A 57,504-nucleotide genomic window follows, 5' to 3' on the forward strand; every position below is an offset into this window, starting at 1 on the left:
CGCGGAACCGGCGCCGCAGATGATGTAGTCGTATTCGCGTGTCGTCATGACGGTCAGTCTCCTTTCGTGATCCTTAAAACACCGGGTTGTAGCGGCCGAGCTCGACCTGCACCGACTTGATTCGAGTGTAGTGCTCGAGCGTCGTGATGCCGTTCTCGCGTCCGACACCGGATTGCTTGTATCCGCCAACCGGCATCTCGGCCGGCGATTCGCCCCACGTGTTGATCCAGCAGATGCCGGCTTCGAGGCGGTGGATCGTGCGATGCGCGCGCGACAGGTTCTCGGTCACGACACCGGCCGCGAGGCCGTAGTGCGTGTCGTTCGCGCGGGCAATCACTTCGTCTTCCGATGCGAAATCGAGGATGCTCATCACCGGCCCGAAAATCTCTTCGCGGACGATCTTCATGTCGTCGCGGCAGTCGCCGAACACGGTCGGCGCGACGTACTGGCCGCTGCCGAAGTGGCCGTCGGTCAGGCGCGTGCCGCCGGCGAGCAGCTTCGCGCCTTCGGCCTTGCCGCTCTCGATGAAGCCGAGCACCTTGTCGAGCTGCGCGGCCGACACGAGCGGGCCGAAGTTGGTGTCGGCGTCGGTCGGCTTGCCGACGCGAATGCGCTTCACGCGTTCAAGCACCTTCTGCGTGAACGTGTCCTTCACCGAGCCGTGCACGAACACGCGCGTGCCGTTGGTGCAGACCTGGCCCGAGCTGAAGAAGTTGGCGGTGACCGCGATGTCGGCGGCGCGGTCGAGGTCGGCATCCTCGAACACGATCAGCGGCGACTTGCCGCCGAGCTCCATCGTCACTTCCTTCAGCGACGATGCGCCGGCGAGCGACATCACTTTCTTGCCGGTCTCGACGCCGCCGGTGAACGACACCTTCGCGATGTCCGGATGGCCCGTCAGCAGCGCGCCGACCGAACCGTCACCCTGCACGACGTTGAACACGCCGGCCGGCACGCCGGCTTCCGTATAGATTTCCGCGAGCTTCAGCGCGGTGAGCGGCGTGACTTCGCTCGGCTTGAACACCATCGCGTTGCCGGCCGCGAGCGCGGGCGCCGTCTTCCAGCACGCGATCTGGATCGGGTAGTTCCATGCACCGATGCCCGCGCACACGCCGAGCGGTTCGCGGCGCGTATACACGAACGACTCGGCGCGCAGCGGCACCTGCAGCCCCTCGATCGCGGTCGCGAGGCCCGCGTAGTATTCGATCACGTCCGCGCCCGTGACGATGTCGACCGCGAGCGTCTCGCCGATCGGCTTGCCGGTGTCGCGCGTCTCGATCGCCGCGAGTTCGTCGTTGCGTTCGCGCAGCAGGTCGACGGCGCGGCGCAGGATGCGCGAGCGCTGCATCGCGGTCATCGCGGCCCACTCGCGCTGGCCTTCCTGTGCCGATGCGACCGCGCGGTCGACGTCGGCCGCGCTTGCCTGCTGCACCTGCGCGAGCAGTTCGCCGGTGGCGGGGTCGAAGGTGTCGAAAGTCTTGCCGCTGGTGGCGTCGACGTAACCGCCGCCGATGTAGAGGCGCTGCAAACCGTATACGGACATGAGGATCTCCTTGAGGGCGACTGCGTGACGCGTCAGTCTGACGCGAGGAGCAGGTCGATGTAATTGTGGGCGAGCTTCAGTGCAGCCCGTGTGTCGATCGGGCCGCCGGCGAGCGCACCGCGCAGCCACAGGCCGTCGATCAGCGCGGCGAGGCCGCTGGCGGCTTCCCGTGCCTTCGCGCGCGGCAACGCCTTGGCGAATTCCGCGCACAGGTTCGAATGGAGGCGCCGCGTGTTGACGTGCTGCAGGCGCTTGAGCATCGCGTCGTGCATGCTCTGCGACCAGAACGCGAGCCAGGTCTTCATCACGGGTGCGCTGACCTGCGTGTCGTCGAAGTTCGCGGCGACGATCGCGCGCAGCCGGGACCGCGGGTCCTTGCGTGCCGCGACGCGACGGCGCGTGGTGGCCGCCCACAGATCGCGCAGCACGTGCCGCATCGTGGCTTCGAGCAGGCCGTCCTTGTCGCCGAAGTAATGGCTGACGATACCCGTCGAGATGTTCGCGCGCTGCGCGACCGATGCGAGCGTCGTGCCGGGGAGGCCGGCCTCGTCGATCGAGCGCAGCGTCGCGTCGATCAACTGCGCGCGACGAATCTCCCGCATTCCGACCTTCGGCATTGCGATCCCCTTCGCCCGAACGGGCCGTTCCTGGAAGTCGACAGCTTATCGGTTTTTTATTGACCGTTCAATCAACAAAAAAACAGGGTCCGACGGTTAATCGAGCGATCGGTTGGGCGAGCAGACGCTGCCGCCGCGATTGTGCAGGTGCGGAAAAACGCGTTGAAAGAAGGTTAAATAACTTGAAGTTTGTTTAAAACGATTTCCGAAAAGATGGCGCAATGGTTGCGAAAGTTAATTGAATCGATTTATTACACGTCGAAAGAATGTCGAGCTATGTGAGATTTTCGGAAATTCGAAAATTCGAGTCTTGGGTTTCGTCGTGGGTAATTTCCCGGAATTCGTTTCAATCATCCGATTGAAACTTGATATCGCATTGAAATTAAAGGAAATAGTGTTGGTGCTCGATTGTCTGTCGGCTCGACTGCAAACGATTGCGGTTAACTCGGGACCGTGTCCGTCTACCATAAAAAATGCAAAATATAATTGAATCCGGCGTATTTCCGGGCGGAGTAGAGGGGATCGTTGGAATGACTTGAGTAAGTAATATTGCCCGTATTAGTATGGCGCCGAACCAAAAGGAATGAATCGGCGCCGCGGGTTTTTCCCGCGGTGCGTCGGCAATGGGCGCGGCCAACGACCGCGACAGGGCCGGCGCCCGCCATTGCGCACCTGCAGCATGCCGCGACGCCGAGACGCCGCATCCACCGGAGAACGACGATGCCGACCGAAAAACACGTGGTCCCGCTACCGAATGGTCTGAAGGTCTACGTCGAACGGAACGTGTTCGATCCGTCGTTCGACACGGCGATGCTCGTCAACGGCGCGCTCGCGACGACCGCATCGTTCGGGCAGACCGTCCAGTATCTCGGCGAGCGGATGAACACGATCTGCTTCGACCTGCCGTACGCGGGGCAGTCGCGCCAGCACAACCCCGGCTGCTTCATTCTGACCAAGGACGACGAGGCCGCGATTCTCCAGCATCTGGTCGAACGCTTCGCGCCGGCGTTCCTCGTATCTGTGTCGTGGGGCGGTGTCGCGTCGCTGTTCGCGCTCGCGCGCGGCTGCCCGAGCGTGCGGCGCGCGGCGATCTGCTCGTTCTCGCCGTTCCTGAACGACGCGATGGTCGACTACGTGACGCGCGCCCGCGACCACATCGCGGCCGGCGAGAACCTGAAGGCCGCGCAGCTGCTGAACGATACGGTCGGCCGCTACCTGCCGCGCATCATGAAGCTCTACAACTACCGCTATCTGACGCGCTTGCCGCGCGACGAGCAGGACCAGGTCGCGTTCCACGTCGACCAGATCCTGTCGCTGCAGCCGGAGCGCTACCTGAGCGAGTTTTCCAACATCGGCTGCGAGTTGCTGTTCCTGAACGGCGAGCGCGACGAATACACGACGCCGGCCGATGTCCGCCAGCTCGCTGCGCACGTGCCGCGCGCGCGCTTCGCGACGATTCCCGACGCCGGTCATTTCCTCGACATCGAAGGCCGCGCGCAGCGCGAAACCACGCGCGCGGCGCTGCTCGACTTCTTCTGCGATACGCCGCCCGTCGCCGCGGGCCTCGCGCTCGGCGCCGCACACGCATGCGTGTCCGCGCCGATGCCGGCGCTGTCGTCATGACGCAGCACGTCACGCACCGGGCACACCGGGTGCATCCGAATTCTCTTTCACACGAGGCAGGCCAGCCGTGAATATCGTTCAGACCATCGCCATCGTCGTTCCCTGGGCCGCGTGGCTCGCCTACTGGATCGCGACGTCGCAGGCCGTGAAGACGACCGTGCGCAAGGAGGCGTCGCGCTCGCGCACGCTGCAGTCGATTCCGCTGATCGTCGGCGGCGCGCTGATCATCCTGCCCGATCCGTCGTGGCAGGCACTCGTGCCCGACTGGCAGCGCTTCGGCCTGCAGGCGCAATGCGGGCTCGCGGTGCTCGTCGCGGGGCTGCTGTTCTCCGTGTGGGCGCGGCTGCATCTCGGCACGAACTGGAGCGTGTCGGTCACGCTGAAGGAAGACCATGAACTCGTCCGCACCGGGCCGTACGCGCTCGTGCGTCACCCGATCTATACGGGCTGCCTGATCGCGCTCGTCGGCGCCGCGCTGATCGGCGGAGAGTGGCGCGGCGCGCTTGGCGTCGCGCTCGTGTTCGCGTCGCTCGCGTACAAGGTACGTGTCGAGGAAAGCTGGCTGACCGGGTATTTCGGGCCGGCGTACGCGCAATACCGCCGCGAGGTCGCGGCGCTGATCCCCGGCTTCTATTGACCCCGCGAGGCGCGCGATGGCGAAGGTGATCGTGACCGCGATCGGGTCGGCGGGCGACGTGCATCCGCTGCTCGGCGTCGCGCGTGCGCTCGCGCTGCGCGGCCACGACGTCGTGTTTTGCACGCACGCGCCGTTCGAGGCGATCGTGCGCCGTTGCGGGTTCGCGTTCGTGCCGATCGGCACCGCGGCCGAATACGAGGCCGCGATGGCGAACCCCGCGCTGTGGGATTCGCGCACGTCGTTTCGCACGCTGTGGCAGGTGATCGCACCGACGCTGCGCCCGCACTACGACGCGCTGCGCGCATTGGCTGATGGCGATACGGTGCTCGTCGGCACGCTATGGGCATTCTCCGCGCGCTTCATGCAGGAACTGCACGGCACGCCGTATGTATCGGTGCAGGTGTCGCCGTCGACGCTGCTGTCCGCGCATGCCCCGCCGACGCACCCGCGCCTGACGATTCCCGCACGCTGGCCGCTGCCGGTGAAGGCGGCGCTGATGACGCTGATCGAGCGCCAGGTGCTCGATCGCACCTGCGGCCCCGCGCTCAACGCGGTGCGCCGCGAGCTCGGGCTCGCGCCCGCGCGGCGCGTGCTGGGCCGCTGGCTGCATTCGACCGACGGCGTGCTGTGCCTGTTTCCCGGCTGGTTCGCGCCGCCGCAGCCGGACTGGCCGTCGAATCACCTGCAAAGCGGTTTCCCGTTGTTCAACGATATTGCGACACCCGACGAAGATGTGGCACTCGATGCGTATCTCGCGGCCGGTGAACCCCCGGTCGTGTTCACGGCCGGTTCGACACGCGTCGATCATGCGGCGTATGCGCGCGCGGTGGCGGATGCGCTGCGCGCGACCGGCGCGCGCGGGATCCTGCTGAGCCCGCACGATGCGGCGCCGGACGGCGATCGGCTGCTCGTGCGCCGCTTCGTGCCGATGCGCACGCTGCTGCCGCGTTGCCGCGCGCTCGTGCATCACGGCGGGATCGGCACGGCGGCACTCGCGTTCGAAGCCGGAATTCCGCAGGTCGTGACACCGTTCGCGCACGACCAGTTCGACAACGCGCAGCGCGTCGCGGCAAGCGGCGCCGGCCTGCGCGTCGACGGTGCGGTCGACGGCGTGCGTCTCGGTGCGGCGCTCGCGCGCGTGCTGGATGAACCCGAATTGTCCTTGCATGCGGAACGCACGCGTGCGCTGATCAACGCGGCGCCGGACGGCTGCGAAACGGCTGCCGATTACATCGAGCGCTTCGTGCCGAGCCGCGGACGCGCGATCTTGCCGCCCGTTGTCGCGTTGGCGGGCGCATGAGCACGGCATCGCCGCTTCAGGACACGCCCGCCGCCTTCGACGCGAGCGAACCCGCACCCGTTGCGCCGCCGGTGCGCGGCGCCCGGCTCGCGCTGCTGACGTTCGCGCTGTCGCTCGCGACCTTCATCGAAGTGCTCGACTCGACCGTCACCAACGTCGCGGTGCCCGCGATCTCGGGCAGTCTCGGCGTCTCGAACAGCCAGGGTACGTGGGTGATCAGCTCGTATTCGGTCGCGGCCGCGATCGCGGTGCCGCTGACCGGCTGGCTCGCGCGGCGCGTCGGCGAGCTGCGGCTGTTCGTCGGCGCGGTGCTGCTGTTCACGCTGACGTCGCTGCTGTGCGGCCTCGCGCGCGACCTGCACGTGCTGGTGGTCTGCCGCGCGCTGCAGGGGCTGTGCTCGGGGCCGATGGTGCCGCTGTCGCAGACGATCCTGCTGCGCACGTTCCCGCCGGACAGGCGCACCGTCGCGCTCGCGCTATGGGCGATGACGGTGCTGCTCGCGCCGATCTTCGGGCCGGTGGTCGGTGGCTGGATCGTCGACAGCTTCTCGTGGCCGTGGATTTTCCTGATCAATTTGCCGATCGGGCTGTTCTCGTTCGCGGTCTGCACCGCGATGCTGCGCCCCGACGCGCAGCGTGGTGAGGCCGGCCCGATCGACGTGCCGGGCATCGTGCTGCTCGTGATCGGCGTCGGTGCGCTGCAGGCGATGCTCGATCTCGGCCACGACAAGGGCTGGTTCGATTCGCCGCTGATCGTCACGCTCGCGGTGGTCGCGGGGCTCGCGATCGTGTCGCTGCTGATCTGGGAGGCGGGCGAGGCCCATCCGGTCGTCGACCTGAGCCTGTTTCGCGATCGCACGTTCTCGTTCTGCGTGCTGATCATCTCGCTCGGGATGATGAGCTTCTCGGTGGTGGGTGTCGTGTTCCCGCTGTGGATGCAGGCGGTGATGGGCTACAACGCATTCCACGCGGGGCTCGCCACCGCGTCGCTCGGCGTGCTCGCGCTCGTGTTCTCGATTCTCGTCGGCCTGCACGCGCACCGTTTCGACGCGCGCGTGCTCGCGACCTTCGGCTTCCTCGTGTTCGCGGCCGTGCTCGCATGGGATGCGCATTTCACGCTGAAGATGACGTTCGCGCAGATCGCCGCGCCCGGGCTGATCCAGGGCATCGGGCTGCCGTGTTTCTTCATTCCGCTGACCGCCGCGACGCTGTCGCGCATTCCGGACGACCGGCTCGCGGCGGCGTCGAGCCTGTCGAACTTCCTGCGCACGCTGTCGGCCGCGTTCGGCACCGCAATGAGCGTGACGCTGTGGGACAACCGTGCGACCTATCACTACGACGTCGTGTCGCAATCGGTCACGCACGCGTCGGCGAACACGCAGCGCTTCGTGCACACGCTGAACGCGATGGGCGTGGACGGCGTACGCGAGCTATCCACGCTGCACCAGGTCGTGATGCAGCAGGCGTACATGATGGCGACGGGCGATATGTTCTGGATGGCGAGCATGACCTGCCTCGTGCTCGCCGCGATGATGTGGCTCACGCGGCCGAAGCGCGGCGCGGCAGCTTCGTTCGGACATTGAGGAGAGCGGCATGACGACACTCGGCGCACTCGTGATCCTGTATCACCCGACCGACGCGCAGCTCGCGGCGCTTGGCACGTGGCGGCACGCGTGCGACGCGCTGCTCGTCGTCGACAACACGCCGCAGCCCGATCCGCGCGCAAGCGAACTGTGCGCGCGCGACGGCATCGCGCTGCTGCATCACGGCAATCGCGGCGGAGTCGCGGGCGCGTACAACGCGGGGCTCGCGGCGCTGTTTCGCGACAACGTCGATGCGGTCGCGCTGTTCGACCAGGATTCGTCGGTGCCGGCCGGTTACTTTTCGACGATGCGCGACGCCTGCGCGGGGCTCGCGGGGCGCGCATTCCTTGCCGGCCCGCGCATCTTCGACGAGAACGCGCGCAGCTTCCTGCCCGAGCTGGCGACCAACGGGATCGCGTTACGCCGGCTGCGCGTCGATCCCGATGCGCAATTGCAGCGCTGTGCGTTCCTGATCTCGTCGGGCTGCGTCGTGTCGCGCGCCGCGTTCGACGTGCTCGGCCGCTTCGACGAGACGCTGTTCATCGATCACGTCGATACCGAATACAGCTTCCGCGCGCTCGCGCGCAACGTGCCGCTCTACGTCGTGCCGTCGCTGGTGCTGCCGCACCGGATCGGCGCGAAGCAGCGTCACGCGTTCGGCCCTTTCGAAATGACGTCGATGAATCACTCGTGGCAACGGCGCTACTACAGCGCACGCAATGCGGTGCAGCTCGGGATGCAGTACGGGCTGCGCTTTCCGGTGGCGATCGTGCCGAACCTGCTGACCGTGTGGCAGGTCGTGCAGATCGCGCTCGTCGAGCGCGACAAGCGCGACAAGCTCGCCGGCATCCTGTTCGGTATCGCGGACGGCCTGTTCGGCCGGCTCGGTCCGCTCGAGCGCACGCGGCCGCGTCTGGCCGCGCGTGCGCAGCGCGTCCAGCAGGGATGAGGGAAACGATGCGGCGTGTGAAAGAAAATACGGCAGCGCTGGCGCGTGGCGTGAAGGGCGGTGCGTTGATCGGCGCCGCGGCGGCGGCGATGGCATTGGGCGGATGTGTGCCGACGGGCTTCCTGCCGTCGCTGTCGTTGCGCGCGCCGGCCGACGATGCGCTCGCGCACACGGCCGGCCCCGGCGTGAACGGTGCGTGGCCCGCACCCGACTGGGTGAAGCAACTGCAGGATCCGCAGCTCGACGCGCTGGTCGCCGAGGCATCGCAAAACAATCCCGACCTGCAGGTCGCTCAGGCGCGATTGCGGATCGCGCAGGCGCAGCTTCAGCAGTTCGATTCGTTGACGGGGCTGACGGGCACGGCCGGCGCAACGATCAGCCGCGCGCGGATGCCGAAGCCGGGCGACGACGTCGCCAACGTGTCGGTCGGCGGCTATCGGGTGCCGGTCGAGATATTTGGCGATCCGAACGTATCGCCGTCGTCGGTGTTCGTCGGGCTCAACTATCAGCTCGACCTGTGGGGCAAGAACCGCGCGGCGACGAAGAGCCTGATGTCGCTGCGTGAAGCGGCGCGGGTCGAGGCCGAGCAGGTGCGGCTCACGCTGGCGGTCGCGATCGTCACCGTGTACTGCCAGCTCGACCAGGCGTACGCGACGCAGGATCTGCTGCAGCAGAAGCTGAAGGTCAGTCAGCGCGTGACGGCCGTGCTGCGCGAGCGTACTGCGCGCGGGCTCGACAACGCGTACGACGCGAGCGACGCATCGATCAAGCGCAGCAAGTTGCTCGCGCAGATCGCGCTGAACGACGAGCAGATCAAGCTCGCGCAACTGCAGCTCGGTGTGCTGTCGGGCCGCGGCCCGGAGCGCGGGCTCGCGCTGCAGCGGCCGCGCGTCGGCGCATTGGCCGGCGGCGCGCTGCCCGCGCGGCTGCCGGCCGATCTGCTGGGCCGGCGGCCCGACATCGTCGCCGCGCGGCTGCGTGTCGAGGCCGCGTTCGCGAATGCCGATTCGACACGCGCGCAGTTCTATCCGGACGTGAATCTCGTCGCGCTCGGCGGCGTGTTCGCGCTGACGCCCGCGTCGCTGTTCTCGCGCGACGCGCTTGGCGGCTCCGTCGGCCCGGCGATCTCGCTGCCGGTGTTCGATCGCGGCCGGCTGAAGGCGAAGCTCGGCGCGGACGTCGCGCAGGCCGACGTCGCGATCGGCCTGTACAACAAGACCGTCGACGACGCGCTCGGTCAGGTCGCGCAGATCGTCACGTCTCTGCGTACGTCGCAGACGCTCGTCGCGCAGCAGCAGGACGCGGTCGCGGCCGCGCAAAAGATCGTGGAGATTGCGACTGACCGTCATCGGCGCGGCGTGCTGATGCAGAAGGACGTCGATGTCGCGGATCTCACGTTGATCGACGAGCGCGCACAGATGATCGCGTTGCTCGGCCGACAGCGGACGCTGCGTGTCGGGTTGATCGGTGCGCTGGGCGGCGGGTTCGACGCGGGCGCGACGGTCGCGCAGGCGCCGACCGTGCATCGGGCGCGCGGCGGGGCGGCGAAGCGGGGTGCTTCGATCGCCACATCCGCAGCGCCCGCCGTGGCGGCTGCGACCGCCACGACCGCACCGACCGCCGCGGCGACCACCAGCCAGTCGGTGGCGGGGCCGTCGGCCGATGCGCGTGCGCGGAGCGTGGCCGTCCCGCAGGTCGTCGCAGCATCGAATGCGGCGGCTGCACGACGCGACGACGCGGCCCGCACGCCGGCCGGCGGCGCGACGCCCCGCGGCGCCCCCGTTTCCGCGCGCACGGCGGCAGTGAATCCAGCGCCGGGCCCGTCGGCCATGCCGCCGATCCCCTTGTTCCAGCATGACCGCCTGATCGTTACGCAAAGCGACTGATGCACCACGACAACCTTCATACCGCCGCGCAGCCGGCTGCCCTGAACGATCCCGCACTCGACGCGCGCCGGGCGACGCGCCGCAAGCGCTTCACGCTGTTCTTCGCGGTCGTGCTGCTGGCCGCGCTCGTCTGGATCGCGTTCTGGCTGTTGCATGACCGCTATTACGAAGACACCGACGACGCGTACGTCGCAGGCAGCATCGTGCAGGTCGCGGCGCAGATTCCGGGCACCCTGACCGACGTGCTGGTCGCCGATACGCAGGCCGTGCGTGCCGGGCAGACGCTGGTGCGGCTCGACGACACCGAGGCGTCCGTCGCGTTCGCGCAGGCGAAGGCGCAACTCGTGCAGGCCGTGCGGCAGGTCGCGAACGCGAAGATCTCGAACACGATGTACGTCGAAGCCGTGACCGCGCGTCAGGCCGACCTGTCGCTCGCGCAGCGCGCGCTCGCCGCGCGCTCGGGCGCGTCGGTCGAGATCGTCGCGCCGGAGGAGCTGGCGCGCGCGCGCGCGGCGGTCGCCGGTGCGCAGGCCAATCTCGCGGCCGCACAGGCGCAGCTCGATGCGGCGCGCGCGCTCGGCACCCGGTTGCCCGTCGACGAAAGCCCGGCCGTCGTGCAGGCGGCCGCGCAGTTCAAGCTCGCGTACCGGAACCTGAAGCGCACGACGATCGTCGCGCCGGTCGACGGCACGATCGGTCAACGTTCGGTGCAGGTCGGCCAGCAGGTCGGGCCCGGCGTGCCGCTGATGTCGATCGTGCAGCTCAGCCAGTTGTGGATCGAGGCAAATTTCAAGGAAGGGCAGATCCGCCACATGCGCATCGGGCAGCCGGTCGAGATCGTGTCGGATCTCTACGGCTCGCGCGTGACCTATCGCGGCCGCGTGCAGGGCTTCTCGGCCGGCACCGGCAGCGCGTTCTCGATGCTGCCCTCGCAGAACGCGGCCGGCAACTGGATCAAGGTCGTGCAACGCGTGCCGGTCGTGATCGCGATCGATCCTCGCGATCTGGCCGCGCATCCGCTGCGGGTCGGGCTGTCGATGCGTGCGACCGTCGATACGCGCAACCGCGACGGCCATGCGCTCGACAGCGAGCCGCCTACGCCGGCCGTCAGTACGCGCGTGCACGACGGGGTGGCGAGCGACGCGGAAGCGGCGGCCGCCGCGATCGTTCGCGAGAATCAGGGCGGGTAACGCGCGCCCGACCGACGGGGCGGGCCGCTCGCGCCGATCGGCCGGGTCGCGCGCTCACGCGTTCCATGCCTTGCACGATCGCGCACTCCGGCCGTCTTTCCTGACCCGACTTTCGTGTTTCCGCCATGGATGTCGGCACCGTTCAAACGCATGTCGCGTTTGAGACATCGGGGCCCCCACCTCCGGGACTACTCTCGAACAGCACGTTGCGTAGCGCCGCATCCGTCGGCGCGCGGCAGCGCCATCAACGAGACATGGAGACAATACGATGAGCAGCAATCGAGGTGTCGTCTATCTTGGGCCGGGCAAGGTCGAAGTGCAGAAGATCGATTATCCGAAAATGGTCGATCCGACCGGCCGCGCGATCGGCCACGGTGTCATCCTGAAAGTGGTGAGCACGAACATCTGCGGCTCCGACCAGCACATGGTGCGCGGCCGCACGACCGCTCCGGTCGGCCTCGTGCTCGGTCACGAGATCACGGGCGAAGTGGTCGAGGTGGGCCCGGACGTCGAGACGCTGAAGATCGGTGATCTCGTGTCGGTGCCGTTCAACGTCGCATGCGGCCGCTGCGCGATGTGCAAGGACACGCATACGGGTGTGTGCCTGAACGTGAACCCGTCGCGTGCCGGCGGTGCTTACGGTTACGTCGACATGGGCGGCTGGATCGGCGGCCAGGCCGAGTACGTGCTCGTGCCGTACGCGGACTTCAACCTGCTGAAATTCCCCGACCGCGACCAGGCGATGGCGAAGATTCGCGATCTGACCTGCCTGTCCGACATTCTTCCGACCGGCTATCACGGCGCGGTGAGCGCGGGCGTGAAGCCGGGCTCGACGGTCTACATTGCGGGCGCGGGCCCGGTCGGCATGGCGGCGGCCGCGTCGGCGCGCCTGCTCGGCGCGGCGGTGACGATCGTCGGCGACATGAACGCGGAACGCCTCGCGCACGCACGGGCGATGGGCTTCGAGACGGTCGACCTGTCGAAGGACGCGTCGCTCGGCGAGCAGATCGAGCAGATCCTCGGCGTGCCGGAGATCGATTGCGCGGTCGACTGCGTCGGCTTCGAGGCGCACGGCCACGGTTCGTCGGGCCATTCCGAGGAAGCGCCCGCGACGGTGCTGAACTCGCTGATGGAAATCACGCGGCCGGCCGGCGCGATCGGCATCCCGGGCCTGTACGTGACGGACGATCCGGGCGCGAAGGACAAGGCCGCGCAGCACGGCAGCCTGAGCATCCGCTTCGGCCTCGGCTGGGCGAAGTCGCACTCGTTCTTCACGGGCCAGACGCCGGTGCTCAAGTACAACCGCAACCTGATGCAGGCAATCCTGTTCGACCGTCTGCCGATCGCGAAGATCGTCAACGTCGAAGTGATCTCGCTCGACCAGGCGCCGGAAGGCTACAAGAAGTTCGACGGCGGCGCGCCGCGCAAATTCGTGATCGATCCGCACGGCTTGCTGGCGGCCTGACGCACGAACGACGGGCATGAAGCGGGCGGCACCGGAGACGGTGCCGCCCGTTTTTCGTTGTGGGCGTGGCTGCGGTCGCCGTGCGCCGCGCGCTCAATGCCCGCGATAGATCATCGCCGTTTCGGCCCCGCTCGCCATCGCGCGCCGACCATGACGCGTATGCAGGGTCACGCGGCGTATCGCGTGCCCGCGTCGCGTCGCGGTGGCACCGCCTTTCCAGTCGGCGACGCGAATGCCGCTGCCGCGCGCGCTGTCCGGTCCGTGAACCGGCGGCGCGTGCCGCGCGAGCGTCGTCATCGGGCGTCCTGCCGCGTGTCGGGGCGTGCCCGCATTGCCGGGTTGAGCGGCCTTGCTCGACCGATCGGCGTCGGTGTCGACATTGGCGTCGGCGAGCCGATCGGCGTCGACTGCCGCGCGCTCGGCCGGATGCATTGCCTGGACGGGTGCGGGCGCGGGCCCGACCGGCAACGTCGGCGCGTCAGCCGCATGCAGACTGGCGTAAGCCGTCACCGGGCGCGACGCGCCCGGTCCGCGACAGACGGGATCCACCCGGCACGTCCGGTCATACGTCACATAGCCGCCGACCAGCATCACGAGGGTCAGGATGCTCAGCAGCGGCGCGCTCGACGCCCGCGGCCGCTGGACCGCCGCGCCGCGCACCGCGGCCGCGACGCGCGACGACCACGTCGGGACGGGCTGCGCCTGGTGCGGGGGCGTGGCCTGCGCGGCGGGCGCATCGTCGTTCGATCGGCGCAGCGGCGCGAACGGCCAGCCTCCCTGTCCGCAGACGGGGCACTGCTCGCTGGCGCGGAACGCCATGAAGCCGCACTGCCGGCAGCGCTGGCTGACGGTGGCGCGCGGCTCGGCACGCAGGTTCAGTGCGCCGCGCAGCGTGTCGCGCGTGCGGACTTTCCGGTTGGGCAGGACTTGCATGATCGTTGCTACCTCGTCTGCTGTTGCCGCCCCGCGAGCCTTCCGATGGTGCGCATCGCGTCCTCGACGGCAGGGGTCCACGGTCGGCCATAGTTCAGCCGGACGTAGCGGTGAAAGGCGCCCGTCATCGAAAAGATCGGCCCGGGCGCGAGGCTGACCCCATTCTCCATCGCGTCGCCGAACAACTGCATCGCATCCACGTGCGGCGGCAATTCGATCCACAGGAAATATCCGCCGCGCGGGGCATACACCTCGGTGTCGGCCGGGAAGTACGCGCGAACGGCCGCGAGCATCTGCGCCTGGTGGGCCGCGAGGTTGAGCCGGAGCCTGCGCAGGAAGCGGTCGTACGCGCCGTTGCGCAGATAGCTGGACACGGCCATCTGCGCGGGCACGTCCGCCGCCGGCGCGCTCGCGTTCTTCACCTGCCTGATCTGCTTCACGTAACGTCCGGCGGCGACCCAGCCGACCCGGAAACCGGGGGCGAGGCACTTCGAGAACGAACCGCAATGCAGCACGAGCCCGTTGTCGTCATACAGTTTCGCGGGGCGCGTGGGCGTCGGGCCGAAATGTAGTTCTCCGAACACGTCGTCCTCGATCAGCGGCACCTGGTGCGATGCGAGCAGTTCGATCAGCCGGCGCTTGCGCTCGTCGGGCAGCGTCGCGCCGGTCGGGTTGTGGAACGAGGTCATGAACCAGCACGCGCGCACCGGATGCGTGTCGAGCACGTCGGCGAGCGCGTCGAGATCGAGGCCGGTGCGCGGATCAACCGGAATCTCGATGGCCTTCAGATGCAGCCGCTGCACGGCTTGCAGCACCGCGGGGAAGGCAGGGCGTTCGATCGCGACCAGATCGCCAGGGCGCGTGAGCGCCTGCAGGCTCAGCGTCAGCGCTTCCGCCGCGCCGGTCGTGATGACGATTTCTTCCATCGGCAACGACGCGCCCGCGTTCAGGTACCGCAACGCAATCTGGCGGCGCAGCGCCTCGTTGCCGGGCGGCAGGCCGGCCAGCAGTTTCTCGCGGTCCATGTTGCGGGCGGCCGTCGCCGCATATCGCCACAGGCTGCTCATCGGAAACAGTGAATAGCTGGCGAACGCGGAACCCAGCGGCACGATGTCGTCGCGTTTGAGCGAGTCGATCAGCTGGAACAGCGCATCGTCGCCGCCGGTCTGCGATGCAGCCGGTTTGCGCGGTGTGTCGCGACCCGCGCGCACGCGCTTGTCATCGAGGTTCGCAACGAAATAACCGCAACGCGCGCGCGCGACGATCAGGCCCTCGCTTTCGAGCGCGTAGTACGCGCGAAACACGGTGGAAGGACTGACACGATAGGCGCTGCATGCCGAGCGCACGGTCGGAATGCGTGCGCCTGCCGGCAGGTCGCCGCGCCGGATCGAATCGGCAATCGTCTGTGCGAGCACCGCATATCGCTTCATGCCTGGCCTCCGGCCGATCACGGCCGTCGCTGAAAAAAGAGTAGCACGGCGTCCGCCGCGTTCAATCCCGCCCCCAATCGTTCATCCGCAACCCGCTGATACGCACGTTTTCGGCCGACTCTGATCCTTTTCTTCAGACCAGCGAACCGGCATTCTTCGCAAGCCTTATTCCCGATGCGTGATCGATACGGTCTTCACGCCCCCTGACGGCGGATCCGTGACGACCGCGCACCATGTGCGGGACCGGGTGCGCAACGTCCTTACCTTACCCGGAAGCAATCAGCGTGAAATCGAAGTTCCTCGTCGCGGGCCTCGTCGCCGGCCTCGCGCTCAACCTGCTCGGCGGCGCCGCTAAAGCGGCCTGCATCAACAATCCCCCGACTCAATCCAATGCGTCGTTTCCCGCCGCACTGACCGGCAAGCTCGTCTATCACAGCTACGTCAAGTACGGCGACGGCACGAGCCAGCTGTTCCTGTACGACTTTTCGGCCCGCACGCTCACGCAGTTGAGCAAGAGCAGCTGGGGCATCACCGATCCGATGAACGGCGTGTTCAGCCCCGACGGCAAGTGGCTTGCATTCATGGGTATCAGCAATGGCGCCTGGAACGTGTTCATGCTGCAGCTCGGCGCCAGCACGCCGCCGGTCAACCTGACGAACAGCACGGGCGCGACGCGCAACGAGGATCCGAAGTTCAGCGCCGACGGCAAGACGCTCGTGTTCAAGCAGAACGGCGACGTGAAGCAGGGCACGCTGTCGTACACGAGCACGGGCCCGGTGTTCACGTCGGTCGTGAGCCTGACCAACGCACCGGTGGGCGCCGAATACTCGATGCCGTTCCTCGCGCCGGACGCGAGCGCCGTCTACTACGCGACGGGCACCGGCTCGAACATGGGGCTGATGAAACGCACGATCACGACCGGCACGACGGCGGTGTTCGATCATCCGGCCGGTCTGCAGACCTACTATCCGATCGTACGCGGCGACGGCATGGTGTTCTACGCGCGCTGGAAGGACACGGGCGGTGCCGACCAGATCTATGCGAAGACCGCGGACCCGGCGTCGACGCCGAACGCGCTGCCGATCAGCGACTGCATGAGCAACAACTCCGATCCGGCGCCGGTGAGCGGCACGAACTACGTGTTCTTCTCGTCGACGACGGCGGGCGGCTACCAGCTCTATGTGGGCGACGTGACCACCGGCCAGCGCTGGAGTCTGTCGCAGTTCGGCGTGAATGCGGACACGACCAAGGCGAAGCTCGGCTCGAGCTACTACGGTGGCCCGGCCGCCGCGCAGCCGATGCTGCTGTCGCAAGGTCGTCCGGCTGCTGCGTCGGCGAGCTACAACGCATCGCTGACGGCGGACAAGGCGTTCGACGGAAACACGACGAGCACGCGCTGGGATTCGCCGGAAGGCGCGGGCGTCGATCCGCAATGGATCTCCGTCGATCTCGGCGCGGTGAAGAAGATCAGCAGCGTCGATCTCTACTGGGACGCGGGCGCGCTCGTCTACCAGATCCAGACGTCGACCGACAACGCGAACTGGACGACGGTCTACTCGACGAACAACGGCGTGTCGTACGGTCACGTCACGCTGCCGAACCTGAACGCGCAGGGCCGCTACGTGCGGATGCTCGGCACGAAGCGGGCGACGCAGTGGGGTTACTCGCTCGACGAAATGCAGGTGTGGGGATCGTAATCACCAGCAAAAAGGCGGCCCTCGAGGCCGCCTTCTTTATCGCGCCGCGCCCGCATCACGCGTGAATCACATGCGCCGGAAACGCCGGTGCGGCAGCCGCCGCGCCCTGCGCGAGCGGCGCGACCTGCTTGCGGCGCTCGCGCGTCGGCGCGACGCCGAACGCATCGCGATAGCTCTTGCTGAAGTGGCAGGCCGACTGGAAGCCGCACGCCATCGTGATGTGCATGATCGACATGTCGGTCTGCAGCAGCAACTCGCGCGCGCGGCGCAGCCGCAGCGTCAGGTAATAGTGCGTGGGCGTCATCCCGAGATGCTCGCGGAACAGCCGCTGCAGCTGGCGCTGCGACATGTTCGCGAGTCGTGCGAGTTCCTCGCGCGACAGCGGCTCCTCGATGTTGTTTTCCATCAGCGAGATCACTTCGAACAGTGACTTGTTCGCCGAGCCGAGCCGCGCGACGAGCGGCATCCGCTGTTGCGCGCTCGTGTCGCGCACGTGTTCGACGATGAACTGCTCGGCGATCTGCGTGACGCGCGCGGTGCCCACGCGCGCGGCGATCAGGTTCAGCATCATGTCGAGCGGCGCGACGCCGCCCGTGCACGTGATGCGGTCGCGGTCGACCACGAACAGTTCCTTCAGGAAGCGCGTGTCCGGAAACTCTTCCTTCAGCGCCGACATGTTTTCCCAGTGGATCGCGCATGCATAGCCCGCGAGCAGCCCCGACTTCGCGAGCGCATAGGTGCCCGTGCACAGGCTGCCGAGCGGCAGTCCCATGCGCGCGAAGCGGCGCAGCGTCGACAGATGGGCGGGCGTGGTCGCGCGTTGCACGTCGACACCGCCGCACACGAATACGATATCCGGCTGCCCCACGCATTCGGCCGGGCCCGTGTCGACCGTGAGGCCGTTGCTCGCCGTGACCGGGCCGCCTTCCGGGCTGATGATCGACCAGCGATAGAGCGGCTGGCCGCTCAGGTAGTTCGCCATCCGAAGCACCTCGATCGCATTGGTGAACGCGATCATCGTGAAGTTCGGTAAAGGCATGAACGCGAAGTGGGACAGCGACGCTGTGCGGTCGGGCGACATGGGGGGCGTTCCTTGAATCTCTAATAGCTTTTGGCCCGAGAGGCACGGATCGGGCTACGGTATTGTGTGAGCGAGCGCAACAAGCGTGCCATACGGCTAAACCCTAGCTGCATACGTCGTAAGGGTGGAAGGCGGATGCTGCACTGCACCGTAAACGGGCTGCGCTGCACCCTCGACGCGCAACTCAGGCACCGGCGAAGTGCCTGTCCGTGGACAAACCGCACACGCCGGTTTGCTTCGTCATCGGAAAAAGCACGACCGGTCACTTGTACAAAACGGACGCGCATGGCGGAAAAGGCAAAGAACGCGTCTAAATTCATCAATCCGCCGAAAATCCGAACGACAAGAATAGAGCCGTCGGCAGCCTTGCACTGGATGCGCTGGAAGCCCAGGTATGGCGGGCCTCGAGCTTCGGTTGCACGCCCTTTATTCTTCGTCACGGACGCACTATGTCGAACACCCAGCCTTTCTTCTCGCAGCCCCTCGCCGAGCGCGACGCTCCGGTGCGCAGCGCCATCCTGAAGGAGCTCGAGCGCCAGCAGTCGCAAGTCGAGCTGATCGCGTCGGAAAACATCGTGTCGCGCGCGGTGCTGGAGGCGCAGGGTTCGGTGCTGACCAACAAGTATGCGGAAGGCTATCCGGGCAAGCGTTACTACGGCGGCTGCGAATTCGCGGACGAGGTGGAGGCGCTGGCGATCGAGCGCGTGAAGCAGATCTTCAACGCCGGCTACGCGAACGTGCAGCCGCACTCGGGCGCGCAGGCGAACGGGTCGGTGATGCTCGCGCTGGCGAAGCCGGGCGACACCGTGCTCGGCATGTCGCTGGACGCCGGCGGCCACCTGACGCACGGCGCCAAGCCGGCGCTGTCGGGCAAGTGGTTCAATGCCGTGCAATACGGCGTGAACCGCGACACGATGCGTATCGACTACGACCAGGTTGAAGCGCTCGCGCACGAGCACAAGCCGAACCTGATCATCGCCGGCTTCTCGGCGTACCCGCGCGCGCTGGACTTCGCGCGCTTCCGTGCGATCGCCGACAGCGTCGGCGCGAAGCTGATGGTCGACATGGCGCACATCGCGGGCGTGATCGCCGCCGGCCGCCATGCGAACCCGGTCGAGCATGCGCACGTCGTCACGTCGACCACGCACAAGACGCTGCGCGGCCCGCGCGGTGGCTTCGTGCTGACCAACGACGAAGAGATCGCGAAGAAGATCAACTCGGCCGTGTTCCCCGGCCTGCAAGGCGGCCCGCTGATGCACGTGATCGCCGGCAAGGCCGTCGCGTTCGGCGAAGTGCTGCACGCGGACTTCAAGACCTACATCGACAACGTGCTCGCGAACGCGCAGGCGCTTGGCGAAGTGCTGAAGGCGGGCGGCGTGGACCTCGTCACCGGCGGCACCGACAACCACCTGCTGCTGGTCGACCTGCGTCCGAAGGGCCTGAAGGGCGCGCCGGTCGAGCAGGCGCTGGAACGGGCGGGCATCACCTGCAACAAGAACGGCATTCCGTTCGACACCGAGAAGCCGACCGTCACGTCGGGCATCCGCCTCGGCACGCCGGCCGGCACGACGCGCGGCTTCGGCGTCGCGGAGTTCCGCGAGGTCGGCCGCCTGATTCTCGAAGTGTTCGACGCGCTGCGCGCGAACCCGGAAGGCGACCACGCGACCGAACAGCGCGTGCGCCGCGAGATTTTCGCGCTCTGCGAGCGCTTCCCGATTTACTGATCGACGACCCCCACAAAAGTAGAGACTTGAGCGAGAGGCAGATATGAGCACGCTGCACCAGGACAGCATCATCATCGACGGACTGAACATCTCGAAGTTCGAGAAGCCGGTGTTCGAGGACATGCGCAAGGGTGGCATCACGGCCGCGAACTGCACGGTGTCGGTGTGGGAGAACTTCACCAAGACCGTCGACAACATCGGCGTGATGAAGAAGAAGATCCGCGACAACGGCGAACTGCTGACGCTGGTGCGCACGACCGACGACATCTTCCGTGCGAAGAAGGAAGGCAAGACCGGCATCATCCTCGGCTTCCAGAACGCGCACGCATTCGAGGACAACCTCGGCTACATCGAGGCGTTCGCCGACATGGGCGTGCGCGTCGTGCAGCTTTGCTACAACACGCAGAACCTGGTCGGCACGGGCTGCTACGAGCGTGACGGCGGCCTGTCCGACTTCGGCCGCGAAGTGATCACCGAGATGAACCGCGTCGGCATCATGGTCGACCTGTCGCATGTGGGCGGCAACACGTCGTCGGAGGCGATCGCGTTCTCGAAGAAGCCGGTGTGCTACTCGCACTGCCTGCCGTCGGGCCTGAAGGAACATCCGCGCAACAAGAGCGACGCACAGCTGAAGGAAATCGCCGACGCCGGCGGCTTCGTCGGCGTGACGATGTTCGCGCCGTTCCTGAAGCGCGGGATCGAGGCGAACATCGACGACTACATCGAGGCGATCGACTACGTCGTGAACCTGATCGGCGAAGACGCGGTCGGCATCGGCACGGACTTCACGCAGGATTTCGCGAAGGAATTCTTCGACATGCTGACGCACGACAAGGGCCGCTATCGCCAGCTGACGAACTTCGGCAAGGTGATCAACCCGGACGGCATCCGCACGATCGGCGAATTCCCGAACCTGACCGCGGCGATGGAACGCCACGGCTGGAAGGAGTCGCGCATCCGCAAGATCATGGGCGAGAACTGGGTGCGCGTGTTCAAGGACGTGTGGGGCGCGTAAGCGCCCGCCGACCCGAACCGCCGCCCGCGATTCAACACAAGAACAATCGGGACGTGCCGGCGCTTGCAGCGCGGGCACGCGGACGATGTCGTGCCTGCGCCAGAACCGCGCGGCCTTTTTTCCTCACGGAGTCACCACGATGCAACCGCAACTGCCGATCAACGTCGATCCCGATACCGGCGTCTGGACCACCGACGCGCTGCCGATGCTGTACGTGCCGCGCCACTTCTTCACGAACAACCATGTCGCCGTCGAAGAAGCGCTCGGCGTCGAGGCGTATGCCGAGATCCTCTACAAGGCCGGCTACAAGTCCGCATACCACTGGTGCGACAAGGAAGCGAAGCTGCACGGGCTGACCGGCATGGCCGTGTTCGAGCACTACCTGAAGCGCCTGTCGCAACGCGGCTGGGGCCTGTTCTCGATCATCGAGGCCGATCCGGCCAGCGCGCGCGCGAAGATCGAGCTGCGCCACTCGTCGTTCGTGCTCCAGCAGCCGGGCAAGGAAGGCAAGCTCTGCTACATGTTCGCGGGCTGGTTCGCCGGCGCGATGGACTGGGTCAACGACACGACGCCGGAAGGCAAGGGCGCGCCGCGCGCGCAATCGAAGGAAGTGCAGTGTGCGGCCGAACACCACGACCACTGCGTCTTCGAAGTGTCGCCGATCGCGCACTGATGCGCTGACATCACGACACAGCAACACAACAACACCCGCAACACGAGACATTCGAACGCCAGAGGTCGCCTGCGATGCGTTATCCCCACCTGTTCAAACCCATGCAGCTGAACCAGCTGACGCTGCGCAACCGGATCGTCAGCACCGCGCACGCGGAGGTGTATGCCGAGCCGGGCGGCCTGCCGGGCGACCGCTACATCCGCTATTACGAAGAGAAGGCGAAGGGTGGCGTCGGCCTCGCGATCTGCGGCGGCTCGAGCCCCGTGTCGATCGACAGCCCGCAGGGCTGGTGGAAGTCGGTGAACCTGTCGAACGACAAGATCATCGACCCGCTTACGCGCCTGGCCGACACGATGCACAAGCACGGCGCGAAGATCATGATCCAGGCGACGCACATGGGCCGCCGCTCGTCGTTCCATGGCGAGCACTGGCCGCATCTGATGTCGCCGTCGGGCGTGCGCGAGCCGGTGCACCGCGGCAACGCGAAGATCATCGAGATCGAGGAAATCCGCCGCATCATCGGCGACTTCGCGGCGGCCGCGAAGCGCGTGAAGGCAGCCGGCATGGACGGCATCGAGATCTCCGCCGCGCACCAGCACCTGATCGACCAGTTCTGGAGCAAGCGTTCGAACCATCGCACCGACGAATGGGGCGGCAGCCTCGAAAACCGTCTGCGCTTCGGCATCGAAGTGCTGACGGCCGTGCGCGAAGCGGTCGGCAAGGACTTCTGCGTCGGCCTGCGGATGTGCGGCGACGAATTCCACGAGGACGGTCTCGATCACGAAGCACTGAAGGAAATCGCGCAGGCGATGTCGGAGACGGGCCTGATCGACTACCTGAGCGTGGTCGGGTCGGGCGGCGACACGCACAACACGATCGCCAACTGCATGCCGCCGATGGCGCTGCCGCCGGAGCCGTTCGTGCACCTCGCGGCCGGCATCAAGTCGGTGGTGAAGATTCCCGTGATGCATGCGCAGAGCATCCGTGACGCGGGCCAGGCCGAGCGCCTGCTCGCCACCGGCATGATCGACCTGGTCGGCATGACGCGCGCGCAGATCGCCGATCCGCACATGGTGATCAAGATCCGCGACGGCCGGGAAGACGAAATCAAGCAGTGCGTCGGCGCGAACTACTGCATCGACCGCCAGTACAACGGCCTCGACGTGCTCTGCATCCAGAACGCCGCGACGTCGCGCGAAGCGACGATGCCGCACATCATCGAGAAGTCGCGCGGCCCGAAGCGCAAGGTGGTGGTGGTCGGCGCGGGCCCCGCGGGGCTCGAGGCCGCACGCGTCGCGAAGCTGCGCGGCCACGACGTGGTGCTGTTCGAGAAGAACACCGAAGTGGGCGGCCAGGTGATGATCGCCGCGAAGGCGCCGCAGCGCGAACAGATGTCCGGGATCATTCGCTGGTTCGACATGGAAACCAAGCGCCTGGGCGTTGATCGCCGCCTGGGCGTCGCCGCCGACGAGAAGATGATCATGGCCGAGAAGCCGGACATCGTCGTGCTCGCGACCGGCGGCTCGAGCTTCACGTGGCAGGTGCCGGCCTGGGGCGTGGCTGAAGGGCTGGCCGTCAGCTCGTGGGACATCCTGACCGGCAAGGTCGAGCCGAAGCAGAACGTGCTGCTGTTCGACGGCGTGAGCACGCATGCGGGCGCCGGCGTGGCCGACTTCATGGCCAGCCGCGGCTCGAAGGTCGAGGTCGTGACCCCCGACGTGAAGGTGGCCGACGATTGTGGCGGCACGACGTTCCCGATCTTCTATCGCCGCCTGTATGCGCTCGGCGTGATCCCGACGCCGAACACCATGCTCGATCGCGTGTACGAGGAAAACGGCAAGATGATCGCCGTGCTGCGCAACGAATACACCGAGGAACTGGAAGAGCGCGCGGTCGACCAGGTGGTGATCGAGAACGGTTCGTCGCCGAATGACGAGCTGTACTGGAAGCTCAAGCCTGAGTCGGTGAACCACGGCCAGATCGATCCGCACACGCTGTTCGCGGCCGAGCCGCAGCCGTGCCTGTCGGAAGAACTGGGCAACGGCCGCTTCCTGCTGTTCCGTGTCGGCGACTGCATCTCGATGCACAACGTCCACGGTGCGATCTACGACTCGCTGCGTCTCGTCAAGGATTTCTAAAGATGAATCCGGCTTTCCTCATTACCGCACTGCTGTGGCTGTCGGTGGCGGGGCTCGCGTTCGCGGTCGCGAAGCGCTCGTCCTACTGGCGTCTCGGGCGCGCGACGGCGCCCGGCTCGTTCGGCGTCGCGAACCTGTTCGCGATCCCGAAGCGCTATTTCGTCGACCTGCACCACGTGGTTGCCCGCGATCCGTACATCGCGAAGACCCACGTCGCGACCGCCGGCGGCGCGATCGCCGCGCTCGCGCTGGTGTTCGTCAACTACGGCCTGGCGATCTACTCGCCGTGGCTCGACAAGCTGATCTTCCTCGCGGCGCTCGCGATGCTCGTCGGCGTGGTGTTCGTCTGGCGCCGCCGCGCGGCCAAGGACGTGCCCGCCCGCCTGTCGCGCGGCCCGTGGAACGCGCTGCCCTGGCTGCTCGGCTCGTTCGCGCTCGGCCTCGTGCTGTTCATGGTCGTGCCGGCCGGCGCGATGTCGGGTGCGTTCGCGGTGCTCTGCGCGCTGCTGATCGGCGCCGGCGCATTCACGATGACCGTCGGCGCCGCGAAGGGCGGCCCGATGAAGCACGCGATCGCCGGCCTGCTGCACCTCGCATTCCACCCGCGCCAGGAACGTTTCGCGGCCACCCGCGAATCCTTCACGGGCAACGGCACGGCCACGCCGCCGACCGCGCTGAAGCTGCCGGACATCGAGCACGAGGAGTATGGCGTCGCGAAGCCGGTCGAATTCCGCTGGAACCAGCTGCTGAGCTTCGACGCGTGCGTGCAGTGCGGCAAGTGCGAGGCCGCCTGCCCCGCGTTCGCATCGGGCCAGCCGCTGAACCCGAAGAAACTGATCCAGGATCTCGTCGTGGGCATGGCGGGCGGCACCGACGCCGCGTACGCCGGCAGCCCGACGCCGGGCCTCGCGGTCGGCCAGCATCGCGGCGAGCCGAACGGCCCGATCGTGTCCGGTTTGATCGAGGAGCAGACGCTCTGGTCGTGCACGACCTGCCGTGCCTGCGTGCAGGAGTGCCCGATGCTGATCGAGCACGTCGACGCGATCGTCGACATGCGCCGCAACCGCACCCTGGTGCACGGCACGGTGCCGGGCAAGGGCCAGGAAGTGCTCGCGAACCTGCGCGAGACCGGCACGATGGGCGGCTACGACACGGCTGCACGTTACGACTGGTCGGTCGACCTGAACGCACCCGTTGCGCAACCCGGCAAGCCGGTCGATGTGCTGTTCGTCGCCGGTGAAGGTGCGTTCGACATGCGTTACCAGCGTACGCTGCGCGCATTCGTGAAGGTGCTGAACAAGGCGGGCGTCGACTACGCGGTGCTCGGCGGGACCGAGACCGACACCGGCGACGTCGCGCGACGCCTCGGCGACGAAGCGACGTTCCAGCAGATGGCGAAGCGCCTGATCGGCACGCTCGGCTCGCTGTCGTACAAGCAGATCGTGACGGCCGACCCGCACGTGATGCACAGCCTGCGCAACGAATACCGCGCGCTCGGGCTGCGCGTGACGGTCAAGCATCACACGACCTACCTCGCGGAGCTGGCCGACAGCGGCAAGATCGCGCCGAAGGCCGTCGAGGCGCTGCGCGAGAAGCGCACCACGTATCACGACCCGTGCTACCTCGGCCGCTACAACGGCGAGACGGAATCGCCGCGCAAGCTGCTGAAGACGATCGGCATCCAGGTCGTCGAGATGGAGCGCAACGGCATGCGCGGCCGCTGCTGCGGCGGTGGCGGCGGCGCGCCGCTGACCGACATCCCGGGCAAGCAGCGTATTCCCGACATCCGCATCGCCGACGCGCGCGCCATTGGCGCGGACGTGGTCGCGGTCGGATGCCCGAACTGCACGGCGATGCTCGAAGGCGTCGTGGGCCCGCGCCCCGACGTGCTCGACGTGGCCGAACTCGTTGCCGCCTCGCTGGAGTGAATCGATGAACACGATCAAACGAATCGATCCGCGCCGGCCGTTCATCATCACGGCCGCGGGCCTGAAGCGCATCACGCTGGGCGAGGAAGGCAGCGCCGACGCGAGCGCCACGCAGTGGTCCGCGCACGGTCATGGCGCCGCGGCCGCGAAGCCGCGCCGCGCGGTGCAGGACCCGAAGCACGTGATGCTGGTGGTGGCGCACACCGAGCGCGGCGCGCTCGACGACCATGCGCGGCAGGCGGTCGCCGCCGCCGCGGTGCTCGCGGACGCGCAGACGGAAGTCGCGCTGCTGGCGTTCGGCGAACTGAAGGATGACGCAGCGGAGCTCGGCGTCGACAAGCTGATCGAGCTGGCCGACTTCGACCGTCGCGCCTTTGCACCCGAAAGCGAATTGCAAGCATTGCAGGCCTGCGCCGCGGCGCTCGCGCCGAAGCACGTGTTCGTGCCCGACAACGCGACCGGCGACGGCGACCTGGGCCGGCGTTACGCGGCGGCCGCCGGCGCGAGCATCGCGACCCACGTGGTCGAGATCGACGCGAAGCACGTCGGCGCGTATGCGCAGGCTGGCCGTGCGTTCGCGACGCGAGGCTTGCCCGACGTGATCCTGCTTGCGCAGAACGCGGTCGAAGCAAAACTGCCGTTCGTCGGTGCCGGCGAGCGCCTGGCCGCCGACTTCATCCGCCCGGCCGGCGACGCGGCGCAACCGTACCGCGATCTCGGCCTCGAGGAAATCGACGCGGCGCAGGTCGCGCTGGAGGAAGCTGACTTCATCGTATCGGCCGGCAACGGCGTGTCCGACATCGGCGCGTTCGAGCGGCTCGCCGGCGCATTCGGCGCGGCGATCGGCGCGAGCCGCGTCGCGGTCGACAACGGTCACTTCACGCGCGACAAGCAGGTGGGCGCGACCGGCAAGACGGTCGAGGCCAGCGTGTACATCGCGTTCGGCATCTCGGGCGCGGTGCAGCACTTGCAGGGGATCAAGGACTGCCGCCACGTGATCGCGGTCAACCTCGACGGCAGCGCGCCGATCGCCAAGCGCGCGAACCTGACGGTGGTGGGCGACGCGCAGGCGACGATCGCCGCGCTGATCGAACAGGTGCAGGCCGCGCGCGCGTCGCGCGGACAATCGCCGACCGCGGTCGGCGCCCGTGAATCCGAAGGAGTCGCAGCATGAACGCCCCCCGCCAGTTGCAACGCATCGCGGTGCTCGTCTCCGTGGGCCGGCACCCGGTCAGCGGCACCGCGCGCTACAGCCGCAACGACGCGGCCGCGCTCGAGGTCGGCCGTCAGCTCGCGGAGCGGCATCGCGCGCAGCTCGACGTGCTCCATGCGGGAGACCCCGCGAATGAAGCGCTTGCTGAATACCTCGCGCTCGGTGCGCGGCAGGTCGAGGTGCTGGCCTGCCACGACGGCGACGATGCCGCGCATGCGCTCGCCGCGCGCGTCGAAGGCTACGACCTCGTGCTGACCGGCACCCGCGCCGAGGGCGCGTACGACACCGGGATGCTGCCGTATCGCGTCGCCGCGACGCTCGGCTATCCGCTCGTCGGCTCGGCCGTCGACGTGACGGTCGACGGCGGCCGCGCGGCGGTCCGGCAATTCTTGCCGAAAGGGTTGCGGCGGCGCGTCGACGCGGCGCTGCCTGCCGTCGTCGCGGTCCATCCGCTCGCCAACGTGGCGCCGCGCTACGCGTATGCGCGGCTGCGGGCCGGGGCGATCCGCCCGGCGCTGACGTCGACCGGCGCGGATGCAGATGCCAGCGCGTGGAAGGTTGGCCCGATCGAGCGTAAACCCGTAAAGCTGGTCGCCGCCGAGAAGCGCTCCGGGCATGCCCGGATGCTGTCGGCGACGACGACCGAAAGCCGCGGCGGCAACGTCGTAAATGAAGGGAGTTCAGTCGAAAAAGCACAAGTGATCCTCGCGTATTTGCGCGAGCATCAGCTCATCGACTACTGATTTTGATGCCTGTCGGCAACCACACTGGGACGCAAGGAATCCGGAGCAAACGATGAAAGTATCGGCAGACATTCGCGCACTGATCGAGCGACGCAAGGAAGGTTACAGCCTCGAGGCGCCGTTTTATACGAGCGAGGAAATTTTCGCCCTCGACATGGAGGCGATTTTCCACCAGCACTGGATCCAGGTCGCGGTCGAACCGGACATTCCCGAGCCGGGCGACTACCTGACCGTGGAACTGGGCGGCGACTCGATCCTGATCGTGCGCGACGACGACATGGAAATCCGCGCGTTCCACAACGTGTGCCGCCACCGCGGCGCGCGCCTGTGCAACGAGGATAAAGGCTCGGTCGGCAACATCGTGTGCCCGTACCACAGCTGGACCTACAACCTGACGGGCCAGCTGATGTTCGCCGAGCACATGGGCGAGCAGTTCGATCGCTGCAAGCACAGCCTGAAGTCGGTGCACGTGCAGAACCTCGCGGGGCTGATCTTCATCTGCCTCGCCGAGGAGCCGCCGGTCGATTTCGCGCAGTTGCGCGCCCAGATGGAGCCGTATCTGCTGCCGCACGATCTCCCGAGCACGAAGATCGCCGCACAGATCGACATCATCGAGGAAGGCAACTGGAAGCTCACGATGGAGAACAACCGCGAGTGCTATCACTGCGTCGCGAACCATCCCGAGCTGACGATCTCGCTGTACGAATACGGCTTCGGCTACCAGCGCTCCGACGCGAACGCCGAAGGCATGGACGCATTCGCGGAAACCTGCGTGCGCCGTGGCAAGGAGTGGGCCGAGATGGGCCTGCCGTCCGCCGAAATCGAAAAGCTGCTCGACGTGACGGGCTTCCGCACGCAGCGCCTGCCGCTCGACCGTAGCGGCGAATCGCAAACGCTCGACGCGAAGGTCGCGTCGAAGAAGCTGCTCGGCAAGTTCGAACAGGCCGACCTCGGTGGCCTGTCGTTCTGGACGCAGCCGAACTCGTGGCACCACTTCATGAGCGATCACATCGTGACGTTCTCGGTGATTCCGCTGTCGGCCGGCAAGACGCTCGTACGTACCAAGTGGCTCGTGCACAAGGATGCGAAGGAAGGCATCGACTACGACGTGAAGAACCTGACGGCCGTGTGGAACGCGACCAACGACCAGGATCGCGCGCTCGTCGAGTTCTCGCAGCGCGGCGCGAACAGCAGCGCGTACGAGCCGGGCCCGTATTCGCCGTACACGGAAGGTCTCGTCGAAAAATTCTCGGCCTGGTACATCGGCCGGCTCGCCGAAAAGACCGGCGCGTAGTAGTCAGCGGAACAGCAAGCGGAGTTACACATGATGCGAGATGCGGCCAATTTCGAGCCGGCGGACAGCCGGGTTACGCACCCGGCGTTCTGGAACGCGCTCCCCGAGCGCTGGACGAGCGACGTCGAGGAGACGCTGGTGTGCTGCCACGTGCGGCAGGAAACCCACGACGTGAAGAGTTTCTTCTTCCGTTCGCCGCAGGGCCGTGCGTTCTCGTTCGAGCCCGGGCAGTTCATCACGCTCGAGCTCGACATCGAAGGCGAGACGATCAACCGGTGCTACACGATCTCGTCGTCGCCGGCGCGGCCGCACACGATCTCGATCACGGTCAAGCGCGTGCCGGGCGGCAAGGTGTCGAACTGGCTGCACGACAACCTGCAACCGGGCGCGTCGGTGCGTGTGCTCGGCCCGGCCGGCGAATTCACGTGCGCGCGGCACCCGGCGCGCAAGTATTTGTTCCTGTCGGCCGGTTCGGGCGTCACGCCGCTGATGTCGATGAGCCGCGCGCACCATGATCTTGCAGAGGATCGCGACATCCTGTTCGTGCACAGCGCACGCACGCCGGACGACATCATCTTCGCGCGCGAACTCGATCTGATCGCGTCGAACCATACGAATTTCCGCACGTCGTTCGTCGTCGAGCGTGTCGGTGCACGCACCAACTGGCCGGGCGTCACGGGCTTCCTGACGCTGCCGCTGCTGAAACTGATCGCACCGGACTTCATGGAGCGCGAGATCTTCACGTGCGGCCCCGCGCCATACATGAAGGCCGTGCGCGACCTGCTCGACGAAGCCGGCTTCGATCGCAAGCAGTATCACGAGGAAAGCTTCTCGTTCGAAACGCTCGCGCAGACCGCGAGCGACGACGTGCTCGCCGAACTCGTGCCGGCCGCCGACGGCGCCGACGTCGCGACGAAGCAGTACACGGTCAGCTTCGCGAAGAGCAACCGCGAGATTTCGTGCGGCTCGGAGCAGCACGTGCTCGACGCGGCGCGCCAATCGGGCGTGCGGCTGCCTGCGTCGTGCACGCAGGGCATGTGCGGCACCTGCAAGGTCAAGCTCGTGTCGGGGCAGGTCGAGATGAAGCACAACGGCGGCATCCGCCAGCGCGAGATCGATCAGGGGATGGTGCTGCTGTGCTGCAGCAAGCCGTTGTCGGATCTTGTGATCGACAAATAATCAATACGAGCCATTGCATGTCCGGGGGCGTCGCGTCGCGTCCGGACAAGCATCCGTCGGAAAACAACGATACCGCGGAATTGTGGTTGAAGAACCTAGAGAGACAACGCGCACGGTGCGCATTTCAAGGAGATCGACCATGAAGTTGTTCGGAAAACTGTTGTGGACCGGCGCACTGTCGGCGATGGTGGCACTGAGCGCGTCGGCGCTCGCCGATACGAAGCCCACGCTGAAGATCGGCTACGTCGAGGGCTGGGACGACAGCGTCGCGACGTCGAACGTCGCGGCCCGCGTGATCGAGAAGAAGCTCGGCTACCAGGTCCAGCTCGTACCGGTCGCTGCCGGGATCATGTGGCAGGGCGTGGCACGCGGCGACCTCGACGCGACGCTGTCCGCGTGGCTGCCCGTCACGCACGGTTCCTACTGGGGCGAATACAAGGCGAAGGTTGTCGATCTCGGCACGAACTTCCCCGACGCGAAGATCGGCCTGATCGTCCCCGACTACGTGAAGGCGAAGAGCATTGACGATCTGAATGCCGAGAAAAGCAGCTTCGGCGGCCGGATCGTCGGCATCGACGCGGGCGCGGGCGTGATGCGCAAGACCGACGAAGCGATCAAGAGCTACGGCCTGAACTACACGCTGATGCCGAGCTCGGGCAGTGCGATGACGGCCGAGCTGTCGCGCTCCGTCGGCGCGAACAAGCCGGTGATCGTGACCGGCTGGGCGCCGCACTGGATGTTCGCGAAGTGGAAGCTGCGCTTCCTCGAGGATCCGAAGAAGGTGTTCGGCGGCGCGGAGCACGTCGACAGCGTCGTGAATCCGCAGCTCGAAACGAAGGCCAAGCCGGTTGTCGCGTTCCTGAAGAAGTTCCAGTGGAAGCCGGGCGAGATCGACAGCGTGATGCTCGCGATCCAGAACGGTTCGAAGCCGGAAGCGGCCGCCGATGCATGGATTGCGGCGCATGCGGACCGCGTGAATTCGTGGACTGAAGGCGCACAGTAAGATCGCGGCGGTTCGTCGCGCGAAATCATAAAACAACACGCCGGGAATGGCCTGAAGGAATCCGAAATAATCGAGGATTCATGCGGCCGTATCCCGGTTTTCTTTTTCCGATTCTGCAAAGATGCGCGTAAGTTGTTACACTAGCGCCCTCGTGCGGAATCATCTGCTTTGCATCAGACCGGAGTAAGCGCTGAAGTGCTCACTCTGATCGAGAGGAGGAATTGGATGAATCAGGCAGGACTGCGTGCTAATCGCACCAGTGGAGTTGAGGCAACCATCTCACATGATTCGACGGGCCACACGCTGCACCGTGGCCTGACTTGGAAAGACGCATTCTGGGTAACGAGCGGCGTGCCGGCAGGCGTGCTGTTCACGATCGGCGGCGTATGCGCGACGATCGGCCAGCCCGCGTGGGCGATCTGGATCGCCGCGATCACGATGGGGCTGATTCAAAGCGCGACTTATGCGGAAATATCGGGGCTATTTCCCCATAAATCGGGCGGCGCGTCGGTGTATGGCGCGATCGGCTGGGTTCGATACAGCAAGCTGATTGCCCCGGTTTCCGTGTGGTGCAACTGGCTCGCGTGGTCGCCGATGCTCGCGCTCGGCTGCGGCCTCGCGGCGAGCTATGCACTCACGAGTCTCTTTCCCGCCGATGCGGCGGTGCTGCACTGGCAGCTCAAGGTTGCGGACCTCGGGTTCATCAAGCCCGGTCTTTCCCTTCGGATCAACGCGACATTCATCATCGCGACGATTCTGCTTCTCATCACGTTCAAACTGCAGCACAGCGGCGCGTCGAAGGCGGCACGCACGCAGCGCATCCTCGGCATCGCGTCGCTCACGCCGCTCTTGATCGTCGGCATCGTGCCGTTCGTCACCGGCGACGTGCCGATGTCGAACCTGCTTCCGCTGCTGCCGCTCGGTCATGATGCGCAAGGCAACCTCACGACCGCGACCTTCGGATCGTGGAACGGGCAGGGCGTCACGATGGCGCTCGGCGCGATGTTCATGGCCGGCTGGGCGTCGTACGGCTTCGAGACGGCCGTCTGCTATACGCGTGAATTCCGTGATCCGCGTCGCGACACCGCGAAAGCGATCTTCTGGTCGGGCGCGCTGTGTCTCGTCGTGATGACGCTCGTGCCGATGGCGTTCCAGGGCGCGCTCGGCACGCAGGCGATGCTCGATCCGTCGATCGGCGACGGCACCGGCGTCGCGGCCGCGATGGCGAAGATCGTCGGCGGCGGCGCATGGGTCGCGAATGCGGTCGTCGTGATGCTGATGCTGTCGATCCTGCTGATCGTGATGACGTCGATGATGGGCTCGTCGCGCACGCTGTACCAGGCATCGGTCGACGGCTGGCTGCCGAAGTATCTGTCGCACGTGAACGAGCACGGCTCGCCCACGCGGGCGATGTGGACCGATCTCGGCTTCAACCTCGTGTTGCTGATGATGTCGGACTACATGACGGTGCTGTCGATCTCGAACGTCTGCTACATGCTGTTCGTATTCCTGAACCTTCAGTCCGGCTGGATCCACCGGATGGATCGCGGCGACTGGGATCGGCCGTTCCGCTGCCCGACCTGGCTGCTCGTCGCCGGTTCGATCTGCGGCTACGCGAACCTCGTCTATGTCGGCGCGGGTGCGAACCTGCAGGGCGAAGGCACGCTGCGCAACGGGCTGATCGCGATGCTGCTGATCGTGCCGGTGTTTCTCTATCGCCACTACTGGCAGGATCGCGGCCGGTTCCCGGCGCAGATGCAGCGCGACATGGAACTCGAGGTGCCGAAGCGCGCGATGTGGCTGAACCTGATGCCGTATGCGGCGCTGGTCGGCGCGGGCCTCACGATCTGGCTGTCGTACCACTTCGCGTGGGTGAAGTGAGCACCTGACCACGGCACGCGCGGCGCGTGACGAATCCGGACACCGCACCCGGAGCCGTCGCGCGAAGCGTCGAACGTCAGGCGATAAAAAACCCGACCGGTTGTTGCTGCCGGTCGGGTTTTTTGTTGGCTGCGCGCCGAATGTATGTGCTTACGGAAACACCACCGTCCGGTCGCCGTTCAGGAACACGCGGCGCTCGATGAACGCCTTCACCGCGCGTGCAAGCGTGATGCATTCGACGTCGCGGCCGACCGCGAGCAGTTGCTCGGGACGCAATGCGTGATCGACGCGTTCGACCACCTGCTCGATGATCGGACCTTCGTCGAGATCGTCGGTCACGAAGTGCGCGGTCGCGCCGATCAGCTTCACGCCGCGTGCATGCGCCTGGTGATACGGCTTCGCGCCCTTGAAGCCGGGCAGGAACGAGTGATGGATGTTGATTGCGCGGTTCGCGAGCTTCGCGCTGGTTTCCTGCGACAGCACCTGCATGTAGCGCGCGAGGATCACGAGTTCGGCACCGCTCGATTCGAAGAAGTCGAGCCACTGCGCTTCCTGCTGCGCCTTGGTGTCGGCCGTGATCGGGAAGTGGCGGAACGGCAGCCCGTGCTGCGCGGCGAGCGGCTCGAAATCCGGATGGTTCGACACGATGCCGACGATGTCCATCTTCAGCTCGCCCATCCGCCAGCGGAACAGCAGGTCCGCGAGGCAATGCTCGAGCTTCGACACCATGATCAGCACTTTCGGGCGCGCGTTCACGTCGTGGATCGCCCATTGCGTGTCGCCTTCACCGCCGCCGGCGAGCCCGGTCGCGATCGGCCCGAACTCCTGGCGCAACGCGTCGATCTGTAGCGTCTCATCCGTCGGATGAAACACGCAGCGCACGAAGAAGTGGTTGCTGAGATCGTCGTCGAACACGTTCAGCGCATCGACGTAGCAGCGATGGCGCTCGAGAAAGCCGACGACGGCGGCGACCTGGCCGGCCGCGCTCGGGCACGACAGCGTCAGGACGAATTGATCGGGGCGTGAGTCGGCGGTCATGAAATTCCTCGGAGTCATGGGGCGCGAACCCGCGCGGCGGCGCACCGGGGCGCCAGGCTACGCGGGTAGCGGGAGACTCAAGTAAATCAGGCCGTTTTCGGCGCGGATAGAACCAACCCGCCGTGTGGCTGGTATCGGCGCGCCAGCGCGGCCGGGCGGGGGCGGCGCTTCATGTGCGGGCTCGCCGGCGAGCGTCGGGCGGCGGGGCGCAGCCGGTACGGCCGGCGTCGGGCGCATATCCTCCGGCCGGCCGGACGATCGTTCAGGCAGGTGCGCACGCATCCAGCAGCCAGCGCCGGAACACGTGGGTCGCGTCCGGCTCGGGGCGCTGCGGTGGACGCACGAGGAAGTAGCCGCGCGACGTGACGACCGGCGCGTCGACGAGCTTCACGAGCTGCCCGGACGCGACGAGCTCGTCGACGAGCGGCGACCAGCCGAGCGCGACACCCTCGCCGAGCAGCGCAGCATGGATCACGAGCGCATAGCTGTTGAAGGTCACGCCGCGCGCGGCGGCCGGCGCGTCCTGGCCGTGCGCGTCGAACCAGCCGGCCCACGACAGCCAGCGTTCGGGGCGCGTCGGCTGCACGTGCAGCAGCGGCAGCGCATGCAGGTGGTCGGGCCGGGCGACGTGTGGGTGCGCGGCGCGGAACGCGGGCGAGCAGACCGGGGTGACGGATTCCGGAAAGAGCCGCGCGGCCGTGCACGACGGCCAGTGGCCATCGCCGAACAGGATCGCGATGTCGGCGTGGTCGCGCTGCGCGTCGAAGTCCTGTGACGTGACGACCCGCACGTCGACGTCCGGCATCACGCGTTTCAGGCCCGCGAGGCGCGGCATCAGCCAGTAGGTCGCGAAACCGAAATCCGTGACGATCGTGAGTGCGCCATGCTCGCGGCGCGCGCGCAGCGTCGCGGTGGCGCCGCGCAGCGTGTCGAGGCTCACCCGCACGGCTTCGTACAGGCACTGGCCGTCGCTCGTCAGCGTGACGCCGCGCGGGCTGCGCTCGAACAGCGGCACGCCGAGTTCCGCCTCGAGCTGGAACACCTGCTGGCTCACGGCCGGCTGCGTCGAGCCGAGCTCGCGCGCGGCGGCCGTGAAGCTCTGGAGACGGGCGGCCGATTCGAACGCGCGCAGCGCCTGCATCGACGGTAACGGTTCGGATTTCGACATAAGTCTCTCTAATGGCCTCATAAGGGCCGGACGCCTTCCCGCGCGAATTCGGGCGGGGGATAGTGCTTCGGACGGCACGGCACCGTACCGATCCTTCCGCGATTCTAGCCAGTCGCGGCCGGTGCGCGCGGCACTTTCTTCACGCTGCGTCCGTCATGCTGGCTGCGCCGCTGCCCAGGCGTCGCACCGTTCCGTTCGAACACCGATTTCCCCACGACCGCCGATGACGAACCCGACTCCCAACATCCTGATCCTGATGGCCGACCAGTTGACGCCGTTCGCGTTGCCGGCCTACGGCAATCGCGTCGCACGCACGCCGACGCTCGACCGGCTCGCCTCGCAAGGCGTGGTGTTCGATGCTGCGTATTGCGCGAGCCCGCTGTGCGCGCCATCGCGCTTCTCGCTGCTGACCGGCAAGCTGCCTTCGGGTATTGGCGCTTACGATAACGCCGCCGAACTGCCGGCGCAAACGCTGACCTTCGCGCACTACCTGCGCGCGGGCGGCTACCGCACGATGCTGTCCGGCAAGATGCATTTCTGCGGCCCCGACCAGCTGCACGGCTTCGAGGAGCGGCTGACGACCGACATCTATCCCGCCGACTTCGGCTGGGTGCCCGACTGGGACCGCCCGACCGAGCGGCCGAGCTGGTATCACAACATGAGCTCGGTGCTCGAGGCCGGCCCGTGCGTGCGCACGAACCAGCTCGACTTCGACGACGAAGTCACGTTCGCGGCGAAGCAGAAGCTCTATGACGTCGCGCGCGAGCGTGCGGCCCGGCATGACGAGCGGCCGTTCTGCATGGTCGTCTCGCTGACGCATCCGCACGATCCGTACGCGATCACGCGCGAATACTGGGATCTGTACAGCGATGACGAGATCGACATGCCGGCCGTGCGGCTCGATGCGGCCGAGAGCGATCCGCATTCGCAGCGGCTGCGCTTCGTCTGCGAAAACGACCGCACGCCGCCGACCGACGCGCAGATCCGCGCCGCGCGCCGCGCGTACTACGGCGCGACGTCCTACGTCGACGCGCAGTTCGGCAGCGTGCTGGCCACGCTCGACCAATGCGGGTTCGCAGACGACACGATCGTGATCGTCACGTCCGACCACGGCGACATGCTCGGCGAGCGCGGGCTCTGGTACAAGATGACGTTCTTCGAGGGCGGGTGCCGCGTGCCGTTGATCGTGCATGCGCCGGGCCGCTTCGACGCCGCGCGCGTACGCGGACCGGTATCGCACGTCGACCTGCTGCCGACGCTCGTCGACCTGGCTGGCGCGGCGCCGGCCGGCGGCTGGCCCGACGCGATCGACGGCGCGAGCCTCGTGCCGCATCTGCGGGGCGCGAGCGCGCACGACGTCGCGCTGGGCGAATACCTTGCGGAAGGGGCGGTCGCGCCGGTCGTGATGATCCGCCGCGGCGACTGGAAGTACGTGCATTGCCCGGCCGACCCAGACCAGCTCTACAACCTCGCCGACGATCCGCGCGAGCGTACGAATCTGGCCGGTCTGCCCGAAGCTGCCGACGTGCTCGCCGCATTCCGTGCGGAGGCGGCGCGGCGCTGGAACCTGCCGGAACTCGACGCCCAGGTGCGCGCGAGCCAGCGGCGGCGCCGGTTCCATTACGCGGCGACGACGCAGGGCCGCATCCAGGCATGGGACTGGCAGCCGTTCACCGACGCGAGCCAGCGCTACATGCGCAATCACATCGAACTCGACACGCTCGAAGCGATGGCGCGCTTTCCGCGCGTCGGGCGCTGAACGTACCGCATCGCGGTCATTGACGAACGACGGAGGAAGCGAATCATGAAACGGCAATGCAATGCAGCAATCCGGAGGCTCGGCACGGCGCTGGCCGCGGCCGCGTGCGTGGTGGCGATGCAGTCCGCACACGCCGCCGATCCGCAGACGTGTCGCGACGTGAAGATGGCGGCGCCCGGCTGGACCGACATCGACGCGACGAACGCGATGGCCGGCGTCGTGCTGAAGGCGCTCGGCTACCGGCAGGACGTCGCGAACCTGTCGGTGCCGATCACATACCAGGGCTTGAAGAAAGGGCAGGTCGACGTGTTCCTCGGCAACTGGATGCCCGCGCAGGCGCCGCTCGTGAAGCCGTTCGTCGACGAGAAGTCGATCGACGTGTTGCACGCGAACCTGAGCGGCGCGAAGTTCACGCTGGCCGTGCCCGACTACGTCGCGGCGGCTGGCGTGCACACGTTCGCCGATCTCGCGCGCTACGCGGACCGCTTCGGCGACAAGATCTACGGGATCGAGCCCGGCGCGCCCGCGAACCAGAACATCAAGCGGATGCTGTCCGACCATGCGCTCGGGTCCGCGAACTGGTCGCTCGTCGAATCGAGCGAGACGGGGATGCTCACGCAGGTCGAGCGCGCGGTGCGGGACAAGCGCTGGATCGTCTTTCTCGCGTGGGAGCCGCACCTGATGAACACGAAGTTCCACTTGACCTACCTGTCGGGCGGCGACGCGTATTTCGGCCCGAACTATGGCGGCGCGACCGTCAACACGGTGACGCGCCCGGGCTTTGCCGGCCAGTGCGCGAACCTGGTGCGGCTGTTCCGGCAGATGACGTTCTCCGTGGACGTCGAGAACCGCATGATCGCGGACATGCTCGACCACAAAACGTCGCCCGCGCTCGCGGCGCAGCATGTGCTGAAGGCCGACCCGGCGCTCGTCGAGGGCTGGCTGGACGGCGTGACGACCGCATCCGGCACGCCGGCCCTGCCGGCCGTGCGCGCGGCGCTCGACGCCCGCTGACCTGCCTCCGGGCGGCCGGTTTTTGCCGTGCCGCCCGTCTCGGTGTTTTCCCGACCAGTCGCATCAAGACCATTTGGTGTCGCCTTCAGACTGGTGGCCTGAAATATGGGTTTGTATTTTTCGCCAATGGCTGCGTTATTGCGGAAAACGAAATGCCGAAGCCAGCGGACGTAACGAATTCGAATCAGCCGGCGTATTGCTGCGCGCGCCAGGCCACGGTTCTTTCCATCGAAGGGTTCAGGGAGGGTGGTCGACAATGAAGCAAAAGAAAGTTGCCGTAGCCGCCGCGCTGGCATGCGCGGCCTGTATTCCCGCCATCGGCCACGCGCAGAGCAGCGTGACGCTATACGGGATTCTCGATGCGGGCATTACGTACGTGAACAACACGGGCGGTTCGCACGTGGTCAAGTTCGATGACGGCGTTTCCTACGGGAACCGCTTCGGCCTGAAGGGCACGGAAGATCTCGGCGGCGGCCTGAAGGCCGTGTTCGCGCTCGAGAGCGGGTTCCACCTCGGCAACGGCCAGCTCGGCTTCGGCGGGGCGGAGTTCGGGCGGCAGGCTTATGTCGGTCTCCAGAACGACTGGGGCACGCTGTCGTTCGGCAACCAGCTGGACATCACCAACGAGCTCGTGTCGATCTACAACATCTCGGCATGGGGCAGCGGCTACGCGATCCACCAGGGCGACTTCGACCGTTTCAATGGCGACCGCCTGCCGAACTCGGTCAAGTTCCTGTCGAACGACCTGAGCGGCTTCAAGTTCGGCGCGATGTACTCGTTCGGCAACGTCGCCGGCAACTTCCATCGCAACAGCGCATGGAGCGCGGGCGCAAGCTACACGAAGGGCGACTTCTCGATCGGCGCCGCTTACACGCGCCTGAACAACCCGAACGGCATCTATGCGTTCGACCCGTACGCGATGATCGGCACGCATACGTTCCTCGGCCAGCAGACCGTGACCGTCGATCCGGCGACCGGCGCCCGCACCGACCTGTTCGCGAACACCGCGATGGACGTCGACAGCCAGGGCACGTTCGGCATCGGCACGAGCTACACGATCGGCAAGCTGTCGCTCGACGCGAACTTCTCGTACACGACGATCAAGGGCTTCGGCCAGTCGTCGCACATGCAGGTGTACGAAGGCGGCGGCCTGTACCAGTTCACGCCGGCGCTGAGCTTCATCGCGGGCTACCAGCACACGCGCTTCGAAGGCCACCACTGGAACCAGGGCACGGCCGGCCTGCACTACCTGCTGTCGAAGCGCACCGACGTGTACATCTCCGGCGATTACCTGCGTGCGTCGCAGGGTGTCGATGCCGTGATCGGGTACAGCTTCACGCCGTCGACGACGCAGACGCAGGCCGATGTGCGGATCGGGATGCGGCATTCGTTCTGAGCGGGGTGGGGTAGTTCATTCGACGTCTTCAGCGAGGTCTCTCTTTGGCGCGAACCGCGGTTCGCGCTTTTTTTTTTGCACGGTGCGGTGCCGCGCGTGGCGGACGCGCGCGAGACGAGGTTTCGGCGGTTGGCGATATCATCGCGGTTTGATGCGCCCCGTGTCTCGCCGATCGCCCGCTTCCACACATCCCTCCGATGACCGCACCGTTACCCGCCAACCTGTTCCGCCACGCACCGTTCCAGCGCTTTTGGGGCACGCGCGTGATGTCGTCGCTCGCGTTCCAGATCCTGTCGGTCGCGATCGGCTGGTACGTCTATGCGCTCACGCACAGCGCGTTCGCGCTCGGTCTCGTCGGGCTCGCGCAGTTCGTGCCGATGTTCGCGCTGACGCTCGTCGTCGGGCAGGTGGCCGACCGCTACGATCGCCGGCGCATCGCGACGATCTGCCAGAGCGTCGAGGCGCTGGCCGCCGGCGTATTCCTGCTCGGCACCGCGAAAGGGGGGCTCACCGCACCGGGCGTGTATGCGCTTGCGGCGATCGTCGGCACCGCGCGCGCGTTCGAATCGCCGTCGGTGTCGTCGCTGCTGCCGGCCGTCGTGCCGCGCGGCGACCTGCCGCGCGCGACCGCGCTATCGACGTCCGCGAACCAGGCCGCGCAGATTCTCGGGCCGGCGTTCGGCGGGCTGCTGTATGGCGTCGGCGCGCCCGCCGCGTTCGGCACGAGCGTCGTCGCGTTCGCGATCGCGGCGGTGCTGAGCGGCACGATTCCGCTGCGCAGCGCGCCCCCCGCCCGCGAGCCGGTTACGCTGCGCTCGGTGTTTTCCGGTATCGCGTTCATCCGGCGCGAACCGGCGATCCTCGGTGCGTTGTCGCTCGATCTGTTCGCGGTGCTGTTCGGCGGCGCGACCGCGCTGCTGCCGATCTATGCGCGCGACATTCTGCAGGTCGGGCCGTGGGGGCTGGGGGCGTTGCGCGCGGCGCCCGCGGTCGGCGCACTCGCAGGCACGCTGTGGCTCACGCGTTTTCCGTTGAAGGGGCGGCCCGGCCGCGCGATGTTCGGCGGCGTGATCGCGTTCGGCATCGCAACCATCGTGTTCGGGCTGTCGAGGCATTTCGCGGTGTCGCTCGTCGCGCTGGCGGCGTTGGGTGCGTCGGACGTCGTGAGCGTCGTCGTGCGCCTGTCGCTCGTGCAACTACGTACGCCCGACGACATGCTCGGCCGCGTGAGCGCGGTCAACTCGTTGTTCATCGGTACGTCGAACCAGCTCGGCGAATTCGAATCGGGTGTGACGGCGGCGTGGTGGGGCGCGCCGGCCGCGATCGTCGTCGGCGGCGCGGCGACGATCGCCGTCGCGCTGACATGGATGAAGCTGTTTCCTCAGCTGACCAACATGAAGTCGCTCGAACGCGACGCATGACGCGCGTCAGGCATCCTGCGTCACGCGCACGGCCGTGCCGTAGCAGATGACTTCCGTCACGCCCGACCCGATCTCGGTCGAGTCGTAGCGCATCGCGACGATCGCGTTCGCGCCGAGCTTGCGCGCGTCGGCGAGCATCTTGTCGAATGCCTGCTCGCGCGCCTTCTCGCACAGCGACGTATAGAGCGTGATGTTGCCGCCGAAGATGGTCTGCAGCGCCGCACCGAACGAGCCGACGATCGAGCGCGAACGCACGATGATGCCCTGCGCGACGCCGAGCGAACGGACGGTCGTGTGGCCGGGCAGGTCGAACGCGGTCGTGACGCGCTCGGGCGAGAGATCGTCGGCGGAGCGGGGGAGGTCGGTCATGGATGTGCACCGTGTTGCGGAAGTGATCGAACGACGATTCTATCCGGAACGGGAAACGCGCTCGAATGGGCGCGCACGACGCGCGCGCCGGTGCGGCTCGAGGCGGCGAGGTCGCGTCAGCGTTTTACGGTTGCGCTGCCGTCACCGCCGAGATCGACTGCATACGCGAGCGCCAGCTTGCCGAACTTCAGCGCGTGGTTCGCCTGCCGGTCCGAATTCTCCAGCGTGTCGTTCACGGTATGGATGTACGGACTGTCGTTCTGGTCGGCCTCGAACGGGAACGACGCCGGATAACCCTGCGCATTCCAGGACGCGTGGTCCGAACAGGCATATCCGCATTGCGACGTGCCGATCGCGAGTTCCGGCAGATACGCCTTCGCCAGGTTCGTCAGGTAGGTGTTCTGCGCGGTGCTCGTGTAGTCGGTGATCAGGTAGATGTCTTTCGGATCGCCCTTGTAGTTCGTCATGTCCAGCTGCAGCACGCCAACCACGTTCGCATTCTGCGTGCGGAACTGCTTGGCGATCGCCTTCGATCCGAGCAGCCCGGCTTCCTCGGCCGCGTAGCCGACGAACTTGATCGTTCGCTTCGGCCGGTAGTCGTTCGCGAGCAGCACGCGCAGCGCTTCGGTCAGGCTGGCAATGCCGGACGCATCGTCGTCGGCGCCAGGCGAGCGCGTGTTTTCAGTCGTGCGGCCGACCGTCGAATCGAGGTGGCCGCCCAGCACGACCGTGCCCGCGGCGGGATCGCTGCCGCGAATCGTCAGGATCACGGATTTCTGCGGGAAGCCCGTATGCGCGAACTGCTCGACGGCGATGTCGGTGCGCGAGCCGGCCAGTTGCTTCCACTGCAGCGCGAGCCAGTCCGATGCGGCGACGCCGTGCGACGTCGTGTAGTAGCGGTTCGTGAAGCCGGACATCGATGCGATCGTGCCGACGATGTTACTGGCCTGCAGTTGCTGCACCCAGGTCTTGATCTGCGGCGCGTTCGACACCGTGTAAGCGGTCGCGGCCACCTGTTTCGCGAGCGCCGCGGGTACCGGCTGCAACGCCAGGCGTGCGTCGTCGAACGAGTCGTGCACGATGTAGCCGGGCCCGTGGCCGCGTGCATGGTGTACCGCATGGGCGAGTTCGCCGAGCCGCGCGTCGTCGATCTCGACGACGTGCACGGTTTCGCGGCGCGCGGCGCCGTCGGCCGTCTTGCCGGCGTCGACCGTGGTGCTGTATTGCGCGGTCGCGCTCGCATCGATGCGTTGAAGCTGGCGGAAAGCGGTGTCGCCGAGCGTGATCCACACCGGCGTGGCGTGCGCGGCGGCGGTCAGCAGCATGCCGCCCAGCGCGGCGCTCAGGCGGGTCAATGTCAGAGTAGGCATGTTCGATCTCGTGAGGATGGCGATGTCGAGGAAGAGGGCGCGCCGCAGGTCGTGCGACGCCCCCCGCCTGCTGCGGAATTACGACTTCTGCGGCACGGTCACGCCGTACGTGCAACTCTTGTTGTACGCATTGCCGATCGCCGTGAGCTGCGCGCTGCTGTAGCCGAGCGCGGCGGCGGCTGTCAGCACCGCTTGCGCGGCGGCCTTCTGGTTCGTCGAGCTGTTGGTCATCGACAGGCCCTTCAGGAACGCCTTGTCCATCGCCTGCGCGCCGATCGCGTCGCGCGCGACGAGGTTGCACGACGCCCAGTACTGGCCGGCCGTGTGGATCTCGGCGCCGCGTGCCTGCGCGTAGGTCCGCCCGACGTTCCAGTTCGTCACGCGGCCGCCCCAGTATTCGTTGTGGCCGTCCCAGTTGTAGACCCAGTGATACTGCGCGTCGGACGGGCTCCACTGGTTGAAGTCGCGGCTGTACGCGGCGGCGAGATAGTCGCCGGTGCCTTCCGACAGGCCTTCCTGCTGTGACAGGCCGCCGTTGGTCACCCAGTCGTGGATGCCGTGGCCGAGTTCGTGGATCACGACGTCCGCATCTTCCGCGTCGTCGACACCGCCCTGCCCGAAGGTGAGCCGGCCGCTGCTCGACGAGTACGACGAGTTGTCGTCCCCCGATTCGCCGTGCGGGTCGTACTGCACGCCGCCCGTGTACTGGTACGGCATCGCCTTGATGCCGAGCGTCTGATTCACGTAACGAAGGAACGTGTCGATGTGGTAGTACGTGTTCACCGCCTCGAAGTACAGGTTGCCGCGCGTGAACTCGAATGCGGGCGTGGCCTGTGCCGGGCAGGCGTTGTCGCGCGGCGCATCGAAATCGACGCACGACGCATACGGGCCCGACAGCACGTAGCGTGAATTCGACTGCGCGAGATCCTTCAGCGTCACGCGTACGCGCGAGGCCGTGAGCTGCGTGGAGTCCGCATCGTTGTTGTCCTTGTAGCCGGTGCTGCCGTAGCTGCTCTTCGTCGACGAAAGCGGATCCGGCCGGAACACGAAACCGGTGCCGTCGGTCGCATAGAACGCCTTGTCCTCTGCGCGCAGCACTTCGCCGCTGCCCGCGTCGATCAGCAGTTCCCAGTCGCCCTTCGGGCCGTCCTGCGGGCGGCCGCGCACCTTCCATGCGGTATGCGTGCCGGCCTTGTCGACGAACGCGACGAGCTGCGCGTCGAGGTTCGTGAAGCCGCCGACGCCGAGATACGCGCGCGCGCGGTCGAGCGCCTGCTGCTGGTCGACGGCCTGCGCCTTGCGCGCGGTGGCGACCACGCCGTTGATCGTGTTGCTCGCGACGTACAGGATGCGGCCGTCCTTCGCGACCGTCACCGCGATGTCGCTGCCGTATACGGGCAGCCCGGCCGCCTGCTGCTGGAAGCGCACGACGGTGAAATCGGCGTCGTCGCGCTCCGACGTCACCGCGAGGCTTGCGAGCGCGGCTGGGTCGAGCCCGAGCTGCGTTGCCTGCGATGCGACGAAATCGCGCGCGGCGGCGGCGGGCGTGGCGGCCGCCTTCTTCGCGCGATACGCGGGGTTGTACAGCGTGACGGCGACGCCGTCCGCGCGGAACTGACCCGCGGCCGTATCGGCCTTGGTCGCAGCCGGTGCCACGCCGCGCGTCAGGCTTTCGCGCAGGCTCGACGCCTGCGGGTTCGCGACCTTGGTATCGGCCGCGCTGCCGCCGACGATGCCGAAGCCGAGCGCGAGACCCAGGGCGAGCGGCAATGCTTTGCGTGATGTCTGCATACGTGATCCTCATCTCAACGGTTGAACACGCCCGCGCGCTTGTGGCGAGCAGGCACGACACGGCCCACGCGCCGGCTCGATGGAACCGGTGCGAGAAAGCGGTGCAGGGAGATTCGACTGACTGAGGACGACTAAGCGTCAGGTCGAAACGAATTGAAGCGGAAAGGTGGCGGGGAAGCGAACGGAAGGCAGGTGCGGCGACGGCGAAGCGAGCATCGTCATGTCATACCCCTCGGATCGGCATTGATGGCGGTTTGGCAGCCTGCGTGGCGCGACGTGTGTCAGGCCCGGGCTCTCATCTCCTTAGGGCTGCCTATCTAATTAATTGCGAGGTATGTTACAGAATATTTTCGGCGACATTGCAATTTATTTTCGAAGGCCGCTTCGGTCCGTCGATCAATCGGCGGCATTGTTCATCGAATGACGTGAAACGCTGTCGAAGCGCGCAATAGCGCGCCGGATTGTACGTAAAAGCGGCGCTGCTCAGCGCGTCGCGCGGCGGTCGCTGCGCGGGCTCACGCCGAAACGCGAGCGATACGCGCGCGAGAAATGTGACGGCGATTCGAAGCCGCATGCGACGCAGACCGACGTGATGCTCATGTCGGTCTGCTGCAGCAGCTCGCGGGCGCGATCGAGGCGCAGGTTGAGGTAGAAGTGTGTCGGCGTGTCGTTCAGCGTCGCGCTGAACAGCCGTTCGAGCTGGCGCCGCGTGATCGACACGTCCTGCGCGAGCGCGTCCGAGCCGAGCGGGCTCTCCATATGCCGCTGCATCATGTCGATCACCTGGATCAGCTTGCGGTTGTGCACGCCGTAGCGCGCGGCGATCTCGAGCCGCTGGCTGTCCGAGCGTTGCCGGATGCGGCTGACGACGAACTGCTCGGAGATCGCCGCCGCGAGATCGGCGCCGTGCCGTCTCCCGATCAGGTCGAGCATCATGTCGATCGACGCGGTGCCGCCCGCGCAAGTGATGCGCCGGTCGTCGATCTCGAACAGTTCCTGCGTCGCGTTCAGGCCGGGATAGCGTTCGCGGAACGCGGCAAGCGCTTCCCAGTGCAGCGTGAGCGTTTGCGATGCGTCGAACAGCCCGGCTTCCGCGAGCACGAAGCTGCCGGTGTCGATGCCGCCGAGCGTCGCGCCGTGCCGGTTCTGGCGGCGCAGCCAGTCGCCGAGTGCGCGGTCGTAGCACACCAGCGGATCGAAGCCGGCGACGACGAACACCGTCTCGACCTGCGCGACGTCCGCGTACGCGGCTTCGGCGGCGACCGGGATGCCGTTGCTCGCGGCGACGGGCGCGCCGTCCGCGCTGATCACGTGCCAGCGGTACAGCTCGGTGCGAAAGCGGTTCGCGACGCGCAGCGGTTCGACCGCCGACATGAAGCCGAGCGCTGAGAAGCCGGGCAGCAACAGAAAGTGGAAATCCTCGGGCATCGGGGCGTGGGGTGGAATCGGGTGGTCGTCACGTACGGGCGCGACGCAACGTGGCACGGCGAGCGGGCAGGCACGCGCATGCCGCGCCCGGCTCGCGCAAGCAGAACGTTCAACGCACGATTATCGCGGGTTTTGCAGGTGCTCAGCGCGTTTTTGCGCCGCGCACCGCGCGGCGCGCTGTCGTCGAAGGCAGTTCGCCGAACTGGGCCTTGTACGCGTTCGCAAAATGCCCGAGGTGGATGAAGCCCCAGCGCGCGGCCGCTTCGCTGATCGGCAGGTCGGACTGCCGCGTGTCGAGCAGCAGACGTCGCACCTGCGCGAGGCGTAGCGAGCGCGTGTAGTTCAGCGGGCCGGTTTGCGCGACCGACTGGAAGCTGTTCTGCATCGTGCGCCGGCTCACGCGCAGTTGCGTGCACAGGCTCAGGATGTCGACGGGCGCCTCCGGGTGCTCGATCACGTAGTCGTGCACGCGCCGCACGATGTCGGCATGGCACGCATGCGTCAGACGATTCGACGGCTCGGGCATGCGATACGTGAGCAGATCGACGAGCACGTTCGCGACATCGCTGCGCAGCCCGGACTGCGCGCGCGCCGTATCGAACGTATCGGGCGCCGACAGCACGCGTTCGAGCAGCGTCGCGAGCTGCACGCTCGCGCGTTCGCGTGCGGCGACCGGCACATCGGCGACGCCGCGCCGCAACGCGCGCTCGTCGAGCCGGACATCGGCGGCATCCTCGATTTGCTGCATCAGCTCGGAATCGACGACCACGCCGATCAGCGACATGTCGTCGGGCGAATGGAGTTCGAAAGGCGAGCCGCCGCGCGCCAGTACGATCGTGCCGCGCTCGATGCGCGCATCGCCGAATGCGAAGGTTCCGGAGCCGGTGAGCGGCATGCCGAACACCGTATGGCCGGGCGGCAGGCGCCCGCGCTGGATGATGCGCACGTTCGCCGCTTCCTGGAACAGTTGCACGCCGTCGAACTCCGCGTGCTTGACCGCGCTGCGATACGAGCCGGAGCCGATCTGGTCATAGCGCTGATCCCAACCGCGCAGCGCCTCGGCATGCCGGTCCGCGTCGTCGAACATCTGATGAAACACGAGCATGGCGCCTCCGGCGGTCGTTCGGACCGCGCAAGATTAAACCGACCGCACGGTCGGTGCAATACGGATGAGCGCTATTTCCGTGGGGGTTTTGGAGGGGGCGGAAGGTGTCGACCACGGGTGCCTTTCAGGCGGTTTTCCAATATCCCGAATCGGCACGCACGCGTTGCCGGTCCGGGTGCTGAACGGATTTATTGTCGAACTACAGTCGCCCCACATAACGTGAATCCCAACTGGAGGCGACATGAGAACAAGGCGACGCACCGCGGCTTTCGCGGCGACGCTGGCGTTCGCGGCGGCGTGGGCCGGCAGCGCATACGCGACAGAAAAGCCCGAGGAACTGGTCGTGCAGAAGATGCCGCCGTGGCATCCGCACGAGGTGTACGTTGTCGATATCGCAATGCCGACGATGACCGACGGACGCATCTTCGTGTACGACGCCGACGCAAAGAAGCTGCTCGGCCAGATCGATGGCGGCTTCGCGCCGGGCCTCGCGATCTCGCCCGACCACAAGACGAGCTTCATCGCGACGACCTATTTCTCGCGCGGCTCGCACGGCACGCGCACCGACGTCGTCGAGATGACCGACAACACGACACTCGACCACACGGGCGAGATCGTGATTCCGGCGAAGCACGGGCAGCACGTGCCGTCGCCGTACAACACCGCGTTCAGCGCCGACGGCAAGCGGTTGTACGTCGCGAACATCACGCCGGCCGCGTCGGTGACGGTGATCGACGCGGTGTCGAGGGCGGTGCTGTCGGAGATCGATACCGCGGCATGCGTGCTTGCCTATCCGTCAGGGAACGACCGGTTCACCGCGCTGTGCGAGAGCGGCAAGGCGCTCACCGTCACGCTCGACGCGAACGGCAAGGAGGTGAAGCGCACGATGTCCGATGCATTCATCGACGTCGACAATGATCCGGCCTTCATCAACGCGTCGCGCTACCACGGCGGCTATCTGTTCACGACGTACCACGGCAACGTGCGCAGCGCCGACTTCAGCGGCGACAAGCCGGCGTTCGGCAAGTCGTGGTCGTTGCTGACCGACGCCGAGCGAGCCGAAGGCTGGCGCCCGGGCGGCATGCAGCTGACGGCCGTGCAGGTGAAGCAGAACCGCTACTACGTGCTGATGCACAAGGGCGGGGACGGCACGCACAAGGATCCCGGCACGCAGGTCTGGGTGTACGACCTGAAGTCGAAACAGCGTGTCGCGCGCTGGGACCTCGCGCAGCTGAAGGTCGATCCGCTCGTGTCGATCCAGGTCAGCGAGGACGACAAGCCGCTGTTCTACGGGCTGACGGGCACGTCCGATCTTGCCGTGATGGACGCGCAGACGGGCAAGCCGCAGCACGTCGAGAAGCAGATCGGCAGTACGTCGACGCTGCTCGTGAACCCGTGAGGCCGCGATGACGCTCGATCCCGTACTTGCCACCAGCGCGCAGGCAGGTGCTGCCGTCGTCGTGCTGCTCGGCGCCTTCGCCAAGGTCCGCCGGCCCGCGGCGTTCCGGCAGGCGCTCGCCGGCTATCGCCTGCTGCCTGAGGTACTCAACGCGCCCGCCGCGTTCGCGATTCCGCTCGCGGAAGCCGTCTGCGCCGCAGCGCTGCTGTTTCCCGATACGCGCACGACCGGCGCGCTCGGCCTGATCGCATTGCTGCTCGTCTTCGCGGCCGGCATGACGATCAACATCCTGCGCGGCCATACCGACATCGACTGCGGCTGCTCCGGTTTTGCCGCCGCGCGCGCGGATGCGCCGCGCGGCATCGGCTGGCTGCACGTCGCGCGCGTGCTGCTGCTCGTCGTGCTGGCCGCGATCGCGTTCGTCGAACCGGGCAGCCGCGCGATCGTGTGGTTCGACTACCTGACGCTGTTCTCTTCCGTGCTTTTGATCGTCTGCGCGCTGCTCACCGTCGACGTGCTGCTCGCCAACGTACCGCGCCTTTCCCACCTGAGGAATTCATGATGCAAACCGCTCTCACCGTTTCCACCGCCTTGCTGTGGGTCGCCGTTCTCGCGCTCGGCGCGATCTGTCTCGCGCTCGTGCGTCAGATCGGCATCCTGTACGAACGGATCATGCCGGCCGGCGCGTTGATGATCGACAAGGGGCCGGCGGTCGGCGCGATCGCGCCGACGTTCGAGCTGACCGACATTCGCGGCTCGCAGGTGAAGGTCGGCGGTATCGATGCATCGGGCAACGCGACGCTGCTGTTCTTCCTGTCGCCGACGTGCCCGGTCTGCAAGAAGCTGCTGCCGCTGTTGCCGTCGCTGCAGGCGAGCGAATCGACGCCGGTGAACATCGTGCTCGCGAGCGACGGCGATCTCGACGACCACACGCGCTTCGCACAGAAGCACGACCTCGCGCGTTTCCCGTACGTGCTGTCGCAGGAGCTGGGCCTCGCGTATCAGATCGGCAAGCTGCCCTACGCGGTGCTGCTCGACGACACCGGTACCGTGCGCGCAAAGGGTCTCGTCAACACCCGCGAGCATCTCGAGAGCCTGTTCGAAGCGAAGGAGCGTGGCGTTGCGTCGCTGCAGCAGTTCGTGCACGGCAATCTCGACCATGGCGGTCACGAAGGGCACGCGCAGCACGCGTGACCGGCCGGCTCCCTTTCAACGTCAACGGAGAACAACCACATGGGCCTGTTTGATTCATGGTTCGAGCGGTCGGCGCGCGGCGTCGCGCAGCATAGTTCGCGGCGCAGCGCGATGGCGAAGCTCGGCAAGGTGCTGGTCGGATCGGCGATGCTGCCGCTCTTGCCCGTCGATCGCACCGCATATGCAGCGGATGCAGCATCGGGCGCATCGGCGGCTTCGGGGGCTGCCGCGCCGGGCGCGAGCGACGATCCGATGAGCTGCGATTACTGGAAATACTGCGCCATCGACGGCTGGCTGTGCAGCTGCTGCGGCGGTACGTCGAGCAGTTGCCCGCCGGGCACGACGCCGTCGCCGATCACGTGGATCGGCACGTGCCGCAACCCGCACGACGGTTCGGACTACATCGTGTCGTACAACGATTGCTGCGGAAAGACGTCGTGCGGCAAGTGCTTCTGCAACCGCAATGAGCGCGAGAAGCCGCTGTACAAGCTGTCGCTGAACAACGACATCAACTGGTGCATGGCGAACGGCAATTCGAATTACCACTGTTCGGTTTCGGTCCTGCTGGGGGCGGCGAAGCAATGAAAATGAAGCAAGCTGGAACGATGGTGGTCGCGTGCGTGGCGGCTGTTGCGGGTTTTGCGTGGCCGGGTCTCGCCGGTGCGCAGCAGGCTGTCCACTACCCGGCGGGCAAGAGCCTGTTCGATGCGCAGTGCGCGGTGTGTCACCAGGCGGGCGGCAAGGGGCAGGACGGCCTCGCGCCGCCGCTGACCGAGTACCCGGGCAGGTATGCAACGGCCGATGCGGGCCGTGCGCAGCTTGTCGCGACGCTGTTGCACGGGATGTTCGGCGAAATCACGGTGCACGACAAGCGCTACAACTTCAAGATGCCGTCGTTCGCGAGTGCGAGCGATGACGATATTGCGAACGTGCTCAACTATGTCGTATTCGATCTCAACGACGAGCACGGCGACGCGAAGCCGTTCACGGCGGCCGACATTCGCGCGGCACGCGCGAAGGAGATGGACGGCACGGCCGTTCATGCGCAACGTGCGGTCGTGACGAAGGGGCTGGGGCTTTGAATACCCTGCGCATTCGTGGTCGCGGCCCGTGTGTGGCGGCGTCGCGGATCGGAGCGTTCATGGCACGCCGTCTGTCTTCGATGCTGGCGGTCGCTGCCGCGGCATTTGCGATTGCCGTACCCGCACATGCCGACGGCGTGGCCGACGCCACACTCGCGCGACAACACTGGGTGCTCAATTGCATGGGCTGCCACACGGCGACAGGCGGCGGCATTCCGGGCAAGGTGCCGCCTCTCGCGAATTCGCTCGGTTATTTCACGCATCTGCCGGCGGGGCGCGAGTACGTGATGCGCGTGCCCGGCGCGTCGAACTCGGCGCTGTCCGACGAGGAACTCGCCGACGTGCTCAACTGGGTGCTCACGACGATGAACCGCGATGCGCTGCCGCGTGGCTTCAAGCCTTATACCGCCGCCGAAGTCGCCTCGCATCGACGGCCGGCGTTTTCGGACGTCGCGACGGTACGTGCCAGGCTGGTTCGTGCGCTGCACGAGCGTGGGATCGACGGTGTGTCGGATCGGTACTGATCGACTTCGCCGATGGAGATTCGGCACCGGGCACGGCGGATTGCCGGTATTCGGGGCGGCGCGGTATCCCCGCGCCGTCACGCGCGGATCAACTCGACGCCGAGGATCGGGCACGCCGCGCAGGCGATGCGCATTGCGTTGACCGGATGCTGCGGCGCGTAGCGGCTTCCAGACCGAGAATACCGAATTGGCAGCGCGCCATTTCCGCGTTACGCTCGTTTTCGTAAGCCAACACCGGCGCCGGATGGATCGTGGGAGGCTCAAATGGCGATCGAATACTTTGCTGAGCGCAATCCGGTCACACGAAACCTGCCCCGGTCGTTGGCGACCAAGGCCGGCGATCTGGTGTTCGTATCCGGTCAGGTGGCGAGAAACGAAGACGGGAGCCTCGTCGCGGGCGGAATCGAAGCGCAGACGCGTCAGACATTGAAGAACGTCGCCCACGTACTCTCGCTGGCGGGATGCACACTCGGCGACGTGGTGAAAACCACCGTCTGGCTCGAGGACGCGCGCGACTTCGCGGAATTCAATCGTGTCTATGGGGAGTTCTTCCCGGGGAACAAGCCGTCACGATCGACCTTGCAGGCGACGAACATGGTGGGTACCAAGATCGAGATCGAGGCGATTGCCTGCAGGCCTTGAGCGCGGGAAATGCCGGAAAACCGACGAGAGCCGGTCTTGCAAGCGACGCGGTCGGATGCGCTGAGACATGCGCCACATGTTGGCTTCGTGCGTGCACCGCACAAAACACGCAAATCCCCAACGTCAGACTGCATTCGTTAGAATCGTTCGTCGTCAAGGCAATCATGCAGATTTGCATGGGCGCAGCGGTAGCCACTCACGAATACCGCGCCCCCTCATCCCATGCTTCATCCTTTACCGGAGGCGAACGTGCCAGGATTACTTCCCGATGTCGACCGCGACGGGCTTCTCGAATATTCGGTGGTGTACACCGACCGGTCGATCAATCACATGTCGCAGCGCTTTCAGGGCGTCATGCGCGATATTTCCGCCGCGCTGAAGAAGGTCTACAACGCGAAAGCGGCCGTCATCGTCCCGGGCAGCGGGACGTTCGGCATGGAAGCCGTGGCCCGGCAGTTCGCGACGAACAAGAAGTGTCTGGTCATCCGCAACGGCTGGTTCAGCTTCCGCTGGTCGCAGATTTTCGACATGGGCAGCATTCCGTCCGAATCGATCGTGTTGAAGGCGCGTCCTGTCGAATCAGGCAGGCAGGCGGCGTTTGCGCCGGCCCCGATCGAAGAAGTCGTCGCCGCGATTCAGGAACACAAGCCGGACCTGGTGTTCGCTCCGCACGTCGAAACCGCCTCCGGGATGATGTTGCCCGATGCGTATCTGCGCGCGGTGGCCGACGCCGTGCATGCGGTCGGCGGCATGTTCGTGCTGGATTGCATCGCGTCCGGCACGATCTGGGTCGATATGGAGAAGAGCGGTGTCGACGTGCTGATCAGCGCGCCGCAAAAGGGCTGGAGTGCGTCGCCGGGTTGCGCACTGGTCATGCTCAGCCCGCTCGCTCGCGAGCGCATCGATGCGACGACCAGCACCAGTTTTGCCTGCGATCTGCGCAAGTGGCTGCAGATCATGGAAGCCTACGAGAACGGTGGCTTCGCGTACCACGCGACGATGCCCACGGACAGCCTTGCGACGCTGCGCGATGTGATCAAGGAAACGGACGCATACGGCTTCGACAAGGTGCGGGCGGAACAGCTCGAACTCGGCACGCGGATTCGCGCGTTGCTGGCCGAGAAGGGTTTCAGGAGCGTGGCGGCGCCAGGGTTTGAGGCGCCTGGCGTCGTGGTCAGCTACACCGACGATGACGACATCCGGTCCGGCAAGAAATTCGTCGATGTCGGCATGCAGATCGCGGCCGGTGTGCCGCTGCAATGCGATGAGCCGGCGGATTTCAAGACGTTCCGCATTGGCTTGTTCGGTCTCGACAAGCTGCATGACGTCGATGCCGCGGTCCGTAGGTTTGCCAGCGCGTTGGAACGGATTCTGTAGGGCGCGCTTTCGATCCAAGGGTGGGGCGCATGGTGCGCTCGACATGATCGAGGCCATCCGAACGATCGACCGAGGTTGGAAGCCGCCAGACTCGGCGGCGGCTTCCGACCCAAACGAGCCGACGGATAGTGGCGACTGCACGCCCGCATTGGATCGCACCACGGACGCTGCTATCCGTATAAGCACTGTTGGACTGCGGACGGTTTCCCACGCCCGTACTCAATCATTCAGGACAGTGACATGACCGAATGCGCGCTGACATTTGCCAGTCAGACCGAATGGGAAAGCTGGTTGGCGCAAAATGGCGGCACGTCGAGCGGAGTATGGCTGCGTCTGGCGAAAAAGGGCGCCACGCAGCGAACCGTCACCTATGGTCAAGCGTTGGAAAGCGCGCTCTGCTATGGCTGGATCGATGGCCAAAAGCAGGCCGAGAGCGAGACGTACTGGCTACAACGCTTCACTCCACGCTCCGCAAAAAGCATCTGGTCCAAACTCAACAAAGACCGGGCCGAAGCGCTGATCGCCTCGGGCAGAATGCGCGCGCCGGGCATGCGTGAGATCGAGAGGGCGCGGCACGACGGCCGATGGAAGGCTGCTTATACGTCGGCCAGCAACTCGACCGTGCCGGACGACCTGCAGGTGGCGTTGAACGCAAATTTGGAAGCCAAGGCGTTCTTTGAAACACTGAATAGCCGCAACCGCTACGCCATCCTGTTCCGGATACAGAATGCGAAAAAGCCGGAAACACGGGCGCGTAAAATTGCGGAATTCGTCGACATGCTGAACCGCGGTGAAACCCTCCATCCGTAAATCTCTTGCGTCTGATGGAGATCTTGTGAAACGCGGGCACCGAACCTGTCATGGCCGATTCGTTTCTGCAGCGGTCCAGCCAGATGGCGGTTCGTCGATGTACGCAGTCGTTACCTTGATCGCCATGTATCGCGAATAAGGGCGGCTGCCGAAGCTGGCGCCGCTTGCCGACGATCCTGATACCTGAATCGCGGATATCGTTTTTCAGCGGACCACGGCCCGATGACCGACGGGGTCGGCCGTAGCCGACCCGCATCAACTGCAATTACACGGCCGCGTTGCGATTCGCCTCGATCACCGTCAACGCCGTCATGTTCACGATCCGTCTCACGGTCGCGCTGGACGTGAGAATGTTCACCGGCCCATTGACCCCCAGCAGGAACGGCCCGACCGCAACGTTACTGCCGGCCTCGGTCTTGAGCAGGTTATAGGCGATATTCCCCGCATCCACGTTCGGACACACGAGCAGGTTCGCCGCACCCTTCAGCGGCGACATCGGCAGCAGCCGCGACCGCAGCGCCTCGTCGAGCGCACAGTCGCCGTGCATTTCGCCATCCGCCTCGATATCCGGCGCATGCGCGCGAATGATTTCGAGCGCTCGGCGCATCTTCACGCCCGAGGCCGCGCTCCCCGACCCGAAGTTCGACCGCGACAGCAACGCAGCCTTCGGCGAGAGATTCAGCCACTCCATCTGCCGCGCGGCCGCGATCGTGAATTCCGCGATCTGCTCCGCATCCGGGTTGTCGTTGACATGCGTATCGACCAGCGCGACCGTCCGCTGATTGAGCAGCAGGATGTTCATCGCGGCGTAGGTCGACGCACCGGGCTTCTTGCCGATGACTTCGTCCACGAACCGCAGGTGATTGTGATACTCGCCGACCGTCCCGCAGATCATCCCGTCCGCATCGCCGAGCCGCACCATCATCGCGCCGATCAGCGTCAGGCGGCGCCGCATCTCGACGCGCGCCATTTCCTTCGAGATGCCGTCGCGGCAGCGCAATTCCCAATACGTCGTCCAGTATTGCGGGAAACGTTCGTCATATTCCGGATTGGTCACTTCGACATCCTGACCGAGACGCAGGCGCAGGCCGAATCGCTCGATACGCGCGAGCAGCACCTCCGGACGCCCGACCAGGATCGGACGCGCGAGCTTCTCGTCGACGATCACCTGCACCGCGCGCAGCACGCGCTCGTCTTCGCCCTCGGTGAACACGATGCGTGCCTTGCCGCCGTCACGCACGAGCTGACGCGCGGTCGCGAACAGCGGCTTCATGAACGCGCCCGAGTGATAGACGAACTGCTGCAACTGCTCGACATACGCGTCGAGATCCGCGAGCGGGCGCGTCGCCACACCGCCTTCGATCGCGGCCCTGGCCACGGCCGGCGCAATACGCACGATCAGGCGCGGATCGAACGGCTTCGGAATCAGGTATTGCGGACCGAAGGACACTTCATCGCCGCCATAGGCTGCCGCGACGATGTCGTTCTGCTCTTCCTGCGCGAGGCCGGCAATCGCGTGAACCGCGGCAATTTCCATTTCGCGGGTGATCGTCGTTGCGCCCACATCCAGTGCGCCGCGGAAAATGTACGGGAAGCAGAGAACGTTGTTGACCTGGTTCGGGAAATCCGAGCGGCCCGTCGCGATCACGACGTCGTCGCGCGTCGCATGCGCGAGTTCAGGGAAGATTTCCGGCGTCGGATTGGCGAGCGCGAGAATCAGCGGACGCGCGGCCATCGCCTTCAGCATCTCCGGCTTCAGAATGCCGCCGACCGACAGCCCGAGGAACACGTCGGCGCCGCCGATCACTTCGGACAGCGTGCGCGCGTCGGTTTCCTGCGCGAAACGTTCCTTGGCGGGATCCATCAGCGTGGTGCGGCCGCGATAGACGACGCCTTCGATATCCGTCGCCCAGATGTTCGCGACCGGCAGCCCGAGGTCGACGAGCAGGTCCAGGCAGGCCAGCGCCGCGGCACCGGCGCCCGACGTCACGACCTTCACCTCGGAAATCGACTTCCCGACCACCTTCAGCCCGTTGATGAACGCGGCGGCCACGGTAATGGCGGTGCCGTGCTGGTCGTCGTGGAAGACGGGAATCTTCATGCGCTCGCGCAGCTTGCGCTCGACGGTGAAGCACTCCGGCGCCTTGATGTCCTCGAGGTTGATCCCGCCGAAGGTGGGCTCGAGGCCGGCGATGATGTCGACGAGCTTGTCCGGATCGGTCTCGTTGATCTCGATGTCGAACACGTCGATCCCCGCGAACTTCTTGAACAGCACGGCCTTGCCTTCCATGACCGGCTTCGACGCGAGCGCGCCGATGTTGCCCAGACCCAGCACGGCGGTGCCGTTGGTGATGACGCCCACCAGATTCCCGCGGCTCGTGAAGCGATGCGCGTTCAGCGGCTCGGCGGCGATCGACTCGCACACGCTGGCGACGCCGGGCGTGTAGGCGAGCGCGAGATCGCGCTGCGTCACGAGCGGCTTGCTGGCGACGACGGAGATCTTCCCCGGGGTCGGAAACTCGTGATAGTCGTACGCGGCCTGCTGCTGAGTCTCTGTCTGTTTCATGTTTTTTGGGTCCGGGCGTGCGCGCCAGGCCAGTCCCGACGCGATCCATGAGGTGATTCTAGGGATCGGCCATAAGGAGATGATTCTGTTTTAATATCGGTCCATCACTTTTTCATGATGATGTGGCGGTCCGGCAATGACATTCGACGCGAACGACGTGGTCAGGCGGCTCGGTGCGCGCCTGAAGATGCGGCACCTGATGCTGTTGCTGCAGATTCAGCAGCACGGGTCGCTCACGCGCGTCGCCGAGCACATGGCGAGCAGCCAGCCCGCCGTGACGAACGCGCTGTCCGAGCTGGAAAGCATGTTCGGCACGCCGCTGTTCGAGCGCTCGTCGCGCGGGATGCGGCCGACCGCGCTCGGTTCGGTCGTGCTCGAGCGCGCCAGGGCGATGCTGAAGGACCTCGACCATCTCGCCCGCGAGATGGAGGCGGTCGCCGCCGGCCACGCCGCCCACCTGCATATCGGCGTGATTCCGTTTATCTCGGGCCAGATGCTGTCGGCGGCGCTCAAGCGGCTGCAATCCCGGATGGAGCGGCGCCTGACCGTGACGATCCACGAAGGCACCAGCGACCAGCTGCTGCTCCAGCTCAAGGACCACAGCGTCGATCTCGTCATCGGGCGGGCGTCGTCGGCGGTCGATTTGGGACAGGTTTCGTTCGAAGTCCTGTACCAGCAGCAGCCCCGGATGATCGCGAGCCGGCGCCTCGCCGCGAAACTGGCCCGCATGAAGCTCGACTGGGAGAAGCTGCACGAGCTGGACTGGATTCTCGGCGCGCCGCATACGCCGATGCGGGAGCAGGTGACCGACCTGTTCCTGTCGGCCGGCATCGCGCCGCCCGTGCCGATCGTCGAAAGCTACTCGTCGAAGCTGATCGGCGAAATGATCGCATCGAGCGACGACGCCGTATCGATCGTGCCGACCGATATCGCGGAAGAGATGGTGCGCATCGCCGGCGTGGCGATCGTGCCTTACTCGCTGGTCTGGACGCTGCCGCCCATCGCGCTGTTTACCCGCGCCGCCGAATCGCATGCGCCGACGCGGGATCTGCTCGTCCAGGCGCTGCGCGAGATCTGCAGGGAAACTTACGTCGAGGTACCGCGATAACGCGTCGGGCGCCGGCCCGCACCCGCCCGGCCGGAAGCGGCACCACGCCCGCTCCGGTATCGCCGCCGAAGCACGCTCCGTCGGCATCCGTTACGCCGCATCCGGACAAACCCATCTTCACCGTAATTCGCCTGAAACCCCCGCCATACAAGCCATTGCCCGAGCGTAGTGGTTTTCACCCATAGTCGCAAATAGTCAAGAAAAGGTCGCCGCCGGTC

The 57,504-nt window shown here is 66.4% G+C and carries 48 protein-coding genes (1 of these 48 running past the window's edge); 34 read left to right on the forward strand and 14 right to left on the reverse strand.

Annotated features, from left to right (window positions below; genetic code table 11):
* The 3 genes in view from betA to betI are tightly spaced (at most 32 nt apart) and all read right to left on the reverse strand, a layout consistent with a single transcriptional unit that may run on beyond the window.
* Nucleotides 1-48, reverse strand: partial view of a choline dehydrogenase gene (gene betA / locus BTE28158_RS05455; protein ID WP_124622162.1) — the 5' portion only. Its footprint begins 1,653 nt before the window's first position; the window shows 48 of its 1,701 coding nt (coding positions 1-48); it begins with the start codon at nt 46-48; its stop codon lies beyond the left edge, outside the window.
* Between the two features lie 25 nt (nt 49-73).
* Complete coding sequence (betB, locus tag BTE28158_RS05460; protein WP_124622160.1) at nt 74-1,543, reverse strand: betaine-aldehyde dehydrogenase; 1,470 nt, start codon at nt 1,541-1,543, stop codon at nt 74-76.
* Between the two features lie 32 nt (nt 1,544-1,575).
* Nucleotides 1,576-2,160, reverse strand: coding sequence for a transcriptional regulator BetI (gene betI / locus BTE28158_RS05465; RefSeq protein ID WP_059534154.1), 585 nt, complete (start codon nt 2,158-2,160; stop codon nt 1,576-1,578).
* Between the two features lie 720 nt (nt 2,161-2,880).
* Here betI and BTE28158_RS05470 point away from each other — a divergent pair.
* The 8 genes from BTE28158_RS05470 (at nt 2,881) to fdhA (ending at nt 12,793) form a co-directional block, all read left to right on the forward strand.
* Entirely contained in the window at nt 2,881-3,783 is a 903-nt protein-coding gene (locus BTE28158_RS05470) for an alpha/beta fold hydrolase (protein WP_124901103.1), read from the forward strand.
* A 67-nt stretch (nt 3,784-3,850) separates the two neighbouring features.
* A complete protein-coding gene (locus BTE28158_RS05475; RefSeq protein WP_059685557.1) occupies nt 3,851-4,420 on the forward strand; it encodes a methyltransferase family protein in 570 nt (189 codons plus the stop codon).
* Between the two features lie 16 nt (nt 4,421-4,436).
* The gene (locus BTE28158_RS05480; RefSeq protein ID WP_151048192.1) at nt 4,437-5,720 is read left to right on the forward strand and encodes a glycosyltransferase; all 1,284 of its coding nucleotides are present in this window, start codon (nt 4,437-4,439) and stop codon (nt 5,718-5,720) included.
* A complete protein-coding gene (locus BTE28158_RS05485; protein WP_151048193.1) occupies nt 5,717-7,303 on the forward strand; it encodes a DHA2 family efflux MFS transporter permease subunit in 1,587 nt (528 codons plus the stop codon). The genes BTE28158_RS05480 and BTE28158_RS05485 overlap by 4 nt, the downstream gene beginning before the upstream one ends.
* 10 nt (nt 7,304-7,313) lie before the next feature.
* A complete protein-coding gene (locus BTE28158_RS05490) occupies nt 7,314-8,252 on the forward strand; it encodes a glycosyltransferase family 2 protein (RefSeq protein WP_059600259.1) in 939 nt (312 codons plus the stop codon).
* 89 nt (nt 8,253-8,341) lie between these two features.
* Nucleotides 8,342-10,138, forward strand: coding sequence for an efflux transporter outer membrane subunit (locus BTE28158_RS05495; RefSeq protein ID WP_420868017.1), 1,797 nt, complete (start codon nt 8,342-8,344; stop codon nt 10,136-10,138).
* A complete protein-coding gene (locus tag BTE28158_RS05500) occupies nt 10,138-11,328 on the forward strand; it encodes an HlyD family secretion protein (protein WP_174919738.1) in 1,191 nt (396 codons plus the stop codon). The genes BTE28158_RS05495 and BTE28158_RS05500 overlap by 1 nt, the downstream gene beginning before the upstream one ends.
* Nucleotides 11,329-11,596: 268 nt before the next feature.
* The gene (gene fdhA, locus BTE28158_RS05505) at nt 11,597-12,793 is read left to right on the forward strand and encodes a formaldehyde dehydrogenase, glutathione-independent (protein ID WP_059600256.1); all 1,197 of its coding nucleotides are present in this window, start codon (nt 11,597-11,599) and stop codon (nt 12,791-12,793) included.
* 93 nt (nt 12,794-12,886) lie between these two features.
* Here fdhA and BTE28158_RS05510 read toward each other — a convergent pair whose 3' ends face one another.
* Nucleotides 12,887-13,726, reverse strand: coding sequence for an ATP-dependent serine protease (locus BTE28158_RS05510; protein WP_174919740.1), 840 nt, complete (start codon nt 13,724-13,726; stop codon nt 12,887-12,889).
* A gap of 8 nt (nt 13,727-13,734) precedes the next feature.
* Entirely contained in the window at nt 13,735-15,156 is a 1,422-nt protein-coding gene (locus BTE28158_RS05515) for an aminotransferase-like domain-containing protein (RefSeq protein ID WP_124622143.1), read from the reverse strand.
* Nucleotides 15,157-15,440: 284 nt separating this feature from the next.
* On the opposite strand from BTE28158_RS05515, the gene BTE28158_RS05520 reads away from it, so the two are divergent.
* The gene (locus BTE28158_RS05520) at nt 15,441-16,853 is read left to right on the forward strand and encodes a discoidin domain-containing protein (protein ID WP_151047607.1); all 1,413 of its coding nucleotides are present in this window, start codon (nt 15,441-15,443) and stop codon (nt 16,851-16,853) included.
* A gap of 55 nt (nt 16,854-16,908) precedes the next feature.
* Here BTE28158_RS05520 and BTE28158_RS05525 read toward each other — a convergent pair whose 3' ends face one another.
* Nucleotides 16,909-17,934: a GlxA family transcriptional regulator gene (locus tag BTE28158_RS05525; RefSeq protein WP_059600253.1), complete on the reverse strand. Its 1,026-nt coding sequence runs from the start codon at nt 17,932-17,934 to the stop codon at nt 16,909-16,911.
* Between the two features lie 449 nt (nt 17,935-18,383).
* Between BTE28158_RS05525 and BTE28158_RS05530 the strand changes: the two genes are divergently transcribed.
* From BTE28158_RS05530 to BTE28158_RS05580, 11 genes are all read left to right on the forward strand, one after another.
* Complete coding sequence (locus BTE28158_RS05530) at nt 18,384-19,658, forward strand: serine hydroxymethyltransferase (protein WP_059600252.1); 1,275 nt, start codon at nt 18,384-18,386, stop codon at nt 19,656-19,658.
* 43 nt (nt 19,659-19,701) lie between these two features.
* Entirely contained in the window at nt 19,702-20,673 is a 972-nt protein-coding gene (locus BTE28158_RS05535; RefSeq protein WP_034186088.1) for a dipeptidase, read from the forward strand.
* A 139-nt stretch (nt 20,674-20,812) separates the two neighbouring features.
* Nucleotides 20,813-21,346 carry a DUF5943 domain-containing protein gene (locus BTE28158_RS05540; RefSeq protein WP_006488993.1) on the forward strand — a complete coding sequence of 178 codons (534 nt, stop codon included), beginning with the start codon at nt 20,813-20,815 and terminating at the stop codon, nt 21,344-21,346.
* 74 nt (nt 21,347-21,420) lie between these two features.
* Nucleotides 21,421-23,484, forward strand: a complete 2,064-nt coding sequence (locus BTE28158_RS05545; protein ID WP_059600250.1) for an NADH:flavin oxidoreductase — start codon at nt 21,421-21,423, stop codon at nt 23,482-23,484.
* A gap of 2 nt (nt 23,485-23,486) precedes the next feature.
* Complete coding sequence (locus BTE28158_RS05550; RefSeq protein ID WP_124622137.1) at nt 23,487-25,412, forward strand: (Fe-S)-binding protein; 1,926 nt, start codon at nt 23,487-23,489, stop codon at nt 25,410-25,412.
* 4 nt (nt 25,413-25,416) lie between these two features.
* Complete coding sequence (locus tag BTE28158_RS05555; protein ID WP_059600248.1) at nt 25,417-26,586, forward strand: electron transfer flavoprotein subunit alpha/FixB family protein; 1,170 nt, start codon at nt 25,417-25,419, stop codon at nt 26,584-26,586.
* Nucleotides 26,583-27,368 (forward strand): electron transfer flavoprotein subunit beta/FixA family protein, encoded by a 786-nt coding sequence (locus tag BTE28158_RS05560; protein ID WP_059600247.1) that lies wholly within the window; start codon nt 26,583-26,585, stop codon nt 27,366-27,368. The genes BTE28158_RS05555 and BTE28158_RS05560 overlap by 4 nt, the downstream gene beginning before the upstream one ends.
* A gap of 52 nt (nt 27,369-27,420) precedes the next feature.
* Complete coding sequence (locus tag BTE28158_RS05565; RefSeq protein ID WP_059600246.1) at nt 27,421-28,662, forward strand: aromatic ring-hydroxylating oxygenase subunit alpha; 1,242 nt, start codon at nt 27,421-27,423, stop codon at nt 28,660-28,662.
* 30 nt (nt 28,663-28,692) lie between these two features.
* Nucleotides 28,693-29,841, forward strand: coding sequence for an FAD-binding oxidoreductase (locus BTE28158_RS05570; protein ID WP_059600245.1), 1,149 nt, complete (start codon nt 28,693-28,695; stop codon nt 29,839-29,841).
* 139 nt (nt 29,842-29,980) lie between these two features.
* Nucleotides 29,981-30,844, forward strand: a complete 864-nt coding sequence (locus BTE28158_RS05575) for a glycine betaine ABC transporter substrate-binding protein (RefSeq protein ID WP_151047605.1) — start codon at nt 29,981-29,983, stop codon at nt 30,842-30,844.
* A 225-nt stretch (nt 30,845-31,069) separates the two neighbouring features.
* Nucleotides 31,070-32,725: a trimethylamine N-oxide permease gene (locus BTE28158_RS05580; RefSeq protein WP_151047603.1), complete on the forward strand. Its 1,656-nt coding sequence runs from the start codon at nt 31,070-31,072 to the stop codon at nt 32,723-32,725.
* Between the two features lie 150 nt (nt 32,726-32,875).
* On the opposite strand, the gene purU is transcribed toward BTE28158_RS05580, so the two are convergent.
* Nucleotides 32,876-33,763 (reverse strand): formyltetrahydrofolate deformylase, encoded by an 888-nt coding sequence (purU, locus tag BTE28158_RS05585; protein ID WP_059600242.1) that lies wholly within the window; start codon nt 33,761-33,763, stop codon nt 32,876-32,878.
* A 262-nt stretch (nt 33,764-34,025) separates the two neighbouring features.
* Nucleotides 34,026-34,952, reverse strand: coding sequence for a choline sulfate utilization transcriptional regulator (locus BTE28158_RS05590; RefSeq protein ID WP_124622127.1), 927 nt, complete (start codon nt 34,950-34,952; stop codon nt 34,026-34,028).
* A gap of 202 nt (nt 34,953-35,154) precedes the next feature.
* Here BTE28158_RS05590 and betC point away from each other — a divergent pair, with 202 nt between their 5' ends.
* The 4 genes from betC (at nt 35,155) to BTE28158_RS05610 (ending at nt 40,521) form a co-directional block, all read left to right on the forward strand.
* Nucleotides 35,155-36,690, forward strand: a complete 1,536-nt coding sequence (gene betC, locus BTE28158_RS05595) for a choline-sulfatase (protein ID WP_151047601.1) — start codon at nt 35,155-35,157, stop codon at nt 36,688-36,690.
* Between the two features lie 45 nt (nt 36,691-36,735).
* A complete protein-coding gene (gene choX / locus BTE28158_RS05600; RefSeq protein ID WP_151047599.1) occupies nt 36,736-37,704 on the forward strand; it encodes a choline ABC transporter substrate-binding protein in 969 nt (322 codons plus the stop codon).
* Between the two features lie 256 nt (nt 37,705-37,960).
* Complete coding sequence (locus BTE28158_RS05605) at nt 37,961-39,100, forward strand: porin (RefSeq protein ID WP_059534205.1); 1,140 nt, start codon at nt 37,961-37,963, stop codon at nt 39,098-39,100.
* 197 nt (nt 39,101-39,297) lie between these two features.
* Nucleotides 39,298-40,521: an MFS transporter gene (locus BTE28158_RS05610; protein ID WP_124622122.1), complete on the forward strand. Its 1,224-nt coding sequence runs from the start codon at nt 39,298-39,300 to the stop codon at nt 40,519-40,521.
* Between the two features lie 6 nt (nt 40,522-40,527).
* Here BTE28158_RS05610 and BTE28158_RS05615 read toward each other — a convergent pair whose 3' ends face one another.
* The 5 genes from BTE28158_RS05615 to BTE28158_RS05635 all read right to left on the reverse strand — a co-directional run bounded on the left by BTE28158_RS05615 (nt 40,528) and on the right by BTE28158_RS05635 (nt 46,584).
* Nucleotides 40,528-40,890, reverse strand: a complete 363-nt coding sequence (locus BTE28158_RS05615; protein WP_059600237.1) for a YbjQ family protein — start codon at nt 40,888-40,890, stop codon at nt 40,528-40,530.
* A gap of 116 nt (nt 40,891-41,006) precedes the next feature.
* Entirely contained in the window at nt 41,007-42,260 is a 1,254-nt protein-coding gene (locus BTE28158_RS05620; protein ID WP_151047597.1) for a M20/M25/M40 family metallo-hydrolase, read from the reverse strand.
* A 78-nt stretch (nt 42,261-42,338) separates the two neighbouring features.
* Entirely contained in the window at nt 42,339-44,051 is a 1,713-nt protein-coding gene (locus tag BTE28158_RS05625; RefSeq protein ID WP_151047595.1) for a M36 family metallopeptidase, read from the reverse strand.
* Between the two features lie 483 nt (nt 44,052-44,534).
* Nucleotides 44,535-45,479 carry a GlxA family transcriptional regulator gene (locus BTE28158_RS05630; protein WP_151047593.1) on the reverse strand — a complete coding sequence of 315 codons (945 nt, stop codon included), beginning with the start codon at nt 45,477-45,479 and terminating at the stop codon, nt 44,535-44,537.
* A 142-nt stretch (nt 45,480-45,621) separates the two neighbouring features.
* A complete protein-coding gene (locus tag BTE28158_RS05635) occupies nt 45,622-46,584 on the reverse strand; it encodes a helix-turn-helix domain-containing protein (RefSeq protein WP_151047591.1) in 963 nt (320 codons plus the stop codon).
* 241 nt (nt 46,585-46,825) lie between these two features.
* On the opposite strand from BTE28158_RS05635, the gene BTE28158_RS05640 reads away from it, so the two are divergent.
* The 9 genes from BTE28158_RS05640 (at nt 46,826) to BTE28158_RS05680 (ending at nt 53,612) form a co-directional block, all read left to right on the forward strand.
* Complete coding sequence (locus tag BTE28158_RS05640; RefSeq protein ID WP_151047589.1) at nt 46,826-47,983, forward strand: amine dehydrogenase large subunit; 1,158 nt, start codon at nt 46,826-46,828, stop codon at nt 47,981-47,983.
* A gap of 7 nt (nt 47,984-47,990) precedes the next feature.
* On the forward strand, nt 47,991-48,545 hold the full coding sequence (locus BTE28158_RS05645; RefSeq protein ID WP_151047587.1) for a MauE/DoxX family redox-associated membrane protein: 555 nt from the start codon (nt 47,991-47,993) through the stop codon (nt 48,543-48,545).
* The gene (gene mauD, locus BTE28158_RS05650) at nt 48,542-49,177 is read left to right on the forward strand and encodes a methylamine dehydrogenase accessory protein MauD (protein WP_151047585.1); all 636 of its coding nucleotides are present in this window, start codon (nt 48,542-48,544) and stop codon (nt 49,175-49,177) included. The genes BTE28158_RS05645 and mauD overlap by 4 nt, the downstream gene beginning before the upstream one ends.
* Before the next feature lie 39 nt (nt 49,178-49,216).
* Entirely contained in the window at nt 49,217-49,762 is a 546-nt protein-coding gene (locus BTE28158_RS05655; protein ID WP_059534225.1) for a methylamine dehydrogenase light chain, read from the forward strand.
* The gene (locus BTE28158_RS05660; RefSeq protein ID WP_151047583.1) at nt 49,759-50,259 is read left to right on the forward strand and encodes a c-type cytochrome; all 501 of its coding nucleotides are present in this window, start codon (nt 49,759-49,761) and stop codon (nt 50,257-50,259) included. Before BTE28158_RS05655 ends, BTE28158_RS05660 begins: the two co-directional genes overlap by 4 nt.
* Nucleotides 50,260-50,318: 59 nt before the next feature.
* Nucleotides 50,319-50,783 carry a c-type cytochrome gene (locus BTE28158_RS05665; RefSeq protein WP_124622102.1) on the forward strand — a complete coding sequence of 155 codons (465 nt, stop codon included), beginning with the start codon at nt 50,319-50,321 and terminating at the stop codon, nt 50,781-50,783.
* A 264-nt stretch (nt 50,784-51,047) separates the two neighbouring features.
* On the forward strand, nt 51,048-51,425 hold the full coding sequence (locus tag BTE28158_RS05670) for a RidA family protein (protein WP_059600228.1): 378 nt from the start codon (nt 51,048-51,050) through the stop codon (nt 51,423-51,425).
* Nucleotides 51,426-51,674: 249 nt separating this feature from the next.
* On the forward strand, nt 51,675-52,802 hold the full coding sequence (locus BTE28158_RS05675) for an aminotransferase class V-fold PLP-dependent enzyme (RefSeq protein WP_059600227.1): 1,128 nt from the start codon (nt 51,675-51,677) through the stop codon (nt 52,800-52,802).
* A 240-nt stretch (nt 52,803-53,042) separates the two neighbouring features.
* Entirely contained in the window at nt 53,043-53,612 is a 570-nt protein-coding gene (locus BTE28158_RS05680) for a YdeI/OmpD-associated family protein (RefSeq protein WP_151047579.1), read from the forward strand.
* A 265-nt stretch (nt 53,613-53,877) separates the two neighbouring features.
* On the opposite strand, the gene BTE28158_RS05685 is transcribed toward BTE28158_RS05680, so the two are convergent.
* Nucleotides 53,878-56,178, reverse strand: coding sequence for an NADP-dependent malic enzyme (locus BTE28158_RS05685; RefSeq protein WP_059600336.1), 2,301 nt, complete (start codon nt 56,176-56,178; stop codon nt 53,878-53,880).
* A 136-nt stretch (nt 56,179-56,314) separates the two neighbouring features.
* Here BTE28158_RS05685 and BTE28158_RS05690 point away from each other — a divergent pair, with 136 nt between their 5' ends.
* The gene (locus tag BTE28158_RS05690; RefSeq protein WP_151047577.1) at nt 56,315-57,286 is read left to right on the forward strand and encodes a LysR substrate-binding domain-containing protein; all 972 of its coding nucleotides are present in this window, start codon (nt 56,315-56,317) and stop codon (nt 57,284-57,286) included.
* Nucleotides 57,287-57,504: the final 218 nt, after the last annotated feature.

This window comes from Burkholderia diffusa, assembly GCF_902499115.1.
GTDB lineage: Bacteria > Pseudomonadota > Gammaproteobacteria > Burkholderiales > Burkholderiaceae > Burkholderia > Burkholderia diffusa.

Excerpts from the sequence above, each read along its gene's own strand:
- betB (WP_124622160.1), bottom strand. The coding sequence starts at position 1,543 with ATGTCCGTATACGGTTTGCAGCGCCTCTACATCGGCGGCGGTTACGTC.
- betI (WP_059534154.1), bottom strand. The coding sequence starts at position 2,160 with ATGCCGAAGGTCGGAATGCGGGAGATTCGTCGCGCGCAGTTGATCGAC.
- BTE28158_RS05470 (WP_124901103.1), top strand. The coding sequence starts at position 2,881 with ATGCCGACCGAAAAACACGTGGTCCCGCTACCGAATGGTCTGAAGGTC.
- BTE28158_RS05480 (WP_151048192.1), top strand. The coding sequence starts at position 4,437 with ATGGCGAAGGTGATCGTGACCGCGATCGGGTCGGCGGGCGACGTGCAT.
- BTE28158_RS05485 (WP_151048193.1), top strand. The coding sequence starts at position 5,717 with ATGAGCACGGCATCGCCGCTTCAGGACACGCCCGCCGCCTTCGACGCG.
- BTE28158_RS05490 (WP_059600259.1), top strand. The coding sequence starts at position 7,314 with ATGACGACACTCGGCGCACTCGTGATCCTGTATCACCCGACCGACGCG.
- BTE28158_RS05495 (WP_420868017.1), top strand. The coding sequence starts at position 8,342 with ATGGCATTGGGCGGATGTGTGCCGACGGGCTTCCTGCCGTCGCTGTCG.
- BTE28158_RS05500 (WP_174919738.1), top strand. The coding sequence starts at position 10,138 with ATGCACCACGACAACCTTCATACCGCCGCGCAGCCGGCTGCCCTGAAC.
- fdhA (WP_059600256.1), top strand. The coding sequence starts at position 11,597 with ATGAGCAGCAATCGAGGTGTCGTCTATCTTGGGCCGGGCAAGGTCGAA.
- BTE28158_RS05510 (WP_174919740.1), bottom strand. The coding sequence starts at position 13,726 with ATGCAAGTCCTGCCCAACCGGAAAGTCCGCACGCGCGACACGCTGCGC.
- BTE28158_RS05515 (WP_124622143.1), bottom strand. The coding sequence starts at position 15,156 with ATGAAGCGATATGCGGTGCTCGCACAGACGATTGCCGATTCGATCCGG.
- BTE28158_RS05525 (WP_059600253.1), bottom strand. The coding sequence starts at position 17,934 with ATGTCGCCCGACCGCACAGCGTCGCTGTCCCACTTCGCGTTCATGCCT.
- BTE28158_RS05530 (WP_059600252.1), top strand. The coding sequence starts at position 18,384 with ATGTCGAACACCCAGCCTTTCTTCTCGCAGCCCCTCGCCGAGCGCGAC.
- BTE28158_RS05535 (WP_034186088.1), top strand. The coding sequence starts at position 19,702 with ATGAGCACGCTGCACCAGGACAGCATCATCATCGACGGACTGAACATC.
- BTE28158_RS05540 (WP_006488993.1), top strand. The coding sequence starts at position 20,813 with ATGCAACCGCAACTGCCGATCAACGTCGATCCCGATACCGGCGTCTGG.
- BTE28158_RS05545 (WP_059600250.1), top strand. The coding sequence starts at position 21,421 with ATGCGTTATCCCCACCTGTTCAAACCCATGCAGCTGAACCAGCTGACG.
- BTE28158_RS05550 (WP_124622137.1), top strand. The coding sequence starts at position 23,487 with ATGAATCCGGCTTTCCTCATTACCGCACTGCTGTGGCTGTCGGTGGCG.
- BTE28158_RS05555 (WP_059600248.1), top strand. The coding sequence starts at position 25,417 with ATGAACACGATCAAACGAATCGATCCGCGCCGGCCGTTCATCATCACG.
- BTE28158_RS05560 (WP_059600247.1), top strand. The coding sequence starts at position 26,583 with ATGAACGCCCCCCGCCAGTTGCAACGCATCGCGGTGCTCGTCTCCGTG.
- BTE28158_RS05565 (WP_059600246.1), top strand. The coding sequence starts at position 27,421 with ATGAAAGTATCGGCAGACATTCGCGCACTGATCGAGCGACGCAAGGAA.
- BTE28158_RS05570 (WP_059600245.1), top strand. The coding sequence starts at position 28,693 with ATGATGCGAGATGCGGCCAATTTCGAGCCGGCGGACAGCCGGGTTACG.
- BTE28158_RS05575 (WP_151047605.1), top strand. The coding sequence starts at position 29,981 with ATGAAGTTGTTCGGAAAACTGTTGTGGACCGGCGCACTGTCGGCGATG.
- BTE28158_RS05580 (WP_151047603.1), top strand. The coding sequence starts at position 31,070 with ATGAATCAGGCAGGACTGCGTGCTAATCGCACCAGTGGAGTTGAGGCA.
- purU (WP_059600242.1), bottom strand. The coding sequence starts at position 33,763 with ATGACCGCCGACTCACGCCCCGATCAATTCGTCCTGACGCTGTCGTGC.
- BTE28158_RS05590 (WP_124622127.1), bottom strand. The coding sequence starts at position 34,952 with ATGAGGCCATTAGAGAGACTTATGTCGAAATCCGAACCGTTACCGTCG.
- betC (WP_151047601.1), top strand. The coding sequence starts at position 35,155 with ATGACGAACCCGACTCCCAACATCCTGATCCTGATGGCCGACCAGTTG.
- choX (WP_151047599.1), top strand. The coding sequence starts at position 36,736 with ATGAAACGGCAATGCAATGCAGCAATCCGGAGGCTCGGCACGGCGCTG.
- BTE28158_RS05605 (WP_059534205.1), top strand. The coding sequence starts at position 37,961 with ATGAAGCAAAAGAAAGTTGCCGTAGCCGCCGCGCTGGCATGCGCGGCC.
- BTE28158_RS05610 (WP_124622122.1), top strand. The coding sequence starts at position 39,298 with ATGACCGCACCGTTACCCGCCAACCTGTTCCGCCACGCACCGTTCCAG.
- BTE28158_RS05615 (WP_059600237.1), bottom strand. The coding sequence starts at position 40,890 with ATGACCGACCTCCCCCGCTCCGCCGACGATCTCTCGCCCGAGCGCGTC.
- BTE28158_RS05620 (WP_151047597.1), bottom strand. The coding sequence starts at position 42,260 with ATGCCTACTCTGACATTGACCCGCCTGAGCGCCGCGCTGGGCGGCATG.
- BTE28158_RS05625 (WP_151047595.1), bottom strand. The coding sequence starts at position 44,051 with ATGCAGACATCACGCAAAGCATTGCCGCTCGCCCTGGGTCTCGCGCTC.
- BTE28158_RS05630 (WP_151047593.1), bottom strand. The coding sequence starts at position 45,479 with ATGCCCGAGGATTTCCACTTTCTGTTGCTGCCCGGCTTCTCAGCGCTC.
- BTE28158_RS05635 (WP_151047591.1), bottom strand. The coding sequence starts at position 46,584 with ATGCTCGTGTTTCATCAGATGTTCGACGACGCGGACCGGCATGCCGAG.
- BTE28158_RS05640 (WP_151047589.1), top strand. The coding sequence starts at position 46,826 with ATGAGAACAAGGCGACGCACCGCGGCTTTCGCGGCGACGCTGGCGTTC.
- BTE28158_RS05645 (WP_151047587.1), top strand. The coding sequence starts at position 47,991 with ATGACGCTCGATCCCGTACTTGCCACCAGCGCGCAGGCAGGTGCTGCC.
- mauD (WP_151047585.1), top strand. The coding sequence starts at position 48,542 with ATGATGCAAACCGCTCTCACCGTTTCCACCGCCTTGCTGTGGGTCGCC.
- BTE28158_RS05655 (WP_059534225.1), top strand. The coding sequence starts at position 49,217 with ATGGGCCTGTTTGATTCATGGTTCGAGCGGTCGGCGCGCGGCGTCGCG.
- BTE28158_RS05660 (WP_151047583.1), top strand. The coding sequence starts at position 49,759 with ATGAAAATGAAGCAAGCTGGAACGATGGTGGTCGCGTGCGTGGCGGCT.
- BTE28158_RS05665 (WP_124622102.1), top strand. The coding sequence starts at position 50,319 with ATGGCACGCCGTCTGTCTTCGATGCTGGCGGTCGCTGCCGCGGCATTT.
- BTE28158_RS05670 (WP_059600228.1), top strand. The coding sequence starts at position 51,048 with ATGGCGATCGAATACTTTGCTGAGCGCAATCCGGTCACACGAAACCTG.
- BTE28158_RS05680 (WP_151047579.1), top strand. The coding sequence starts at position 53,043 with ATGACCGAATGCGCGCTGACATTTGCCAGTCAGACCGAATGGGAAAGC.
- BTE28158_RS05685 (WP_059600336.1), bottom strand. The coding sequence starts at position 56,178 with ATGAAACAGACAGAGACTCAGCAGCAGGCCGCGTACGACTATCACGAG.
- BTE28158_RS05690 (WP_151047577.1), top strand. The coding sequence starts at position 56,315 with ATGACATTCGACGCGAACGACGTGGTCAGGCGGCTCGGTGCGCGCCTG.